Source organism: uncultured Kluyvera sp. (assembly GCF_902485085.1).
Classification (GTDB): Bacteria; Pseudomonadota; Gammaproteobacteria; order Enterobacterales; family Enterobacteriaceae; genus Kluyvera; species Kluyvera ascorbata.
The window spans coordinates 1-57,270 of record NZ_CABTJS010000076.1 but is presented as its reverse complement, the minus strand read 5'-3'; the positions used below and the strand labels follow the sequence as shown (position 1 = coordinate 57,270).

At 57.5% G+C, this 57,270-nt stretch carries 51 protein-coding genes, 3 tRNA genes, 1 pseudogene and 1 riboswitch (1 of these 56 only partly in view); of the genes and pseudogenes, 39 read left to right on the top strand and 16 right to left on the bottom strand.

The window, feature by feature from the left end; translation table 11 throughout:
- The 3 genes from RDN66_RS08800 to RDN66_RS08790 all read right to left on the bottom strand — a co-directional run.
- Positions 1-137: the beginning of a hypothetical protein gene (locus RDN66_RS08800; protein WP_156105148.1), read on the bottom strand. It extends 2,161 nt beyond the left edge of the window; only the first 137 of its 2,298 coding nucleotides appear in the window; the start codon lies at positions 135-137; its stop codon lies off the left edge, out of view.
- Positions 138-204: 67 nt separating this feature from the next.
- Positions 205-1,113 carry a hypothetical protein gene (locus RDN66_RS08795; RefSeq protein ID WP_308537786.1) on the bottom strand — a complete coding sequence of 303 codons (909 nt, stop codon included), beginning with the start codon at positions 1,111-1,113 and terminating at the stop codon, positions 205-207.
- Positions 1,114-1,311: 198 nt separating this feature from the next.
- Positions 1,312-1,638 (bottom strand): cupin domain-containing protein, encoded by a 327-nt coding sequence (locus RDN66_RS08790; RefSeq protein ID WP_202217230.1) that lies wholly within the window; start codon positions 1,636-1,638, stop codon positions 1,312-1,314.
- Positions 1,639-1,781: 143 nt separating this feature from the next.
- Between RDN66_RS08790 and RDN66_RS08785 the strand changes: the two genes are divergently transcribed.
- A complete protein-coding gene (locus RDN66_RS08785) occupies positions 1,782-2,474 on the top strand; it encodes an aspartate/glutamate racemase (protein ID WP_035893986.1) in 693 nt (230 codons plus the stop codon).
- On the opposite strand, the gene RDN66_RS08780 is transcribed toward RDN66_RS08785, so the two are convergent.
- Positions 2,471-3,397, bottom strand: coding sequence for a LysR family transcriptional regulator (locus RDN66_RS08780; protein WP_202217231.1), 927 nt, complete (start codon positions 3,395-3,397; stop codon positions 2,471-2,473). The genes RDN66_RS08785 and RDN66_RS08780 overlap by 4 nt on opposite strands.
- A gap of 118 nt (positions 3,398-3,515) precedes the next feature.
- Here RDN66_RS08780 and lysA point away from each other — a divergent pair, with 118 nt between their 5' ends.
- Positions 3,516-4,772, top strand: coding sequence for a diaminopimelate decarboxylase (lysA, locus tag RDN66_RS08775; RefSeq protein ID WP_202217232.1), 1,257 nt, complete (start codon positions 3,516-3,518; stop codon positions 4,770-4,772).
- Positions 4,773-4,807: 35 nt separating this feature from the next.
- On the opposite strand, the gene RDN66_RS08770 is transcribed toward lysA, so the two are convergent.
- Positions 4,808-5,818, bottom strand: coding sequence for a LacI family DNA-binding transcriptional regulator (locus RDN66_RS08770; RefSeq protein WP_035893980.1), 1,011 nt, complete (start codon positions 5,816-5,818; stop codon positions 4,808-4,810).
- A gap of 302 nt (positions 5,819-6,120) precedes the next feature.
- On the opposite strand from RDN66_RS08770, the gene RDN66_RS08765 reads away from it, so the two are divergent.
- Genes RDN66_RS08765 through RDN66_RS08750 form a run of 4 tightly spaced genes read left to right on the top strand, consistent with a single transcriptional unit; the run spans position 6,121 to position 10,190 of the window.
- The gene (locus RDN66_RS08765; protein WP_308537785.1) at positions 6,121-7,458 is read left to right on the top strand and encodes a PTS transporter subunit EIIC; all 1,338 of its coding nucleotides are present in this window, start codon (positions 6,121-6,123) and stop codon (positions 7,456-7,458) included.
- A gap of 7 nt (positions 7,459-7,465) precedes the next feature.
- Positions 7,466-8,893, top strand: a complete 1,428-nt coding sequence (locus RDN66_RS08760; RefSeq protein WP_202217234.1) for a glycoside hydrolase family 1 protein — start codon at positions 7,466-7,468, stop codon at positions 8,891-8,893.
- A gap of 47 nt (positions 8,894-8,940) precedes the next feature.
- Positions 8,941-9,714 (top strand): GntR family transcriptional regulator, encoded by a 774-nt coding sequence (locus RDN66_RS08755; RefSeq protein ID WP_035893976.1) that lies wholly within the window; start codon positions 8,941-8,943, stop codon positions 9,712-9,714.
- The gene (locus RDN66_RS08750) at positions 9,711-10,190 is read left to right on the top strand and encodes a GNAT family N-acetyltransferase (protein WP_202217235.1); all 480 of its coding nucleotides are present in this window, start codon (positions 9,711-9,713) and stop codon (positions 10,188-10,190) included. The genes RDN66_RS08755 and RDN66_RS08750 overlap by 4 nt, the downstream gene beginning before the upstream one ends.
- Here RDN66_RS08750 and galR read toward each other — a convergent pair.
- Positions 10,151-11,167, bottom strand: a complete 1,017-nt coding sequence (gene galR / locus RDN66_RS08745; RefSeq protein ID WP_035893974.1) for an HTH-type transcriptional regulator GalR — start codon at positions 11,165-11,167, stop codon at positions 10,151-10,153. The genes RDN66_RS08750 and galR overlap by 40 nt on opposite strands.
- Before the next feature lie 627 nt (positions 11,168-11,794).
- Here galR and aas point away from each other — a divergent pair.
- Complete coding sequence (gene aas, locus RDN66_RS08740) at positions 11,795-13,954, top strand: bifunctional acyl-ACP--phospholipid O-acyltransferase/long-chain-fatty-acid--ACP ligase (protein ID WP_308537784.1); 2,160 nt, start codon at positions 11,795-11,797, stop codon at positions 13,952-13,954.
- Complete coding sequence (gene lplT, locus RDN66_RS08735) at positions 13,947-15,140, top strand: lysophospholipid transporter LplT (protein ID WP_308537783.1); 1,194 nt, start codon at positions 13,947-13,949, stop codon at positions 15,138-15,140. The genes aas and lplT overlap by 8 nt, the downstream gene beginning before the upstream one ends.
- Before the next feature lie 137 nt (positions 15,141-15,277).
- Here lplT and RDN66_RS08730 read toward each other — a convergent pair whose 3' ends face one another.
- From RDN66_RS08730 to RDN66_RS08710, 5 genes and pseudogenes are all read right to left on the bottom strand, one after another.
- On the bottom strand, positions 15,278-16,318 hold the full coding sequence (locus RDN66_RS08730; protein WP_035893970.1) for an NADP(H)-dependent aldo-keto reductase: 1,041 nt from the start codon (positions 16,316-16,318) through the stop codon (positions 15,278-15,280).
- A 126-nt stretch (positions 16,319-16,444) separates the two neighbouring features.
- A complete protein-coding gene (locus RDN66_RS08725) occupies positions 16,445-16,663 on the bottom strand; it encodes a YgdI/YgdR family lipoprotein (RefSeq protein ID WP_035893968.1) in 219 nt (72 codons plus the stop codon).
- A 123-nt stretch (positions 16,664-16,786) separates the two neighbouring features.
- Positions 16,787-17,500: a TerC family protein gene (locus RDN66_RS08720; protein ID WP_035893966.1), complete on the bottom strand. Its 714-nt coding sequence runs from the start codon at positions 17,498-17,500 to the stop codon at positions 16,787-16,789.
- A 177-nt stretch (positions 17,501-17,677) separates the two neighbouring features.
- Positions 17,678-18,373 (bottom strand): DNA mismatch repair endonuclease MutH, encoded by a 696-nt coding sequence (gene mutH, locus RDN66_RS08715; RefSeq protein ID WP_035893964.1) that lies wholly within the window; start codon positions 18,371-18,373, stop codon positions 17,678-17,680.
- Positions 18,374-18,516: 143 nt separating this feature from the next.
- Positions 18,517-18,615 (bottom strand): annotated as a pseudogene (locus RDN66_RS08710) (hypothetical protein); the annotation flags it as partial.
- Positions 18,616-19,056: 441 nt separating this feature from the next.
- Between RDN66_RS08710 and rppH the strand changes: the two are divergent.
- The 12 genes from rppH to recD all read left to right on the top strand — a co-directional run bounded on the left by rppH (position 19,057) and on the right by recD (position 37,521).
- Positions 19,057-19,587: an RNA pyrophosphohydrolase gene (rppH, locus tag RDN66_RS08705; RefSeq protein ID WP_035893962.1), complete on the top strand. Its 531-nt coding sequence runs from the start codon at positions 19,057-19,059 to the stop codon at positions 19,585-19,587.
- A gap of 12 nt (positions 19,588-19,599) precedes the next feature.
- Positions 19,600-21,846 carry a phosphoenolpyruvate--protein phosphotransferase gene (ptsP, locus tag RDN66_RS08700; protein WP_202217239.1) on the top strand — a complete coding sequence of 749 codons (2,247 nt, stop codon included), beginning with the start codon at positions 19,600-19,602 and terminating at the stop codon, positions 21,844-21,846.
- A gap of 253 nt (positions 21,847-22,099) precedes the next feature.
- Positions 22,100-22,972 carry a prolipoprotein diacylglyceryl transferase gene (gene lgt, locus RDN66_RS08695; protein ID WP_202217240.1) on the top strand — a complete coding sequence of 291 codons (873 nt, stop codon included), beginning with the start codon at positions 22,100-22,102 and terminating at the stop codon, positions 22,970-22,972.
- A 6-nt stretch (positions 22,973-22,978) separates the two neighbouring features.
- Positions 22,979-23,773 carry a thymidylate synthase gene (thyA, locus tag RDN66_RS08690; RefSeq protein ID WP_123650647.1) on the top strand — a complete coding sequence of 265 codons (795 nt, stop codon included), beginning with the start codon at positions 22,979-22,981 and terminating at the stop codon, positions 23,771-23,773.
- Positions 23,774-23,981: 208 nt separating this feature from the next.
- Positions 23,982-24,446 (top strand): prepilin peptidase-dependent protein, encoded by a 465-nt coding sequence (locus RDN66_RS08685; RefSeq protein WP_202217241.1) that lies wholly within the window; start codon positions 23,982-23,984, stop codon positions 24,444-24,446.
- On the top strand, positions 24,440-24,994 hold the full coding sequence (locus RDN66_RS08680; RefSeq protein WP_202217242.1) for a prepilin peptidase-dependent protein: 555 nt from the start codon (positions 24,440-24,442) through the stop codon (positions 24,992-24,994). The genes RDN66_RS08685 and RDN66_RS08680 overlap by 7 nt, the downstream gene beginning before the upstream one ends.
- Complete coding sequence (locus tag RDN66_RS08675) at positions 24,991-25,422, top strand: DUF2509 family protein (RefSeq protein WP_308537782.1); 432 nt, start codon at positions 24,991-24,993, stop codon at positions 25,420-25,422. Before RDN66_RS08680 ends, RDN66_RS08675 begins: the two co-directional genes overlap by 4 nt.
- Positions 25,407-25,727 carry a prepilin-type N-terminal cleavage/methylation domain-containing protein gene (locus RDN66_RS08670; protein WP_202217244.1) on the top strand — a complete coding sequence of 107 codons (321 nt, stop codon included), beginning with the start codon at positions 25,407-25,409 and terminating at the stop codon, positions 25,725-25,727. Before RDN66_RS08675 ends, RDN66_RS08670 begins: the two co-directional genes overlap by 16 nt.
- A 12-nt stretch (positions 25,728-25,739) precedes the next feature.
- Entirely contained in the window at positions 25,740-29,111 is a 3,372-nt protein-coding gene (recC, locus tag RDN66_RS08665) for an exodeoxyribonuclease V subunit gamma (RefSeq protein ID WP_308537781.1), read from the top strand.
- 153 nt (positions 29,112-29,264) lie between these two features.
- On the top strand, positions 29,265-32,150 hold the full coding sequence (gene ptrA, locus RDN66_RS08660) for a pitrilysin (RefSeq protein ID WP_202217246.1): 2,886 nt from the start codon (positions 29,265-29,267) through the stop codon (positions 32,148-32,150).
- Positions 32,147-35,686 (top strand): exodeoxyribonuclease V subunit beta, encoded by a 3,540-nt coding sequence (gene recB, locus RDN66_RS08655; protein ID WP_308537780.1) that lies wholly within the window; start codon positions 32,147-32,149, stop codon positions 35,684-35,686. Before ptrA ends, recB begins: the two co-directional genes overlap by 4 nt.
- On the top strand, positions 35,683-37,521 hold the full coding sequence (recD, locus tag RDN66_RS08650) for an exodeoxyribonuclease V subunit alpha (RefSeq protein WP_202217248.1): 1,839 nt from the start codon (positions 35,683-35,685) through the stop codon (positions 37,519-37,521). Before recB ends, recD begins: the two co-directional genes overlap by 4 nt.
- A gap of 68 nt (positions 37,522-37,589) precedes the next feature.
- On the opposite strand, the gene argA is transcribed toward recD, so the two are convergent.
- Positions 37,590-38,921: an amino-acid N-acetyltransferase gene (argA, locus tag RDN66_RS08645; RefSeq protein WP_035895350.1), complete on the bottom strand. Its 1,332-nt coding sequence runs from the start codon at positions 38,919-38,921 to the stop codon at positions 37,590-37,592.
- A 228-nt stretch (positions 38,922-39,149) separates the two neighbouring features.
- Between argA and amiC the strand changes: the two genes are divergently transcribed.
- Both amiC and cobD read left to right on the top strand, forming a co-directional pair.
- The gene (gene amiC, locus RDN66_RS08640) at positions 39,150-40,400 is read left to right on the top strand and encodes an N-acetylmuramoyl-L-alanine amidase AmiC (protein WP_035895349.1); all 1,251 of its coding nucleotides are present in this window, start codon (positions 39,150-39,152) and stop codon (positions 40,398-40,400) included.
- A 6-nt stretch (positions 40,401-40,406) separates the two neighbouring features.
- Positions 40,407-41,483 (top strand): threonine-phosphate decarboxylase CobD, encoded by a 1,077-nt coding sequence (cobD, locus tag RDN66_RS08635; protein ID WP_202217249.1) that lies wholly within the window; start codon positions 40,407-40,409, stop codon positions 41,481-41,483.
- On the opposite strand, the gene RDN66_RS08630 is transcribed toward cobD, so the two are convergent.
- On the bottom strand, positions 41,468-42,337 hold the full coding sequence (locus RDN66_RS08630; RefSeq protein WP_202217250.1) for an L-threonine kinase: 870 nt from the start codon (positions 42,335-42,337) through the stop codon (positions 41,468-41,470). The genes cobD and RDN66_RS08630 overlap by 16 nt on opposite strands.
- 133 nt (positions 42,338-42,470) lie before the next feature.
- Positions 42,471-42,649, top strand: a riboswitch (cobalamin riboswitch).
- A gap of 95 nt (positions 42,650-42,744) precedes the next feature.
- Here RDN66_RS08630 and RDN66_RS08625 point away from each other — a divergent pair.
- The 17 genes from RDN66_RS08625 to RDN66_RS08545 are packed head-to-tail and all read left to right on the top strand — an operon-like array spanning position 42,745 to position 56,834.
- The gene (locus RDN66_RS08625) at positions 42,745-44,118 is read left to right on the top strand and encodes a cobyrinate a,c-diamide synthase (RefSeq protein WP_202217251.1); all 1,374 of its coding nucleotides are present in this window, start codon (positions 42,745-42,747) and stop codon (positions 44,116-44,118) included.
- Positions 44,115-45,074, top strand: a complete 960-nt coding sequence (cbiB, locus tag RDN66_RS08620) for an adenosylcobinamide-phosphate synthase CbiB (RefSeq protein ID WP_202217252.1) — start codon at positions 44,115-44,117, stop codon at positions 45,072-45,074. Before RDN66_RS08625 ends, cbiB begins: the two co-directional genes overlap by 4 nt.
- A 10-nt stretch (positions 45,075-45,084) precedes the next feature.
- The gene (locus RDN66_RS08615) at positions 45,085-45,720 is read left to right on the top strand and encodes a cobalt-precorrin-8 methylmutase (protein WP_202217253.1); all 636 of its coding nucleotides are present in this window, start codon (positions 45,085-45,087) and stop codon (positions 45,718-45,720) included.
- Complete coding sequence (gene cbiD / locus RDN66_RS08610; RefSeq protein WP_202217254.1) at positions 45,717-46,856, top strand: cobalt-precorrin-5B (C(1))-methyltransferase CbiD; 1,140 nt, start codon at positions 45,717-45,719, stop codon at positions 46,854-46,856. Before RDN66_RS08615 ends, cbiD begins: the two co-directional genes overlap by 4 nt.
- Positions 46,850-47,455 (top strand): cobalt-precorrin-7 (C(5))-methyltransferase, encoded by a 606-nt coding sequence (locus RDN66_RS08605; RefSeq protein ID WP_202217255.1) that lies wholly within the window; start codon positions 46,850-46,852, stop codon positions 47,453-47,455. Before cbiD ends, RDN66_RS08605 begins: the two co-directional genes overlap by 7 nt.
- A complete protein-coding gene (locus RDN66_RS08600) occupies positions 47,445-48,014 on the top strand; it encodes a decarboxylating cobalt-precorrin-6B (C(15))-methyltransferase (RefSeq protein WP_202217256.1) in 570 nt (189 codons plus the stop codon). Before RDN66_RS08605 ends, RDN66_RS08600 begins: the two co-directional genes overlap by 11 nt.
- A complete protein-coding gene (locus tag RDN66_RS08595; protein ID WP_035895333.1) occupies positions 48,007-48,780 on the top strand; it encodes a cobalt-precorrin-4 methyltransferase in 774 nt (257 codons plus the stop codon). The genes RDN66_RS08600 and RDN66_RS08595 overlap by 8 nt, the downstream gene beginning before the upstream one ends.
- A complete protein-coding gene (gene cbiG / locus RDN66_RS08590; RefSeq protein WP_202217257.1) occupies positions 48,761-49,822 on the top strand; it encodes a cobalt-precorrin 5A hydrolase in 1,062 nt (353 codons plus the stop codon). Before RDN66_RS08595 ends, cbiG begins: the two co-directional genes overlap by 20 nt.
- Positions 49,816-50,541, top strand: coding sequence for a precorrin-3B C(17)-methyltransferase (locus RDN66_RS08585; RefSeq protein WP_202217258.1), 726 nt, complete (start codon positions 49,816-49,818; stop codon positions 50,539-50,541). Before cbiG ends, RDN66_RS08585 begins: the two co-directional genes overlap by 7 nt.
- Positions 50,538-51,338 carry a cobalt-precorrin-6A reductase gene (locus RDN66_RS08580; RefSeq protein WP_202217259.1) on the top strand — a complete coding sequence of 267 codons (801 nt, stop codon included), beginning with the start codon at positions 50,538-50,540 and terminating at the stop codon, positions 51,336-51,338. Before RDN66_RS08585 ends, RDN66_RS08580 begins: the two co-directional genes overlap by 4 nt.
- Positions 51,335-52,114, top strand: a complete 780-nt coding sequence (locus RDN66_RS08575; protein ID WP_202217260.1) for a sirohydrochlorin cobaltochelatase — start codon at positions 51,335-51,337, stop codon at positions 52,112-52,114. Before RDN66_RS08580 ends, RDN66_RS08575 begins: the two co-directional genes overlap by 4 nt.
- Positions 52,111-52,824: a cobalt-factor II C(20)-methyltransferase gene (locus RDN66_RS08570; protein WP_202217261.1), complete on the top strand. Its 714-nt coding sequence runs from the start codon at positions 52,111-52,113 to the stop codon at positions 52,822-52,824. Before RDN66_RS08575 ends, RDN66_RS08570 begins: the two co-directional genes overlap by 4 nt.
- Entirely contained in the window at positions 52,821-53,558 is a 738-nt protein-coding gene (gene cbiM / locus RDN66_RS08565; protein WP_202217262.1) for a cobalt ECF transporter S component CbiM, read from the top strand. The genes RDN66_RS08570 and cbiM overlap by 4 nt, the downstream gene beginning before the upstream one ends.
- A 1-nt stretch (position 53,559) precedes the next feature.
- Positions 53,560-53,841, top strand: coding sequence for an energy-coupling factor ABC transporter substrate-binding protein (locus RDN66_RS08560; protein WP_035895318.1), 282 nt, complete (start codon positions 53,560-53,562; stop codon positions 53,839-53,841).
- Entirely contained in the window at positions 53,828-54,505 is a 678-nt protein-coding gene (locus tag RDN66_RS08555) for an energy-coupling factor ABC transporter transmembrane protein (protein WP_202218064.1), read from the top strand. The genes RDN66_RS08560 and RDN66_RS08555 overlap by 14 nt, the downstream gene beginning before the upstream one ends.
- A gap of 8 nt (positions 54,506-54,513) precedes the next feature.
- Positions 54,514-55,320 carry an energy-coupling factor ABC transporter ATP-binding protein gene (locus RDN66_RS08550; protein WP_308537778.1) on the top strand — a complete coding sequence of 269 codons (807 nt, stop codon included), beginning with the start codon at positions 54,514-54,516 and terminating at the stop codon, positions 55,318-55,320.
- Entirely contained in the window at positions 55,317-56,834 is a 1,518-nt protein-coding gene (locus RDN66_RS08545; protein WP_202217264.1) for a cobyric acid synthase, read from the top strand. Before RDN66_RS08550 ends, RDN66_RS08545 begins: the two co-directional genes overlap by 4 nt.
- Positions 56,835-56,929: 95 nt before the next feature.
- Here the strand turns inward: RDN66_RS08545 and RDN66_RS08540 are convergent.
- The 3 genes from RDN66_RS08540 to RDN66_RS08530 all read right to left on the bottom strand — a co-directional run bounded on the left by RDN66_RS08540 (position 56,930) and on the right by RDN66_RS08530 (position 57,252).
- A tRNA-Met gene (locus tag RDN66_RS08540) sits at positions 56,930-57,006 on the bottom strand.
- A gap of 44 nt (positions 57,007-57,050) precedes the next feature.
- Positions 57,051-57,127, bottom strand: a tRNA-Met gene (locus RDN66_RS08535).
- A gap of 48 nt (positions 57,128-57,175) precedes the next feature.
- Positions 57,176-57,252: transfer RNA gene (locus RDN66_RS08530), tRNA-Met, on the bottom strand.
- Positions 57,253-57,270 lie beyond the last annotated feature (18 nt).

The following is a 57,270-nucleotide window of genomic DNA, read 5'->3' as shown; positions in this document are numbered from 1 at the left end:
GTTTCGGCATTATCCAGCGCTGCACTTAACCTTGGGGTAGTTTCGGTTATTGAGATAGTCGTGTTGGTGGTAGTGACCTGTTGGCTTGATTCACTAATATGTGATTGTTGATCATCGGGATGTGTTTCATCAGTCATGATTAATACTCCTGAATAATAAAATAATCGTTAAGTATCTACTGATAGGCGATGTGTCCAATAATAATTAAATTATGACAATTCCAACTGGGGCTAAGTTATTGCAAGTACGCATTAAATCGCCCGGAGAGACAAACATATTATTATTCGACTGCAGTGCAGTCAGCGGGTGATAATTTTTGGCTGCGGTATCAATATTTATTAGCGCGGCGTGAGCTTCGGCAAACTGATAAATAGATTCTGCTAGCGCTTCGGTCATTGAAGGGGTTGGGGGATTGGTATTATCCATAAAAGCATTGTGCAATGCTTCGCATAGCGCTTCGTCGCTGGCGGTTTCCGGCGCGCTGGCCATATCATATTCGCCAAAAATAGGCTGGCGCTGCTTCGTCCAGTCAATGGCTTTATCAAGCAGCGTTTCGCCAAACGCGGAGTCCGTCATAGAGGCGTGGCGGAACTGCAGGCGGAATGGGGCGCCTGCGTCGTCAAAGCATTGAGCGACGAACTGCGAGCACACCATCGGCTGTTTACCTGGCGTCTGATGCTGCTGGATATAGTGTGAAATGGTGGCCGTCAGCTTTTTCAGAATCCGGATTATCACCTGCTGTTTCTGGCTGGTAATGGAGAATTTCTTATACATTAACAGCAGGCCAACCATGTAAAGTCCGGCATGGTCGTAAGGTTCCTGATTATTCAGATACAGTCTTGCGGCGTCAATTACGGGCAAGAGAGGCGTGGTGCTGGTGTGACGATAAACATGGATAGTACGGCCATGAAAACGTTTTTGTGCCGGGTTTTCAGAAACCTGTGGAGGTGTTTCTTCAATAATCGTTGGCGGAGTGCTATTAAAATAAAGGGCAGCATGACTGACCGGCGCATCGGTCAGGAAAGTGATGGCCCATGAAATAAAACTCTTTTTCTCCGGCGAGAAAAGCAATACGTCTGCGGGACGCAGATCGCTTAGCGATAGCATTTTCATATAAATTCCTTTTCATTCCAATATCTATTAATTGGGAGCGTTTATAGAATAGGCTTAGTTATTTGAAAGGAACTGTGATGGGACTCTTATTTAGCTATCGTAGGAATTAACTAATGTTTGAGGAATTATTAATAGAGGGTATTAAATATAATAAAAACAGCCGCCTGATGTTATCAGCGCAGCTGTTTTTTTATTCATTTATGCTTTAAGGAAATCCTGACGCATCGGCGTAAAGGTATCCAGCAGCGTACCGGCTTTCAGGCAAACGCAGCCGTGCATAATGTTCGGCTGTTTATACAGCGTATCACCCGCACCCACCACGTGCTTTTCGTCACCGATGGTGAATTCGAATTCACCGGATAACACATAGGTCAGCTGCTCGTGCGGGTGGTTGTGCATCGGGCCGATCGCGTCCTGCTCAAAGTTCACCTCAACGGCCATCATTTTGCCATCGTGCGCGAGAATGCGGCGGGTTACGCCATTGCCCAGATCTTCAAGGGTGGTTTCTTTATGAAAAATAAACATCAGGCGGTCCTGTTTGTATGTTGAAACGTTGTTTCATTAAATTTATCTCAGAAACGAACAAAAAGAAATCTATCGCCGCAGATGTGGAAAGTTGATCACAACTTTGGTTCACTGGGAGCACGACGCAAAACAAGGTGAATGACATGAAAACGATGGGTCTTCTGGGCGGAATGAGCTGGGAATCGACGATTCCCTACTATCGCTTGATTAACGAAGGGATAAAGCAGCAGCTAGGCGGCCTGCATTCGGCGCAAATTTTGCTGCACAGCGTGGATTTCCATGAGATTGAGCTTTGTCAGTCTCAGGGTGACTGGCAGAAAGCGGGCGATATTCTGGCGCAGGCGGCAGTGGGACTGCAGCAGGCTGGCGCAGAGGGCATTGTGCTCTGTACCAACACTATGCACAAAGTCGCTGAAGCTATCGAAACCGCCTGCGACGTGCCGTTCCTGCATATCGCTGATGCCACCGGCCGCGCCATCAGCCAGAAGAAAATGACCAACGTGGCGCTGCTCGGCACGCGCTACACCATGGAGCAGGATTTCTATCGCGGGCGCTTACAGCAGGAATTTGGCATTACCACGCTGATTCCGGAGCAGGATGCACGGCAGAAAATTAACCAGATTATTTTTGATGAACTGTGTCTGGGGGAGTTCAGCGACGCTTCACGTGATTATTACCTGAGCGTGATTGAAACCCTGGCGCGTCAGGGCGCGGAAGGGGTGATTTTCGGCTGTACCGAGATTGGCCTGTTAGTTCCGGCTGAACTTAGCCCGCTGCCGGTGTTTGATACCGCCGCGATTCACGCGGCGGATGCGGTTGAGTTTATGCTCTCTTAATGTGCGTTCAGTACCGCCTCAAGCGGCGTGGTAATGTGCGACAGGCTCTGCTGTAGATGAGCCATAAATGCCTCTACCAACGCCGAGCGGGGGCGGTGCATCGGGCGAATCAGGCTGACGGTAAACGGGACGTTGATGCTAAAGCGGCGAATGACTACGCCGCTGTTGATGTAGTCGAGCGCCGTCAGCGGGTTGACCACTGAAATACCGACCCCAGCTTTGACCATCGCGCATATTGACGCGGCACTGTGCGTTTCCACGACCATTCTTCTTTTCACCTGATGCTCATTAAACAGCGTGTCCAGTAGTTGGCGATAGCTGTCGGTTCGCGACAGGCTGATGTAGTTTTCACCTTGAAAATCAGTAGGTGTCAGCACCGTTTTCGCTGACAGCGGGTGATCCTGTGGTAATACGCAGACTTCGTTCAGCGTCAGTAGCGGTATGCGTTCGGTGCCAGCGGGTGTGTGTGTCGTCTCAGTGATGCCCAAATCATGGCGCTGCGCCGACAGCCATTCCTCCAGTAGCGGCGACTCCTGCGGCACTATCTGAATATTGACCTGCGGATAGCGGGCCAAAAACGGCTGCAACAGGGGCGGTAAAAAGGATTGCGAAAAGACCGGCAGGCAAACAATAGACAGCTCGCCCTGACGGAACTCGCGCAGGCTTTCTGCCGCGCTGACGATTCTGTCTAATCCATACCAGGAACGCTGCACCTCTTCAAACAGCCGTAGCCCTTGAACGGTCGGGTGCAGGCGCCCGCGGCTGCGTTCGAACAGCTTAAGCCCCAGTACCTGTTCAAACCGCGCCAACTCGCGGCTGACCGTTGGCTGTGAGGTGTGCAGCATGCGGGCCGCTTCCGTCAGGTTTCCCGCCGTCATAATGGCGTGAAAGATTTCGATATGGCGCAGGTTAACGGCTGGCATGGGCATCTCTCAGGTTAAGTATCCATATCATTTTTGCATAGACTCGCGATAAAACGATATTTTTTATTCGCTTCAGGCTGTGGCGTAATCATAAAAAAGATGATTACCGGAGTCTGCTATGCCACGCCCGCTCAACAATACCGAAACCGACCTCACCGCTGATAACCTGCTGCGCCTGCCTGCTGAATTTGGCTGCCCGGTATGGGTGTACGACGCGCAGATTATCCGCGCCCAAATTGCCAAGCTGCACAAGTTTGACGTGGTGCGATTTGCCCAGAAGGCGTGCTCGAATATCCACATTCTGCGTCTGATGCGTGAGCAGGGCGTGAAGGTGGACTCCGTCTCATTAGGGGAAATTGAGCGTGCGCTGGTGGCGGGTTACGAAGCGGGCAAAGACGAGATTGTTTTTACCGCCGATACCATTGACGACGCGACGCTTGCCCGCGTGCATGAGCTACAGATTCCGGTCAACGCCGGTTCTGTGGATATGCTGGAGCAGCTCGGCCAAATTTCTGCGGGCCATCGCGTATGGCTGCGCGTGAACCCAGGTTTTGGACACGGCCACAGCCAGAAAACCAATACCGGCGGCGAAAACAGCAAGCACGGCATCTGGTATAGCGATCTCCCCGCGGCGCTTGAGGTCATTCAGCGTTATCAGCTGAAGCTAGTGGGCATTCACATGCACATTGGCTCCGGCGTGGATTATGGTCACCTGGAGCAGGTGTGCGGCGCGATGGTTCGTCAGGTGATTGAATTTGGTCAGGATCTGGAAGCTATCTCTGCGGGCGGCGGGTTATCTATTCCGTATCGTGAAGGGGAAGAGGCGATTGATACCGATCACTACTTCGGCCTGTGGAATGCGGCGCGTGAGCAGATTGCTAAACACCTGGGACACCCGGTCAAACTGGAGCTGGAGCCGGGTCGTTTCCTGGTGGCCGAATCCGGCGTGCTGGTCGCGCAGGTACGCAGCGTGAAGGCGATGGGCAGCCGTCACTTTGTGCTTATCGACGCGGGTTTTAACGATCTGATGCGTCCGGCGATGTACGGCAGCTATCATCATATTTCCGCGTTGGCGAGCGATGGTCGTGCGCTGGAAAACGCGCCGCAGATTGAAACCGTGGTGGCGGGCCCGCTGTGTGAATCGGGCGACGTCTTTACCCAGCAGGAAGGGGGTAAAGTGGAAACGCGCCTGCTGCCTGCGGTGGTGCCGGGAGATTATCTGGTGCTGCACGATACCGGCGCGTATGGCGCATCAATGTCGTCGAACTACAATAGCCGTCCGCTGCTGCCTGAAGTGCTGTTTGATAATGGCGTGGCGAAGTTGATTCGTCGTCGTCAGACGATTGAAGAGCTGCTGGCGCTGGAGCTTATCTGAGGGAATGCCCGATAAGTGCAGCGCCATCGGGCATGTTATTTGTAAAACGGCCCCGTCGTCACTGAATCGCGCAATACCAGCGTGCCGGTAAACGGCGGGATCGTTTCGATCTCTTCCCCACTTGCCAGCTTAATCGCCTGATCGATAGCGGTCACGATCATATTATCGATCGGCAGATAAACGGTAGAAAGCCCCGGCTCCAGCCACTTCGCGCTAGGTGCATCATCAAAACCAAACAGTGAAATATCCTGCGGGATCCGTAGCCCCGCCTGATGCAGCGCTTTTGACGCGCCGAGCGCCATATCGTCGTTACAGGCAAAGAGGGCGCTGAACGTCACTTTCTCTTTCAACAGCGCATTGCACATGTCATAGCCGCAGTTCATGGTGGAATCACCGTGCTTCACTTTTGCCGGATCCCACGCAATTCCGTTTTGCTCCAGCGCCCGGCGATAGCCCTGTAAACGCGCTTTACCGGTTGGCGTATGGATAGGAACGGTGATACAGGCAATATCCCGATGGCCTTGAGAAATCAGGTATTCCACCGCCTGAAACGCCGCATCCTGTTGTTCGAAGAAGACACAGCGTTCGCGTGCCTGGCTGACGTCACGGTTAATGACGACCAGCGGCATCGGCGTGCTATTCACCAGCGACATGATAGCCTTTTCGCTCATATGACGAGTGTAGAGGACGATGGCATCGCACTGGCGGTCGGCCAGCATCTGCACCGCCTGCTCTTCGCGTTCGGGAGTATCGTGGCCGTCGGTGACGATAAGCTGTTTGCCCCACGCTTCCGTCTGACGGGAAGCCTGCTGAAGCAGGCGGCCAAAGTAGAAACCATCAAAGGTGGAAACCACCAGGCCAATGCTGTTGCTGGTGCGGTTTGCCAATGAACGCGCCAGAAAGTTAGGGCGATAGCCTAACTCTTCCATTGCTTTGAACACCTGCTGACGGGTGCTCTCTTTAACCTGACCAGTACCATTCAGCACGCGAGAAACTGTCGCTTTCGAGACGCCTGCGCGTATTGATACATCCAGCATTGTTGCCATTGTTAATCCCTGAGACTTCGTGATGACCCGCAGTTTATCACAGACATTCATCGGTGATATGAACTCCACTGCGGCTAAAAAACCTATCGCGATCACGCTTTTGCAGTTAATCGTCGTAAAAAACGCGTCTCAATCATGTGGTATACCAATAACCCTACTGTTTTTGTTTTTGGAATACCAAATTAGAGGTTGGGAGTTAACTCACAGAACTTTTCAGCGATGATGATTATTTTTGGCATACCAAAAGGTGTTTGGCTGTACACCGAATGCGCGATAAAGCCCTTAAACTTGAGGTACTTTCTATGGCATTGCAGGACAAATTGATCGATTCGCTGGGGAGTTTCGCCACGAAATTCAACAGCTATCGCTATATCATGGCGATCAAACACGCCTTTATTACGCTGATGCCGGTGATCATCGTCGGTGCCTTCTCCGTCTTGATCTCCAACATGGTGCTGGATCCAAAAAACGGCCTTGCCAGCTTCCAGTCTCTATCGTCCCTGGCGGCACTTAAGCCAATTACCGGCGCAATCAACTATGCGACGCTGAACTTTCTCAACATTGGCGCGGTGTTTCTTATCGGTATCGAGCTGGGGCGCATCAACGGTATAAAGACCCTGTTCCCCGGCCTGCTGGCGGTGATCTGCTTTATCTGCGTCACGCCGACCACCGTACAGATGATGGTTGATGGTCAGATGCATGAGGTAAAAGATGTGCTGCTGCGCCAGTTTTCCGATACCCGCAGCCTGTTCCTCGGCATGTTCATCGCCATTCTGTCCGTCGAGATCTACTGCTGGCTGGAAACGCGCAACGGGCTGAAGATCAAAATGCCGGACACCGTACCGCCAAACGTCGCCGCCTCGTTTTCTGCGCTGATCCCGGCGATCATCACCGTTACCGCGATCGCCACCTTCGGTTTTATCTTCCATCAGTTGACCGGCATGTACCTGTACGATGCGGTGTACCAGGTTGTGCAGCAGCCGCTGGAGCGGGTAATGCAGAGCTTACCGGGGATCTTGCTGCTGATGTTTGTGGCGCAGATTTTCTGGGTGATTGGGATTCACGGCAACCAGATGATCAAACCCATTCGCGAACCGCTGCTGCTGGGGGCGATTACCGTCAACATGAGTGCGTTTGAGCAGGGTAAAGAGGTGCCGAATATCATCACCATGCCGTTCTGGGATGTGTACATGAGCATCGGTGGTTCGGGCCTGACCATCGGACTGTTGATTGCGGTGATGATCGCCACCAAGCGCAAAGAGATGAAAGAGATCGCCAAGCTGTCGATTGGCCCTGGGCTCTTTAACATCAATGAGCCGGTGATCTTCGGGATGCCTATCATGCTTAACCCGATCCTCGCCATTCCGTTCATCATTACCCCGCTGGTCACCGGCAGCATCGGCTACTTCGCCACCGTCACCGGTTTTGCCGGAAAAGCGGTGGTGATGGTGCCGTGGACGACACCGCCTTTGATCAACGCCTGGCTTTCCACCGCCGGGTCGATGGGCGCGGTGGTGACGCAGCTTATTTGTATTGTGGTGGCGGTGCTTATCTATCTGCCGTTCGTCAAAATCGCGTCCCGCCGCGCCGAGATTTCCGAGCGCCTGGCGGAAAAAACACCGGCTACCGAAAACTTTTGAGGATGCTATGAGCATAAAACGGATGACCATTCCCGATGACTTTATTCTCGGGGCTGCCGCTTCGGCCTGGCAAACGGAAGGCTGGAGTGGGAAGAAATCGGGGCAGGATTCCTGGCCCGATCTCTGGTACAAGAACGATCGCCACGTCTGGCACAACGGCTACGGCCCGGCTGTTGCCACCGATTTTATCAACCGCTTTCGTGAAGACGTGCAGTTGATGAAGCTGGCGGGCTTAACCCACTACCGTACCTCGATTAACTGGTCGCGCTTTTTAACCGACTACGAGGCGGTCACGGTGGATGAAGAGTATGCCGCCTATTACGACCAGCTTTTTGATGAACTGCTGGTCAACGGTATCGAGCCGATGATCTGTCTTGAGCACTATGAGCTGCCGGGCTACCTGCTGGAACAGTACGGCGGCTGGGGCTCGAAAAAGGTGGTCGAGCTCTACGTGCGCTACGTTGAGCAGGTGTTTGCCCGCTATCACCACAAGGTTACGCGCTGGTTTACCTTTAACGAGCCGATTGTGGTGCAGACCCGCGTCTATCTGGACGCGCTGCGCTGGCCGTATGAACAAAATACGGGGAAATGGATGCAGTGGAACCACCACAAGGTGCTGGCCACGGCGAAAGTGGTGAAGCTGTTCCGCGAGAAAGGCTACCCAGGAACCGTTGGCTGCATTCTCAACCCTGAGGTGACCTATCCGCGTTCTCATGCCGTTCACGACCAGCGTGCGGCCGAGGTATATGACCTGTTCTACAACCGCGTATTCCTCGACTCGCTGGTGCACGGTACTTATCCTGCTGAGCTTTTCACGCTGCTGGAGAAACACGCGGTTACCTGGGACTACCACGCCGATGAGCTGGCGATTATCCGCGACAACACGGTCGATGAGCTGGGCATTAACCTCTATTACCCGCACAGGGTAAAAGCGCCCTCGCGTGCCTGGCACCCGGACACGCCGTTCCATCCGGCCTGGTACTACGAACCGTTTGAACTGCCGGGTCGTAAGATGAACAACTCGCGCGGTTGGGAAATCTACCCGCAGATTGTCTACGACATGGCGATGCGTATCAAAAACGACTACCGCAATATTCCATGGTTTGTCGCTGAAAGCGGTATGGGCGTGGAAAATGAAGGTCAGTTCCGTAACGCCGACGGCGTGATTGCCGATGACTACCGCATCCGTTTTATCAGCGAGCATCTGTGGCAGACGCTGCGGGCGAAAGAAGACGGGGCTAACTGCCATGGCTATATGCTGTGGGCTTTTACCGACAACGTCTCGCCGATGAACGCCTTTAAAAATCGCTATGGGCTGATTGAAATCGACCTCAATAACGACCGTGCGCGGCGGCCAAAAGCCTCAGCTAACTGGTTCCGGCAGCTACGGGACAGCCGCGAGCTGGTGGTGGATATCGATGATGAATGGCGCTAATTTTTGCTAAGATAGCGCCGATATTCGCATAACGTACAGGTGATATTGTGGAGAAGGCTACCGTTCCGCCGGAAAAGAAACCCTATCAGGAGATTGGCGATGATTTGCGCGCTCAGATTATGCAGGGCCGCTATCCCGTCGGGTCGCGCCTGCCGCCAGAACGCAATATCGCCGAAACCTACGGCGTCAGCCGCACCATCGTGCGTGAAGCGCTGTTGATGCTGGAACTTCAGGGAACGGTGGATATCCGCCAGGGGTCCGGCGTATACGTGATGCGCATTCCACAGGAGTGCGACGGTGAGGAAGAGCGGATGCTAAGCAGCGACGTTGGCCCGTTTGAAATTCTGCAGGCCCGCCAACTGCTGGAGAGCAACATTGCCGCCTTCGCCGCGAAGATGGCAACCCGCGCGGATATCGATAACCTCAAACAGATTATCGAGCAAGAACAACGGGCTATTGCACTGAATGATACCAGCCAGGACAACGGCCGCCTATTCCATCTGGTGCTGGCGGGAGCCACGCAAAACCAAATGTTACTGTCGACTATTGAACGCGTCTGGATCCAGATGGACAGCAGCCCGCTGTGGCAACAGTTCAATGCCCATATTGCTAGCCGTACCTACCGGCTGAAGTGGCTTGGAGACCGACAGACCATCCTGGCCGCGCTGCGTCGCCGTGATGTGATGGGGGCCTGGCAGGCGATGGGGCAACATCTTGAGAACGTCAAAAATAGCCTGATGGAACTGTCTGACGAAGACGCGCCGGATTTTGACGGTTATCTGTTTGAATCTGTGTCTATCTTCCAGGGAAAAGTAATGTGACCATCCTGCCGCTGCACGACTGTCCGCAGTTCGCCGGTCAGGTGACCGACTGGCTGTGGCACGCTTTTGGTGGTGAGAATCTGTCACGTGCCTTTTTTGCCAGCATCATCGAACACAGCCAGAGCCCTGGCGCACTGCCGCTTACCTTTATTGCCGTTGAAGATGAGAAAGTGGTGGGGACCGTAGGCCTATGGCGCTGCGATTTAATTAGCCGTCAGGATCTGTGGCCGTGGATGGCGGCGCTGTATGTCACGCCTGAAGCGCGCGGCTGTGGTCTGTCGGGTCAGCTTCAGCGCCACGTGATGACCTATGCCGCACGGCAGGGGTTTACGCAGCTGCACCTCTATTCGTCTTGCCGGGATTTTTATGAGCGCTTCGGTTGGCAGTACATCGGCGATGCCCTGGATTACCCGGACACCACCGTACACCTTTATCGCTACGACTTAACGTCTTCTGCCGGTGAGCTCACCGAGTGACGGCGCACCAGCGTCGGGCTGAACAGATGGGTGATATCCGGCAGCGGGCGCTTTTCTGCCAGCGCCAGCGCCAGCTCCGCCGCCTGAGTGGCCATGGTGACAATCGGGTAGCGGATGGTGGTCAAGCGCGGACGCACGTAGCGGGAAACCAACACATCATCGAAGCCAATCAGCGAAATTTCCTGCGGTACGTCGATACCGTTATCGTTGAGCACGCCCATCGCGCCAGCGGCCATCGAATCGTTATAGCAGGCCACCGCGGTAAACTGCTTGCCGCGGCCTAACAGTTCGGTCATTGCCTGTTCACCGCCGCTCTCGTCCGGTTCAGCGAAGGTTACCAGCCGCTCATTGCACGGCAGGCCGCTCTCTTTCAGGGCATCGTAGTAGCCCTGTAAACGATCCTCCGCATCCGAAATCGTATGGTTCGAGCAAATATAGCCGATGCGGGTATGACCTTGCTGAATCAGATGGCGGGTGGCGAGCCAGGCGCCGTAACGGTCATCCAGCGCCACGCAGCGCTTTTCAAAGCCGGGCAGAATGCGGTTTATCAGTACCATGCCGGGGATCTGCTTCATTAAATCAGCCAGTTCGGCATCGGGGATGAGCTTGGCGTGCACGACCAGCGCCGCACAGCGATGGCGGATAAGCTGCTCAATGGCCTGACGTTCTTTGGTTTCGTTATGATAGCCGTTGCCGATCAGTAAAAAATTGCCGGTGTTATAGGCCACCTGCTCCACGGCTTTGACCATGGCGCCGAAAAAGGGATCGGACACATCGCCCACCACCAGGCCGACGGTTTCGGTCGACTGCTGGGCCAGCGCACGCGCGTTGGCGTTGGGATGATAGCTTAGCGTTTCCATAGCGGCGGAGACCGCCTGGCGCGAGGCATCGCTGGCTTTAGGGGAGTTGTTGATGACGCGGGATACGGTGGCGACGGAGACGCCTGCAAGCCGGGCCACATCTTTTATTGTCGCCATAATATGCCTTAATCAAAAATTCTGAGGGTAAACGCTTACACCACAACAGTGTTACGGAAATCCCCGTGCTATTCAAGGATGGCGGTGTGGTGAATTGCACAATTATGATGCAGAAGTGACATTACCAGGAAAAGTGACACCGCGCGGGGCGAAACCCTGCAACGAAACGGGAGAATTCAAACGTTTGCTTACACTTTGCGAAATGCTGTTGCGAATGTCTGCTGGAGAACGCGTTAGGCGACTTGCTAATCTGATTATCCCAGAGGTATTGATAGGTGAAGTCGCCCCAAAAGGTTGACCACTTGATTACACCAACCTGCGCAGATGCGCAGGTTTTTTTTTGCTTCGCGCCCGCCTGTTACAGTTCCCGATAATCGCAATACCTCGTTTCATTTGCGCTCATTCTCTTGCGCTTTTCCGCTGGTTGCGGGGTGTGGAGGGCGCGACAATAGCAGTCCCAGAGGTATTGATTGGTGAATGTTTCATGGTACGCCTTGCGTACTTCATCACTTACACCGACCTGCGCAGATGCGCAGGTTTTTTTTTGCCTGACTTTCGTCCCGGACTGCTTTTCCACAGTTTTCTCGTGTAACCTTCAATGACAAAACTATGGCAAAAGGAGTTTGTATGCTTCTCTGTTTTTTCCGACAGCTATTTAAGGTGCTCTTCCGGGTCAGGATGACGGGAAACACTGAGGCGCTGAGCCAGCCAAAGGTGCTGATTACGCCAAACCACGTCTCATTCCTTGATGGTATTCTTCTGGCGTTATTTCTCCCCGTTCGCCCGGTTTTTGCCGTCTACACCTCAATTTCGCAAAAATGGTTTATGCGGTGGCTGACGCCCATTATCGATTTCGTGCCGCTTGATCCCACCAAACCGATGTCAATCAAGCATCTGGTGCGCCTGATTGAACAGGGCCGCCCGGTAGTGATATTCCCGGAAGGGCGTATTTCGGTATCCGGCTCGCTGATGAAGATATATGACGGCGCGGCCTTTGTGGCGGCGAAGTCTGGCGCGACGATTATTCCGGTGCGCATTGAAGGCGCGGAGCTGACTCACTTTAGTCGCCTGAAGGGGCTGGTGAAGCAGCGCCTGTTCCCACGCATCTCGCTGCATCTGCTGCCGCCAACGACGCTGCCGATGCCGGAAGCGCCGCGCGCGCGCGACCGGCGCAAAATCGCCGGCGAAATGCTGCACCAGATTATGATGGAAGCGCGCATGGCGGTGCGTCCGCGCGAAACTCTGTATGAATCTTTGCTCACGGCAATGCATCGTTACGGCGAGAAAAAACCGTGCGTGGAAGACGTTAACTTCCAGCCGGATAGCTACCGCAAGCTGCTGACCAAAACGCTGTTTGTGGCGCGAATTCTGGAGAAATACAGCAAACAGGGTGAAAAGATTGGTCTGATGCTGCCGAATGCGGGCATCAGCGCGGCGGTCATTTTCGGCGCTATCGCTCGTGGGCGTATTCCGGCCATGATGAACTACACCGCCGGAGTCAAAGGGCTTACCAGCGCGATTACCGCCGCGCAAATTGGCACTATTTTTACCTCCCGCACTTTCCTTGATAAAGGCAAGCTCTGGCACCTGACCGAGCAGCTTACCCAAGTGCGCTGGGTGTTCCTCGAAGATTTAAAAGGTGATGTCACCACCACCGATAAGCTGTGGATCTTCTCTCGCGTGCTGATGCCTCGTCTGGCGCAGGTTGCGCAGAAGCCGGAAGACCCGGCAATTATTCTCTTTACCTCGGGTTCTGAAGGCCATCCTAAAGGGGTGGTACACAGCCATAAAAGCATTCTGGCAAACGTCGAGCAGATTAAAACCATCGCCGACTTCACCGCCAACGACCGCTTTATGTCGGCACTGCCGCTGTTCCACTCCTTCGGCCTGACGGTGGGGCTGTTCACGCCGCTGCTGACCGGCGCGCAGGTGTTCCTCTACCCAAGCCCACTGCATTATCGCGTGGTGCCGGAGCTGGTCTATGACCGTAACTGCACCGTGCTGTTTGGTACATCTACCTTCTTAGCCAACTACGCGCGCTTCGCCAACCCGTATGATTTCTATCGTCTGCGCTATGTCGTGGCAGGCGCGGAAAAACTGCAGCAGAGCACCAAAGAACTTTGGCAGGACAAATTTGGCCTGCGAATTCTTGAAGGTTACGGCGTGACCGAGTGCGCACCGGTGGTTTCCATCAACGTACCGATGGCGGCCAAGCCGGGCACGGTGGGGCGTATTCTGCCGGGCATGGATGCGCGTTTGCTGGAGGTGCCGGGCATTGAGCAGGGCGGCCGTCTGCAATTGAAGGGGCCGAACATCATGGCGGGCTATCTGCGCGTTGAAAATCCGGGCGTGCTGGAAGTGCCGACGGCGGAGAATCAGCACGGCGAACTGGAAACCGGCTGGTATGACACCGGTGACATTGTCGCGTTTGATGCGCAGGGCTTTGTGCAAATCCAGGGCCGCGCGAAGCGTTTTGCCAAAATTGCCGGCGAAATGGTCTCGCTAGAGATTGTTGAGCAGCTAGCACTGGGCGTATCGCCTGAGAAGATGCATGCCACCGCGGTGAAAACCGACGCCAGCAAAGGCGAGGCGCTGGTGCTGTTTACCACCGATAATGAACTGACCCGCGACAAGCTATTGCAGTATGCGCGGGCCCATGGCGTACCGGAGCTGGCTGTGCCCCGCGATATTCGCTGGCTTAAACAGCTGCCGCTGCTTGGCAGCGGTAAACCGGATTTCGTCACCCTGAAGAGCATGGTTGCAGAGACGGAACATCCGAATGAGTGAGTCAGTACACACTAACAACTCCCTGCTGTCGAAAGGCATGATGGCGGTTATTGTCGCCCAGTTCCTTTCGGCGTTTGGCGATAACGCGCTGCTGTTTGCCGTGCTGGCGCTCATGAAGCAGCAGTTTTATCCCGAGTGGAGCCAGCCGGTGCTGCAAATGGTGTTTGTGGGCGCTTACATCATCTTTGCCCCGTTTGTCGGCCAGGTGGCGGATAGCTTTGGTAAAGGCCGGGTGATGATGTTCGCCAACAGCCTGAAGTTGATTGGTGCGGCAACAATTTGTGCAGGTATGAACCCGTTTATCGGCTACACGCTGGTGGGGATTGGCGCAGCCTCCTACTCGCCAGCGAAGTACGGCATCCTGGGTGAAATCACCACTGGCGATAAGCTGGTGAAAGCGAACGGTCTGATGGAAGCCTCCACCATTGCCGCCATCCTGATTGGCTCGGTGGCCGGTGGCGTGGTGGCTGACTGGAGTGTGGTGGGGGCGCTGGCGCTTTGTGCCGTGGTGTATGGCGGTGCGGTGGTTGCCAACATTTTCATTCCCAAATTACCGGCGGCCCGTCCCGGGCAGTCCTGGCGTTTTGGCCCAATGACCCGCAGCTTCTTCAATGCCTGCAACGTACTGTGGCATAACGGTGAAACGCGTTTCTCACTGCTCGGCACCAGTATGTTCTGGGGAGCCGGAGTGACGCTGCGTTTCCTGCTGATGCTGTGGGTGCCGGTGGCATTGGGGATTACCGATAACGCGACGCCGACCTATCTGAATGCGATGGTCGCCGTCGGGATTGTGGTTGGCGCGGGGGCGGCGGCAAAGCTGGTGACGCTTGAAACCGTGGCACGCTGTATGCCTGCCGGGGTGTTGATTGGCGTGGTTGTTGCCATTTTTGCGTTCCAGCAGGCGCTGCTGCCAGCGTACGTACTTCTATTTATCATCGGTATCTGCGGCGGCTTCTTCGTGGTGCCGCTCAATGCGCTGCTGCAGGACCGCGGCAAACAGACCGTGGGTTCAGGTAATGCGATCGCGGTACAAAACCTCGGTGAAAACAGCGCGATGCTGATTATGCTGGGGCTCTATTCGCTGGCGGTGGCGGTGAATATTCCGGTGGTCGGCGTGGGGATTGGCTTTGGCGTGCTGTTTGCGCTGGCAATTATCGCGCTGTGGCTGTGGGGTAAACGCCGCTGATGTGAACCCGGCGGCGCTTCGCTTGGCCGGGCTACGGCTATAAATGTAGTCATTGTAGGCCGGATAAGCGTAGCGCCATCCGGCACGATGTGGCACCTTGCCGGATGGCGGCGTCACCGCCTTATCCGGCCTACATTTTAAGGTGCCGGGTAGGTATAAACCTGATGCACCGCCTCAATCTCTGCTAACACGTCCGCGCTTAACTCCAGATGCAGACTCTCAACGTTAGTTTTCAACTGCTCCATCGTCGTCGCGCCTAACAGCGTACTGGCAACGAACGGCTGACGGCGAACGAACGCCAGCGCCATTTGTGCCGGGTCGAGGTTATGACGTTTGGCGATATCGACGTATGCCGCCACCGCCTTCTGCGTCTGCTCACCGCTGTAGCGCGTAAATCGGCTGAAGAGCGTATTGCGGGCACCCGCAGGCTTCGCGCCGTTCAGGTACTTACCGGTGAGCGTCCCGAAGGCCAGGCAGGAGTAAGCCAACAGCTCAACGCCTTCAAACTGACTCACTTCCGCAAGCGCCACTTCGTAGCTGCGGTTCACCAGGCTGTACGGGTTCTGGATGGTGACAATGCGCGGCAGGTCGTGTTTATCCGCCAGATGCAGATAGCGCATCACGCCAAATGCCGTCTCGTTGGATACGCCAATATAGCGAATCTTCCCGGCGCGCTGATATTCGGTGAGCGCTTCCAGCGTCTCCAGCAGCGACACTACCGGCGCGGAGTCGGCCCAGGTGTAGCCCAGTTTGCCAAAGCAGTTGGTCGGGCGCTGTGGCCAGTGTACCTGGTAGAGATCGAGATAGTCGGTTTGCAGGCGCGTCAGCGAGTTGTGCAGCGCATCGCGAATGTTTTTTCGGTCCAGTGCCTGGTTGGGGCGAATGCCGCTGTCGTTGTTGCGCGAAGGGCCGCTCACCTTGGAAGCAATCACCAGCTTCTCGCGGTTGCCGTGCTTGGCCAGCCAGTTACCGACATAGGTCTCGGTAAGGCCCTGAGTTTCCGGGCGCGGAGGAACGGGGTACATCTCGGCGACATCGATCAGATTAATGCCCTGGCTAACGGCATAATCAAGCTGTGCATGGGCGTCGGCTTCGCTATTTTGTTCACCAAACGTCATTGTGCCAAGCCCGAGGGTGCTTATCTCAAGCGAGCTGTGGGGGATACGGTGGTACTGCATAAGCCGGCTTCCTTTTATCAACAGCGTCAGGAAAGAGTCCTGACAAAGGAATATAAAAATGGCAGAGGGGGAGAAAAAGGGAAAGCAGAAAATGAAAAAAGGCCAGCAGGCGGCTGACCTCTCTGATTATCGTTTGATAATTTGCGACACGTCGTCGCGGTTGATCTGCATCTTATTACCTTGCTGATCTTCATAGCTGATAAGCCCGGTGTCGTCATCGACTTCCGGCTTACCGTCGGTCAGGATCATCCGACCGTCTTTGGTGGCCATCACGTAATCGCTGCTACAGCCGGAAACTGCAAAGGCTAAACCTACTGCGGAAATCAACACTGCCCATTTTGTCATCGTTATCCCCTTCATCGCCGCGCTCTTAATAGTTTAGTAATAACCGACCTAAGGCACAGCATAAAGCAGGAAAATCTTAAAAAAACCGGACACAGCCCTCAATTGAGGGCTGTTGATGATTGATTAATGTTTATTTTTCTTACTTCGCAGCAGATTAAGGCTCTCTACTGCCATAGAGAAGAACATCGCGAAGTAGATATAGCCTTTTGGCACATGGACATCGAGGCTTTCAAGAATCAGCGTGAAGCCCACCAGAATCAGGAACGACAGAGCTAGCATTTTTACCGATGGGTGTCTTTCGACGAATTCGCCAATTGAGCGTGCTGCGAACATCATCACGCCAACCGCAATAACCACGGCGGCCATCATAATAAACAGATGATCGGAAAGACCGACGGCGGTAATGACCGAATCAAGGCTGAAGATGATATCCAGCATCATAATCTGCACGATCGCGCCCAAAAACGAATGAACGTTCGTTTTTAGGCTCTCTTCATCGCCTTCGATAGACTCATGAATTTCCATACTGGCCTTCCAGATAAGGAACAGCCCGCCAAGCAGTAAAATCAGATCGCGAATCGAAATCGCCTGACCGAACAGGGTAAACAGCGGTTGGGTGAGTTTGACTACCCAGGCAATCGAGGCCAGCAGCGCAAGGCGCATGAGCATGGCCCCCATTAACCCCAAACGACGGGCATGCGCACGCTGCGCGGTAGGGAGCTTAGCAACAACCAGAGAGAGAAAAATAATATTATCGATCCCCAGAACGATTTCCAGAATCGTCAGCGTGCCGAGTGCAAGCCAGGCATTGGGGTCGGTGATCCATGCAAATAACATTAGATAAGTCCTGCCAAATAAAACGAAAGCGTTAATCGATATAGTTGAGGTGCGTTGCGACAACCGATGCAAAACCCTCCCCAGAAACGCATTCCAGGCGGTCAGAGGAAGGGTGAAGGCGTGCCGGTCGCGCACAGCGGGGGAAGTATAATCCCGCTGTGCGGCAGGACAAAAAAATTAATCGACCCGCAGCATAAAGTGGCGCGCCAGTAGGGCGGCGGTGAAGTTCTTTTTGAGATAGAAGCCGCGGGGTAGGGTCATGATGGGCTCGCCTTTCGCGCCAATGGCTTCGGTCAGCGCCTTGCTGTTCGCGGCCTTCGGCCTGAGCTGTAGCACTTCGCCGTGGCGGGCGGTAATACGCTCCACCTGACCAAGAACGATGAGATCCATTAGCTCTTCCCAGTCCATCTGTAACTGACGCTCTTCTTCTGCGCTTGGGGTCCACAGCAGCGGCGCGCCCACGCGGCGTTCAGCAAGGGGGATCGACCGTTCACCTTCCACCGGGATCCACAGCACCCGCTTGAGCTTGTGGCGCACGTGGCTATTTTCCCAAGTCACGCCGGAGTTACCGGTCAGCGGCGCGACGCACACGAAGGTGGTCTCCAGCGGGCGACCCTGGGAATCGATAGGAATGGTTTTCAGCTCAACGCCCAGCGCGGCGAAATCCTGTTCGGGCTTACTCCCGGCGCTGGCGCCCAGCCAAATCTCCAGCAGCACGCCAATCCAGCCTTTGTCTCGCTTTAAATCCTTCGGCGCGACGATGCCAGCCATCGCCGCCAGTTCACCCAACGAATAGCCCGCCAGTCGCTGCGCCTGAGCAAGAAGTTCAGCCTGGGTTTTAGGCGATTCGCGAAGTGGAGCAAGGGTGGACATGATGGTGCGCCTTGTGGTGAAAAAATGAACGACAATTTTACCGGGTGTGGATAGAGTTTAACTTTTTCTGGGTAAATATGACAACGTGATGATTATCATGCCTTTTTTTTGATAAAAAACGACGAAAAAATGACGTCGAAAAAGGTTTTCCAAATCTGGTCACTGACAATGAACAGGATCTTACACCATGTTATCCACAGAAAAGTGGGATAACTGGGGAAAAGCCCTACTACTGTTTCAATTTACAGCCTTGACGTGCGACGAAAATCGAATTTTCGCACAAAAGATGCCTAAGATGTTTGCACAATCTGTGGATAAAACCAACGTTGCTCGATCTTTCATCAATTGAAGGATCGCCTATGTGATGATCATCACGTTATGCGCTAATGCATCAGGATTAACTATAATAACATAATGAAAAATATCGTTTTACTGATTGAAGATGACATGCGATTATTCAGAGTACTCTGGGTTTTCCCTGGGTAATTCCGTACTTCTTCACAACTCTATCCACAGAAAAAGTGAATAAAATCGTCGGCAAGCGCGGTTCTCTGTTTATAACTCTGATGATTACTGTGAGTTATTCAAATGTTATTCGTTAGTCGTGGCGTAATAGAGTGGTTTACCGTTTCCAGCGAGTGTGAAACAATCATTCACATTGAAGCTTATTTTGAGGTAGTCCGGTGATTGATGACGATGGCTACCGCCCGAATGTAGGTATTGTAATTTGCAATCGTCAGGGCCAGGTAATGTGGGCCCGACGCTATGGTCAGCACTCCTGGCAATTTCCCCAAGGGGGCATAAACCCCGGTGAGACGGCAGAACAGGCGATGTATCGGGAACTGTTCGAAGAAGTTGGATTAAGCCGCAAGGATGTGCGGATCCTCGCTTCGACCCGAAACTGGTTGCGTTACAAGTTGCCAAAACGTTTGGTGCGTTGGGACACTAAGCCGGTTTGTATCGGCCAGAAACAAAAGTGGTTTCTCTTGCAGTTGATCGGCAATGACGCGGATATCAATATGCAAACCAGCAGCACGCCGGAATTCGACGGCTGGCGCTGGGTGAGTTACTGGTATCCGGTACGTCAGGTCGTCTCGTTTAAACGCGACGTCTACCGCCGGGTGATGAAAGAGTTCGCCAGTGTAGTGATGGCGCTTGCGGAGAGCGCCCCAAAACCGCAAAGCGCGCCTGCTTATCGACGCAAAAGAGGTTAAGCCACGCACATTATGCTCACGCGCTTACGCGAAATTGTTGAGAAGGTCGCGAGTGCGCCTCGTCTGAACGAGGCGCTGGATATTCTGGTCACTGACGTCTGCCACGCGATGGAGACGGAGGTTTGCTCGGTCTATCTCGCCGACAACGATCGACGCTGCTTTTATCTGATGGCGACCCGTGGTCTGAAGAAGCCACGGGGTCGTACCATTACGCTCGCCTTTGATGAAGGCATCGTTGGCCTGGTCGGCCGACTGGCCGAACCCATCAACCTTGCCGACGCGCAAAAACACCCCAGCTATAAATACATTCCCTCAGTAAAAGAAGAGCGCTTCCGCGCGTTTCTTGGCGTGCCGATTATTCAGCGCCGCCAACTGCTTGGCGTACTGGTGGTACAGCAGCGTGAACTGCGTCAGTTCGACGAAAGCGAAGAGTCATTCCTGGTGACGCTCGCCACGCAAATGGCGGCAATCCTCTCTCAATCTCAGCTGACGGCGCTGTTTGGTCAGTATCGTCAGACGCGCATTCGCGCGCTGCCTGCTTCACCGGGCGTGGCGATAGCCGAAGGCTGGATGGACGCTACTCTGCCATTAATGGAGCAGGTTTACGAAGCGTCCTCGCTGGACACTGCGCTTGAGCGCGAGCGCTTAACCGGCGCGCTGGAAGAGGCGGCGAACGAATTCCGTCGCTACAGCAAACGCTATGCCGCCGGAGCGCAAAAAGAGACGGCGGCGATTTTTGACCTCTATTCACACCTGCTCTCTGATGCCAGCCTGCGGCGCGAGCTGTTTGCGGAAGTGGATAAAGGCTCGGTTGCCGAATGGTCGGTGAAGAAAATCATCGAGAAGTTCGCTGAACAGTTTGCCGCGCTGAGCGATGGCTATTTGAAAGAGCGGGCGGGCGATCTGCGCACGCTTGGGCAGCGATTGCTGTTCCATCTTGATGACACCACGCAAGGCGCTAACGGTTGGCCGGAGCGCTTTGTGCTGGTGGCCGACGAGCTTTCTGCGGCGACGCTGGCTGAAGTTCCGCAAGATCGGTTAGCGGGCGTGGTCGTTCGTGACGGCGCCGCCAACTCCCACGCGGCGATCATGGTGCGCGCGCTGGGCATTCCGACGGTAATGGGGGCGGATATTCAGCCCGCGATCCTTCATGGGCGCACGCTGGTGGTCGATGGCTATCGCGGCGAACTGCTGGTCGACCCTGAACCTATCCTGGTGCAGGAATACCAGCGCCTCATCAGCGAAGAAAATGAGCTGAGCCGCCTGGCGGAAGGGGACGTTGAGCGCCCGGCCGAACTGAAAAGCGGCGAGCGGGTGAAAGTGATGCTTAACGCCGGTTTAAGCCCGGAACATGAACAAAAGCTGGGTCGTCGCATTGACGGCATCGGCCTCTACCGTACCGAAATTCCGTTTATGCTGCAAAGCGGCTTCCCATCGGAAGAGGAGCAGGTCGCGCAGTATCAGGGCATGCTGCAGATGTTTAACGACAAACCCGTGACGCTGCGAACGCTCGACGTCGGCGCGGACAAACAGCTGCCGTACATGCCGATTAGCGAAGAGAACCCGTGCCTTGGCTGGCGTGGCATCCGCATAACGCTGGATCAGCCAGAGATCTTCTTGATCCAGGTGCGCGCGATGCTGCGTGCTAACGCGGCAACCGGCAACCTCAGCATCCTGCTGCCGATGATCACCAACCTGGAAGAGGTGGACGAAGCACGCCGCCTGATCGACCGTGCCGGTCGTGAAGTGGAAGAGATGATCGGCTACGCGATTCCAAAACCGCGGATCGGGATCATGCTGGAAGTGCCATCGATGATCTTCATGCTGCCGAATCTGGTAAACCGCGTTGATTTCATTTCGGTGGGCACCAACGATTTGACCCAGTACGTGCTGGCGGTAGACCGGAACAACACGCGCGTCGCCAGCATGTATGACAGCCTGCACCCTGGCATGATTCGGGTGCTGTCGATGATTGTCCAGGAAGCCGATCGCTACGGCATTGATTTACGCCTGTGCGGCGAAATGGCCGGCGACCCGATGTGCGTCACCATTCTGGTGGGCTTGGGTTTCCGTCATTTGTCGATGAACGGCCGCTCGGTGGCGCGCGTGAAGTACCTGCTGCGTAATATCGACCTCGAAGATGCTGAAACCCTGGCGCGGCGCAGTCTCGACGCGCAGATGGCCACCGAAGTGCGCCATCAGGTGGCGGCGTTTATGGAGCGCCGTGGCCTCGGCGGCTTGATTCGCGGCGGCCTGTAGGCCACCCGACGCACATTGCCGGATGGCGCTACGCTTGTCCGGCCTGCATTTTGCACCACCTCGTAGCCCGGCCGAGCGCAGCGACGCCGGGATCTCTCATCGCTCCCCGTTTATACATATCTTTTACATCTTCTGCGCATCATCTCTCATCTCCCCTGTGCTATCATTCGCACCTTTGGAGCGCCAGAAATCTCCGGCGCGCATCTCTACCGCTGTCCACTTTCGGCGGAATAACAAGCATTTGTGGTGACAGATGAATAGTGGTTATCTGCGTTTCCCGGACTTTGATCCGGTAATTTTCTCCATCGGACCGGTTTCCCTGCATTGGTACGGCATGATGTACCTTGTGGGCTTTATCTTTGCCATGTGGCTGGCGACGCGTCGAGCGAACCGCCCAAACAGCGGCTGGACCAAAAACGAAGTTGAAAACCTGCTGTACGCGGGCTTCCTCGGGGTGTTCCTCGGCGGGCGCATCGGCTACGTCATGTTCTACAACCTCGACTCCTTCCTGCATGATCCGCTGTATCTGTTCCGCGTCTGGGACGGTGGGATGTCCTTCCACGGCGGCCTGATTGGCGTGATCGTGGTGATGATTATCTTCGCCAAACGCACCAAGCGTACCTTCTTCCAGGTGTCTGACTTTATTGCGCCGCTGATCCCGTTTGGTCTTGGCTGCGGACGTCTGGGGAACTTTATCAACGGCGAACTGTGGGGCCGCGTCGACCCGAGCTTCCACTACACCATGCTGTTCCCGGGCTCTCGTGCGGAAGACCTGGCGCTGCTGCCGTCTCACCCTGAATGGCAAACGCTGTTTGATACCTACGGCTCGCTGCCGCGTCATGCGTCCCAGCTGTACGAACTGGCGCTGGAAGGCGTGGTGCTGTTCCTGATCCTGAACTTCTTTATCCGTAAACCACGCCCGGCGGGCTCGGTCTCCGGCCTGTTCCTGATTGGTTACGGCCTGTTCCGCATCATCTCTGAATTCTTCCGCCAGCCGGATGCGCAGTTCACCGGTGAATGGGTGCAGTACATCAGCATGGGGCAGATTCTTTCGATTCCGATGGTGCTTGCGGGTATCATTATGATGGTCTGGGCGTTTCGCCGTCCGCAGAAACAGATCTCCTGAGGAAGCATGAAACAGTATCTTGAACTGATGCAGAAGGTGCTCGATGAGGGCACCCAGAAAAATGACCGTACCGGCACCGGCACCGTCTCCATTTTTGGCCACCAGATGCGCTTTAACCTGCAAGAAGGTTTCCCGCTGGTGACCACCAAGCGCTGCCACCTGCGCTCCATCATCCACGAACTGCTGTGGTTCCTGCAGGGCGACACCAACGTCGCCTACCTGCACGAAAACAACGTCAGCATCTGGGATGAATGGGCCGACGAGAACGGCAACCTGGGCCCGGTGTATGGTAAACAATGGCGCGCCTGGCCGACGCCGGATGGCCGCCATATCGACCAGATCACCACCGTGATGAACCAGCTGAAAAATGACCCGGACTCGCGCCGCATCATCGTTTCTGCGTGGAACGTCGGTGAACTGGACAAAATGGCGCTGGCACCATGCCACGCGTTCTTCCAGTTCTACGTGGCTGACGGTAAGCTTTCCTGCCAGCTCTATCAGCGCTCCTGCGACGTGTTCCTTGGCCTGCCGTTCAACATCGCCAGCTATGCGCTGCTGGTACATATGATGGCGCAGCAGTGCGACCTGGAAGTGGGTGATTTTGTCTGGACCGGCGGGGATACCCACCTGTACAGCAACCACATGGAACAGACCGCGCTACAGCTGACTCGCGAACCGCGCGCGCTGCCGAAGCTGGTGATTAAACGCAAGCCGGAGTCTATCTTTGACTACCGCTTTGATGACTTCGAAATCGAAGGCTACGACCCGCACCCGGGTATCAAAGCGCCGGTGGCGATTTAACCTCACGGCAATGAATAACCGGCGCATTTGCGCCGGTTTTTTTATGTGCGTTCGTCAGCATTCCTGATGCTGAAAACGTCGCGTTTTGCGAAGCGCTGTCCACAGTTATCTTCGCGTTGCAGCAAACCGCTATTTTCCCCTGAAGACGACTCGTAAAAACTAAATCCCAGCCTCGTGCCTTATTGAAGCGCGCACCATACTGCCCGCCATGAACAGAGAAAGAGAACGAGGCTACACCCTCATTGAGACCCTGGTTGCGCTGACGCTGGTGCTTATTCTTAGCGCCTCCGGCCTTTACGGCTGGCGAAGCTGGCAACAGTCACAGCGCCTATGGCAAACCGCCAGCGAACTACGCGACTACCTGACAGCAATGCGTAGCGATGCCAACTGGCGTAACCACGATCGTCGATTTCGGGTTAATCGTAGTCCCGTGGCGTGGTGTCTGGTGGCAGATGATACGGTTCTGGACGGCTGTCCTGCGGGAAATCCTGCGGTCTATCGTTCGCAATGGGCCGAAGTTGGGTTAACGAAAATCACGCCGAATCTGGCTTTCTTTGGCCTGCGTAATACGGCATGGGCTGGCAGCATTACGCTGGAAAGTGAGGCGGGAAGCTGGACGATGGTTATCTCGAGCTGGGGACGGGTACGTATGTGTGAGGGGAGAACATGCTGATGCGCGGCTTTTCACTGCTGGAAGTGCTGATTGCGATGGCTATCAGCAGTATTTTATTACTGGGGGCTTCCCGATTTTTGCCCGCATTACAGCGCGGCATATTCCAGCAGATGCGGCAGCAAGCGCTCGAAGACGATCTCTGGCAGAGCGCCTTCACCATAGCCAAGCATTTACAGCGAGCAGGCTACTGTGGTGGCGACGGTTGTTCAGGACAGGCGCTGCAAATCGCGCAACAAGGAGAGTGCGTCATTGCGCGCTGGGATGGTAACAGCAACGGCGTCTGGGAAACTACGCCGGCAGATAATGCCGATACGATAGGTTTTCGCTTGACCTCCGGCGTGCTGGAAACGCTGCGCGGGGTGAATACCTGCAATGATAAAGGCTGGAACAAAATGACCGACCCGAAAACGGCGACCGTTACGGCGTTTCAGGTGACGCGTCATGCGAATGCAGGCTTCTCACCGGAGCTGTTTGTTACGCTGTCTGCGATGGCCACGGGCAACATCGCGGCTAGCGTGCAGTACGGCGTGACGGGATATAACCAGTGAACCGTGAACTCGGCGTTTCGTCACTGGCGATGGTGCTCATGCTGCTGGTCTTAGGAAGCCTGATGCTACAGGGGTTAAATCAGGCGCAGCGCCAACAGACGCAGAAAGTGAGCAACGAAAGTCGCTTAATTCAACGTACTGCGAAGGTTCACTCCGCTCTTCAGTGGGGGAAGGTTCACTCCGCTCTTCAGTGGGGGAAGGTTCAGCGCTGGGCGGCAGAAGCCGGGGCGCAATGCCTGGTTTATGAATCCGACAGCCGGGTCTGCCTGCGGCGTTTTAGCGACGGCACGCTGCTGCTGATAGCAAAAAATGGCGCGCTCAGCCTCTGGCAGTCGGGCTCGTGGGCAGGCGGAAACCTCCATTTTTCACCACATGGCTGGAGTGATTTTTGCCCTTTAAAGGAGGCCTCGTTATGCCAGATACCCTGAAAGCCAGAGGCTTTAGCCTGCCGGAAGTCGTGCTAGCGATGTTTCTGATGGTGAGCGTAGTGACGGCGCTTGGCGGCTATTATCGCGTGCTGGCAACCAGCAGCGTGACGCTTAATCAGTACCGCCAGATGTGGCGCTACGCCTGGTTGCAAACGCAGCAGCAGACGCAAGCGGTTCCCGACGGCTGGACGAGTGAGCGGGGGCAGACATCGTCACAACGTTGTGTCAGCATCAGTGCTACTATTACCACCCCCATGGGCAGGCAGGGGCGTATGTCTCGTCTGCATTGCCCGGTCAGTCAGTAGTCAGGAGCGATTATGTTAAGGGTCTATCATTCCAACCGTCTGGATGTGCTGGAAGCATTGATGGAGTTCATCGTTGAACAGGACCGGCTGGCGGACCCTTTCGAGCCTGAAATGATTCTGGTGCAGAGTACCGGGATGGCGCAGTGGCTGCAGATGACGCTATCACAGCGTTTTGGCATTGCCGCGAATATCGATTTCCCACTGCCTGCCAGTTTTATCTGGGACATGTTTACCCGCGTTCTGCCTGAAATCCCCGCCGAGAGCGCCTTTAACAAGCAGAGCATGAGCTGGAAGCTAATGACCCTGTTGCCGGGCATGCTGGATGACGAGGCCTTTATCCCGCTGCGCCACTATCTCACCGACGATGCCGACAAGCGTAAGCTGTTCCAGCTAGCCTCCCGCGTAGCTGACTTATATGACCAGTATCTGGTCTATCGTCCTGAATGGCTCACGGAGTGGGAAGCTGGAAGATTAGTTGACGGCGTAGGAGAGGCGCAGGCATGGCAAGCGCCGCTGTGGAAAGCGCTGGTGGAGCATACTGCCGCGCTGGGTCAGCCGCTGTGGCATCGCGCCAACTTATATCAGCGCTTTATCGATACGCTGGAAAACTGCGACCAACCGCCTGCGGGGCTGCCGCCGCGGGTCTTTATCTGCGGAATCTCTGCGTTACCGCCGGTCTACCTGCACGCGCTGCAGGCGCTGGGCAAGCACGTCGATATTTACGTGTTGTTCACCAACCCGTGCCGCTACTACTGGGGTGATATTAAAGATCCGGCGTTTCTGGCGCGGCTGATGGCGCGGCAGCGCCGCCACTACCGGGAACAGCGTGAACTGCCGCTGTTCCAGGACGCCAGCCACGCGCCGGGACTGTTTAACGATGACGGCGAGCAGGACGTTGACAACCCGATGCTGGCCTCCTGGGGCAAGCTGGGACGCGACTACATCTACCTGTTGGCGGGGCTTGAACGCTATCAGGAACTGGATGCGTTCGTCGATATCGAACCTGACAATCTGTTGCACAACCTTCAGTACGACGTGCTGGAGCTGAAAAATTCTGCCATCGCCGGGCGCAGCGCGGAAGAGTTCGCCCATAGCGGCGACAAGCGCCCGCTGGCGCGAGATGACCGCAGTCTGACCGTTCACGTTTGCCACAGCCCGCAGCGCGAAGTCGAAGTATTGCACGACCGCCTGCTCGCCATGCTGGAGGCTGACCCGACGCTGACGCCGCGCGACATTATCGTAATGGTGGCGGATATCGACAGCTACAGCCCGTTTATTCAGGCCGTTTTTGGCAGTGCGACCGGTGAACGCTACCTGCCGTACGCTATTTCGGACCGTCGCGCCCGTCAGGCGCACCCGGCAATGCAGGCGTTTATCACTCTGCTATCGTTGCCCGATAGCCGCTTCACCAGCGAAGACGTGCTGGCGCTGCTTGATGTGCCGGTGCTGGCAGCGCGCTTTAACATTGATGAAGCGGGCCTGCTGCACCTTCGCCAATGGGTGAGCGAGTCCGGCGTACGCTGGGGGATGGACGATGACAACGTCCGCGAAATGGACCTGCCCGCCACCGGGCAGCATACCTGGCGCTTTGGTCTTACGCGTATGCTGCTGGGCTACGCGATGGAGAGCGAACAGGGCGAATGGCAGGAAGTGCTACCGTATGATGAGTCCAGTGGCCTGATTGCCGAGCTGGTCGGGTATCTGGCTTCTTTGCTGATGCAGCTAAACCGCTGGCGGCAGGTATTGACGCAGACTCGCTCGCTGGAGGAGTGGCTGCCGGTGTGTCGTGAGATGCTCAACGACTTCTTCTTGCCGGATCAGGACACAGAAGCCGCGCTGACGCTGATAGAGCAGCAGTGGCAGGCAATCATCGCCCAGGGCGTACAGTCGCAGTACGCCGGAGAGGTACCGCTGACGCTGCTGCGCGATGAACTGGCGCAGCGTCTCGATCAGGAACGTATCAGCCAGCGTTTCCTGGCGGGGCCAATCAATATTTGTACTCTGATGCCGATGCGTTCCATTCCGTTCAAAGTGGTGTGCCTGTTGGGCATGAACGACGGAATTTACCCACGTGCGCTGGCACCGCTCGGTTTTGATCTGATGAGCCAGAAGCCGCTGCGCGGCGACCGTAGCCGCCGCGACGACGACCGCTATCTGTTCCTTGAAGCGATGATGTCGGCGGAAAAATCACTCTATATCAGCTACATCGGCCGTTCTATTCAGGATAACAGCGAACGCTACCCGTCGGTGCTGGTACAGGAGCTGCTGGACTACATCGGCCAGAGCCACTGCCTTGAGGGCGACGAAGCGCTCAACTGCGATGAAAGCGAACAGCGCGTGAAGCGCCATATCATGCAGCTGCATCCGCGCATGCCGTTTGATGCCGACAACTACAAAGCCGGTGAACAGCAAAGCTATGCCCAGGAGTGGCTGGCGGCGGCGAGTCAGCAGGGCGAAGCGCATTCCAGCTTTATCCAGCCGCTGGAACCACTGACGTTAACCACACTGCCGCTAGAACAGCTTCAGCGCTTCTGGGCGCACCCGGTGCGCGCCTTTTTCCAGATGCGCCTGCAGGTGAACTTCCGCAATGAAGAGAACGATATCCCGGATACCGAACCGTTCACCCTCGAAGGGTTAACGCGTTATCAGCTTAATCAGCAGTTGCTAAACACCCTGATTGAGCAGAAGGATGCGGGGCAGATGTATCGACGCTATCGCGCGGCCGGTGAACTGCCCTACGGACCGTTTGGTGAAATTGCCTGGGAGGCCCAGCATCAGGAAATGACCGCGCTGGCTAGCCGGGTGATTGAGTATCGCCGCACGGCGCAGAGCATGGAAATTGATCTCGACTGCGACGGGGTGAATATCACCGGCTGGCTGCCTCAGGTTCAGGAAAATGGCCTGCTGCGTTGGCGTCCTTCTTTGCTTAGCGTTTCACAAGGAATGCAACTTTGGCTGGAACACCTTGTCTACTGTGCAAGTGGCGGAACGGGTGACAGCCGTCTGCTGTTGCGTAAAGATGGGGAGTGGTACTTCCCGCCGCTGGCGGCAGATGAAGCGAAAGCGTATTTGTCACAGCTGGTTGCAGGCTATCGTCAGGGAATGTGTCAACCGTTGCTGTTCCTGCCGGAGAGCGGCGGAGCATGGATAAAAGCCTGTTACGATGCCGAAAATGATGCCATCTTAGAAGACGAAGACTCGCAGCAGAAAGCCCGCAGTAAATTTTTACAGGCTTACGAAGGCAACATGGTAGTGAGTGGTGAAGGGGCTGACGTCTGGTATCAGCGCTTATGGCGTACTCTGGAACCTGCGCAATATGAAGCGATTATCGCGCAGACGACGCCGTATCTGCTGCCGGTATTCCGTTTCAACCAGTCATCGTGATTGTATAAAAATTACGCAAGTTAATGGGTTCATTTACTATGCGCAGAAGTCACGGACTGATGATTGGCAGCAGACGAAGCGGTAAGCTGAGGCTGATACTGCCCACAAGAGCATGCTGATTTTTGAAGTATCTGTTAATGGTGAGGTCCGTGAATGCCCCGCAGTATCTGGTTGAGTATTGTTGTTTTCGTCACCGCCTTTTGGGCGACCGTAGGTCAGGCAGACACCGGATGGCAACCGATTCAGGAAACCATCCGCAAAAGCGAAAAAGACACCCGTCAGTATCAAGCGATTACGCTCGACAATAAGATGGTCGTCCTGCTGGTTTCAGACCCGCAGGCGGTGAAATCGCTGTCGGCGCTGGTGGTGCCCGTCGGCTCGCTGGAAGACCCCGACTCCCATCCGGGCCTTGCGCACTTCCTCGAACACATGACGCTGATGGGCTCGAAAAACTACCCGCAGCCTGACAGCCTCGCCGAATTCTTAAAAATGCACGGCGGCAGCCACAATGCCAGTACCGCGCCGTATCGCACCGCGTTCTATCTGGAAGTCGAAAACGATGCCTTGCAGGGGGCGGTCGACCGCCTGGCCGACGCGATTGCCGCGCCGCTGCTGGAAAAAAAATACGCCGACCGCGAGCGTAACGCCGTCAACGCTGAGTTGACCATGGCGCGTACTCGTGACGGTATGCGTATGGCGCAGGTGAGTGCAGAAACCATCAACCCGGCGCACCCCGGCGCACGTTTCTCCGGCGGTAACCTCGAAACGCTGAGCGACAAACCCAATAGCCCGGTGTATGAAGCGCTGCTGGCGTTTCGCAACAAGTACTACTCCGCTAACCTGATGAAGGCGGTGATTTACAGTAACAAACCGCTGCCTGAACTGGCGCAGATTGCCGCCCAAACCTATGGTCGCGTCCCGGATAAATCCATCGAGCGCCCGGAAATTACCGTCCCGGTGGTCACTGACGCACAGAAAGGCATCATCATTCATTACGTTCCCGCGCTGCCGCGTAAGGTGCTGCGCGTTGAGTTCCGTATTGATAACAACTCCGCACAGTTCCGTAGCAAAACCGACGAACTGATTACCTACCTGATTGGTAACCGCACGCCGGGCACCTTATCCGACTGGCTGCAAAAGCAGGGGCTGGTGGAAGGTATTCGCGCGGACTCTGACCCGGTCGTCAACGGCAACAGCGGCGTGCTGGCGATTTCAGCTACCTTAACCGATAAAGGGCTGGCCCACCGCGATGAAGTGGTCTCTGCCATCTTTAGCTATCTCGATACGCTGCGTCAGAAAGGTGTTGATAAAAGCTACTTTGACGAGCTGGCGCACGTGCTGAACCTCGATTTCCGTTACCCGTCCATCACCCGCGATATGGGTTACGTAGAGTGGCTGGCGGATACCATGATTCGCGTGCCGGTAGCGCATACGCTGGACGCGGTGAACATTGCCGACCGCTACGACGCGCAGGCGGTCAAAGATCGTCTGGCGATGATGACGCCGCAAAACGCCCGTATCTGGTATATCAGCCCGAAAGAGCCGCACAACAAAGTGGCCTACTTTGTGGATGCGCCTTACCAGGTTGATAAAATTAGCGCCGATACTTTTGCCAAGTGGCAGAAGGACGCCAGCGGCATTGCGCTGAATCTGCCGCAGCTTAACCCGTACATACCGGACGACTTCACGCTGATTAAAAGCGAGAAAAAGTACACCCATCCGGAGCTGATTGTTGATGAGCAAAACCTGCGTCTGGTCTATATGCCGAGCCGCTACTTTGCCAGCGAACCTAAGGCCGATATCACGCTGATTCTGCGTAACCCCAAAGCGATGGACAGCGCCCGTAATCAGGTGATGTTTGCGCTGAATGATTACCTGGCCGGCATTGCGCTTGATCAGTTAAGTAACCAGGCCGCCGTCGGCGGGATTAGCTTCTCTACCGGTGCGAACAATGGCCTGATGCTTAATGCCAACGGTTACACTCAACGTCTGCCGCAGCTGTTTGATGCACTGCTGCAGGGCTACTTCAGCTACACGCCAACCGAAGAGCAGCTGGAACAAGCGAAATCCTGGTACCTGCAAATGATGGATTCCGCCGATAAAGGCAAAGCGTACGAACAGGCGATTATGCCGGTGCAGATGCTGTCGCAGGTGCCTTATTTCCAGCGTGAAGATCGTAAAGCGCTGCTGCCTTCCATTACGCTCAAAGAGGTGATGGACTACCGCGACCGTCTGAAAACCGGGGCGCGACCGGAGTTTATGGTTATTGGCAACCTGAGCGCCGAGCAGTCCACGACGCTTGCGCGCAACGTTCAGACCCAGCTTGGGGCCAACGGCAGCGAGTGGTGTCGCAACAAAGATGTGCTGGTGGATAAACAGCAAAACGTCATCTTCGAGAAAGCGGGCGCCAGCACCGACTCCGCGCTGGCGGCAGTGTTCGCACCACCAAACGTCGATGAGTTCTCAAGCTCAGCGGCAAGCGCCATGCTGGCGCAAATCGTCCAGCCGTGGTTCTACACACAACTGCGCACCGAAGAGCAGTTAGGCTACGCCGTCTTTGCCTTCTCGATGAACGTGGGTCGTCAGTGGGGCATGGGATTCCTGCTGCAAAGTAACGAAAAACAGCCGTCCTTCCTGTGGGAACGTTTCAAGGCTTTCTTCCCGACCGCAGAACAGAAGCTGCGCGCGATGAAGCCGGAAGAGTTTGCCCAGATCCAACAGGCAGTCATAGCCGACATGCTGCAAGCGCCGCAAACGTTGAGCGATGAAGCCTCGCAGCTGAGCAAAGATTTCGATCGCGGTAATATGGCCTTTGATTCACGTGATAAAGTAGTAGCCCAGATCAAGCTGCTGACGCCGCAAAAGCTGGCCGACTTCTTCCACCAGACGGTCGTTGACCCGCAGGGTATGACGGTGCTGTCTCAGGTCTCCGGAAGCCAGAATGGCAAAACGGACTACGCGCATCCTGAGGGCTGGAAAGTGTGGCAGAGCATTACTGAGCTGCAGCAAACCTTACCTATACGAAGAGAGAACGAATGACCGGAACCGCCGAGTCCCTTGATCCCCTGCGCTTGCCCCTGATTGGTGAGCGCCTGATTGAAGCCTCTGCGGGCACTGGAAAAACCTTCACCATAGCCGCACTCTACCTGCGGCTGTTGCTGGGGCTGGGCGGCGAGGCCGCCTATCCTCGACCCGTTAACGTCGAAGAGCTGCTGGTGGTGACCTTCACCGAAGCCGCCACCGAAGAGCTTCGCGGACGTATTCGTAGCAACATTCACGAGCTGCGCGTCTCCTGCCTGCGTAACGCCACCGACAACCCGCTCTATGCCAGCCTGCTGGCGGAAATTGACGACCTTCAACAGGCCGCCAACGTGCTGCTGCTGGCGGAGCGTCAGATGGACGATGCCGCCGTCTTTACCATTCACGGTTTCTGCCAGCGGATGTTGAGCCTGAACGCCTTTGAGTCCGGCATGCTGTTTGAACAGCAGCTGATTGAAGACGAATCCCAACTGCGTTACCAGGCCTGCGCCGACTTCTGGCGTCGTCACTGCTACCCGCTCAATCGCGAGATTGCACAGGTGATAGTCGAATCGTGGAAAGGGCCGCAAGACCTGCTCAAATCTATCGATCGCTACCTCCATGGCGAAGCGCCGGAGCTCAAGATACCGCTCGGCGAGGCCGAAACGCTGGCGTCGCGACACCAGCAGATCCTCACGCAGATAAACGACATTAAACAGCAATGGCTGGCGAGCGTGGGCGAGCTGGACTCACTGCTGGAAAACTCCGGGATCGACAGACGCAAATTCAACCGCGGCAACCAGGGTAAATGGATCGAAAAGATCAGCGTTTGGGCCCAGGAAGAGACCAAAAACTACCAGTTGCCAGATGCGCTGGAGAAATTCAGCCAGCCATTTCTTGCCGACCGCACCAAAGCGGGCGGTGAAGTGCCGACCCATCCGCTGTTCAGCGCGATTGAACGTCTGCTGGCCTCGCCGCTGACGTTGAACGATCTGGTGATCGCCCAGGCGATGAAAGAGATCCGTGAAGCGGTCGCCCGTGAGAAGCGCCGACGCGGTGAGCTGGGCTTTGACGATATGCTAAGCCGTCTCGATGAAGCGCTGGAAAGCGACAGCGGTGACGCCCTGGCCGCCGCTATTCGCCAGCGTTTTCCGGTGGCGATGATCGATGAATTCCAGGACACCGACCCGCAGCAGTACCGCATTTTCCGCCGCATCTGGCGGCAGCAGCCTGATACCGCGCTGCTGCTTATCGGTGACCCGAAGCAGGCGATTTACGCTTTCCGCGGCGCGGATATCTTTACCTATATGCGCGCGCGCAGCGACGTGGCCGCCCACTACACTCTCGACACCAACTGGCGTTCCGCGCCGGGCATGGTCGAAAGCGTCAACCGCCTGTTCGGGCTGGTTGATAACCCCTTTATGTTCCGCGATATTCCGTTCCTGCCGGTGAAATCAGCGCCTAAAAACGCTTCGCTACGTTTTGAAATTGACGGTGAAAATCAGCCGGCCATGAACCTGTGGCTGATGCCCGGTGAAGGCGTTAGCGCGGGAGATTATCAAGCCTTTATGGCCCAGCAGTGCGCGGCGCAAATTCGCGACTGGCTGACGGCGGGACAACAGGGTACCGCGCTGCTGTGGCGTGGCGATAACGCCCGGCCGGTGCAAGCGTCGGACATTACCGTGCTGGTGCGTAACCGTCAGGAAGCGTCACTGATTCGCGATGCGCTTAACGCGCTGGCGATCCCATCGGTCTACCTCTCCAACCGCGACAGCGTGTTTGAAACCCCGGAAGCGCAAGAGCTGCTGTGGGTGCTTCAGGCCGTGTTAACGCCTGAACGGGAAAACACGCTGCGCAGCGCGCTGGCAACGGCGATGTTTGGCCTGAATGCGCAGGACATTGAACGCCTCAACCAGGATGAGAACGCCTGGGATGCGCTGGTGGAGGAGTTCAGCGACTACCGGCTTATCTGGCAACGGCGCGGCGTGATGCCGATGATTCGCGCCCTGATGAGCGCACGCTCAATGGCGGAAAGCCTGCTGGCAACCCACGGCGGCGAGCGGCGCTTAACCGATATTCTGCACCTGAGCGAACTGCTTCAGGAGGCGGCGACTCAGCTTGAAAGCGAGCATGCGCTGGTGCGCTGGCTCAATCAGCAGGTCGCTGAGCCGGATACCAACGCGTCCAGCCAGCAAATGCGCCTGGAGAGCGATAAGCACCTGGTGCAAATAGTCACTATCCACAAATCGAAAGGGCTGGAGTACCCGCTGGTCTGGCTGCCGTTTATCGCCCGGTTCCGCAAAGAGAAACAGGCGTTTTACCACGACCGTGAATCCTTCAGGGCGGTGCTGGACCTCAACGAAAGCGACGAGAGCCTGGAGCTCGCGGAAGCGGAACGCCTGGCGGAAGACCTGCGTCTGCTGTATGTGGCCTTAACGCGCGCCATCTGGCATTGCAGCCTGGGCATTGCCCCGCTGACGGCACGGCGCAGCGATAAACCGACCGATACCGAATTACACCACAGCGCGCCGGGCAGGCTGCTGCAAAAAGGCGAAGTGCTGGATGCCGCTGGCCTGAACGCCTGCCTCCACGCGCTGCGCGACGAACATATATCCTTAACGCTGGCCACCGCGCCGGACGACGCTCGCTGGCAGGCGACGCAACCCGAGATGCCGGAGCTGGCGGCGCGTCAGGTGTTGCGCCGCGTGGTTGATGACTGGCGGGTCACCAGCTACTCCGGCCTACAGCAGCGCGGACACAGCGTGGCGCAGGACCTGCTGCCGCGTATCGATATTGACGCCTCGGGCATCGCGGACGCTCCAGTTGAGCCGGAGATGACGCCGCACCACTTCCCCCGCGGCGCGTCGCCGGGGACATTCCTGCACAGCCTGTTTGAAGACCTCGACTTCACCCAGCCTATCTCACCCGAGTGGATGCGTGAAAAGCTGCAAAACAACGGCTTTGATGAAGTCTGGGAACCGGTGCTGACCCGCTGGATTACCCAGGTGCTGGCCGCGCCGCTGGGGGATACCGGCGTTGCGCTTAACCAGCTTAGCGCGCGACAAAAGCAGGTGGAGATGGAGTTTTATCTGCCGATTTCCCAGACGCTGGACGCGCGCGCGCTGGACGCCGTGACCCGTCGCTATGATCCGCTGTCGGCGGGCTGTCCGGAGCTCGATTTCCGCCAGGTGCGCGGCATGCTGAAGGGCTTTATCGACCTCGTGTTCCGCCACGACGGACGCTATTACCTGCTGGACTACAAGTCTAACTGGCTCGGCGAGAGCGGTGAGGCCTATACCCAGGAGGCGATGGCGGAGGCAATGCGGTCACACCGCTATGATTTGCAGTATCAGCTCTACAGCCTGGCGCTGCATCGCTATCTAAGTCACCGCATTGCCGACTATGACTATGAACGCCATTTCGGCGGCGTGATTTATCTGTTCCTGCGCGGCGTGGACGGCGAAGCGGGGCAGCAGGGAATATTTGCCACCCGGCCCGACCCCGCGCTGATTATGGCAATGGACGCGCTGTTTGCCGGTGAGGAGAGCAACGTATGACGCTCGAACAACGTTTACTGGAAGCGGCCGAACTGAAGCTGCTGCGCCCGCTCGACGTGCAGTTTGCGCTGATGGTGGCGAAAGATGAGCATCCTGCCGTCATGCTGGCCGCCGCGATGCTGAGCCGCGATACCGGGGAAGGGCACGTCTGTTTGTCGCTCTCCCATCTCAGCCCATCTATGCAGCCGAAAGGCCGCGCTCGCGAGTTCTGGCAGCAGCTGTTTGCCGAAGCGAACGCGCCGCAGGAGTGGGAAACGTTATTGCTAAGCTCAGACGCCGTCAGCGGTGGGGAACGCCCGTCGCCGCTGATCCTGAGCCGTGGCAGACTGTATCTCAACCGCATGTGGCGCAACGAACTCACCGTGGCGCGCTTCTTTAGCGAAAACAACGCGCCATTTGTTGTCGATGAGGCCCAGCTTGCTGCGACGCTCAACGCGCTGTTCCCGGTAAGCGATACGATCGACTGGCAAAAAGTGGCTGCCGCCGTGGCGCTGACTCGCCGTATTTCGGTTATCTCCGGCGGCCCCGGCACCGGGAAAACCACCACCGTTGCGAAACTACTGGCGGCGCTGGTGCAGATGGCGGGGACGGATAAATGCCGTATTCGTCTGGCTGCGCCAACCGGTAAAGCGGCGGCGCGTCTCACTGAATCGCTGGGCGCGGCGCTGCGAAAACTCGATTTAAGCGACGCGCAAAAAGCCATGCTGCCCACCGATGCCAGCACATTGCACCGCCTGCTCGGCGCGCAGCCGGGCAGCCAGAAAATGCGCTACCATGCTGGAAACCCGCTGCATCTGGATGTGCTAGTGGTGGATGAAGCCTCAATGATTGACCTGCCGATGATGGCGCGGCTGATTGACGCCCTGCCGCCGCACGGGCGGGTTATCTTCCTTGGCGACCGCGACCAGCTTGCTTCGGTAGAAGCCGGTGCGGTGCTTGGCGATATCTGTAGCTGGGTGAACGCAGGCTACACCGCAGAGCGCGCGGCACAGTTAAGCCGCCTGGCGGGTGCCACGGTTCCCGCCGGTGACGGTCAAACCGCAGGATCCCTACGCGACAGCCTTTGTCTGCTGCGTACCAGCTACCGTTTTGGTAGCGACTCCGGTATCGGCCAGCTTGCCAGCGCGGTGAACCGGGGGGATAAAAAAGAGATCGACGCCGTATTTGCCCGCGGTTTTAGCGATATTGAACTGAAGCCGCAGCACTCGACGGACGACTACGCCGCGATGCTCGACGACGCGCGAGTGGGCTATGGCCCTTATCTGCAGCTTTTACGTGAACGGGCTGACCCTGAAGTTGTGCTGGCGGCGTTTGGTGAATACCAACTGCTGTGTGCGCTGCGCGAAGGGCCGTGGGGTGTCAGTGGGCTTAATCAGCAGTTTGAGCAGTTGCTTACGCGCCACCGACAGATTGTGCCGCAGCGCCACTCCCGCTGGTATGAAGGCCGCCCGGTGATGATTGCGCGAAACGACAGCGCTTTGGGGCTGTTTAACGGCGATATCGGCGTTGCGCTGGATCGCGGAGAGGGGATGCGCGTTTGGTTCCCTATGCCGGATGGCACGATTAAATCTGTGCAGCCAAGCCGTTTGCCTGAGCACGACACCGCGTGGGCGATGACGGTGCATAAATCACAGGGCTCCGAGTTCACGCACGCCGCGCTGGTGCTGCCGACGCAGATTGTCCCGGTGGTGAGTCGTGAGCTGGTCTATACGGCGATAACCCGCGCAAAAGTGCGGCTGTCGATGTATGCCGATAAAAACCTGCTCGCGCAGGCGATTGCCACGCGCACCGAACGACGCAGCGGCCTGTCGGTGATTTTTGCAGAGATGGAATAGGTTAGCACGGTGCCTCGTGTAGCCCGGGGTCAGCGCAAGCGCTTCGCCCGGGCTACGTAATATATCGCTTACACCAAATCCGTCATCAGCACCTTCGACCGGCGCTGATAGTTATACAGCTGCTTCTTACTCTCCGGCAGCAGCTCCACGTCCACCGGCTTAAACCCGCGCTCCTGGAACCAGTGAATGCTGCGCGTCGTCAGCACGAACAGATGGTTAAGCCCCATCTGCTTCGCCTGGGAGGCAATCCGCTGTAGCAGCACTTCTCCGCGTGAAGAACTTCGGTAATCTGGATGTACCGCCACGCAGGCCATCTCACCAATTTTCTCTTCCGGGAAAGGATAAAGTGCGGCACAGGCGATCGTGGTGTTATCACGCTGAATAATCGTGAATTTATCGATCTCCATCTCCAGCTGTTCGCGGGAGCGGCGCACCAGAATACCCTGCTGCTCCAGCGGTGCGATCAGGTCCAGAATACCGCCAATATCGTTGATGGTTGCCCGGCGAATTTGCTCGGAGCTTTCCATGACAATCTGCGTACCGATACCGTCGCGGGAGAACAGCTCCTGTAACAGCGTGCCGTCTTCCTGATAGCTGATAAGGTGGCAGCGACGTACGCCGCTGCGGCAGGCTTTTACCGCGCCGCGCAGGAAACGCGCGGTGCCGGAAAGGTAGTCGCCTTCTTTTTCCAGCTCTTCAATGCGTGCCTGTGCTTCGTTCGGGAACAGCTCGGAGATAATGTCACCCGCTTCGTTAAACACGCCCTGCGAGGAGCAGAAGCCGATCATCTTCTCGGCCTTCAGCTTAATGGCGAGCTGGGTAGCAATCTCTTCCGAAGTCAGGTTAAAGCTCTCACCGGTAACGGAAACGGCGACCGGGCCCATCAGCACGATAGCGCCGCTGTCGAGCTGGCGGTGAATGGCTTCTTCATCAATACGGCGAATACGCCCGCTATGGCAGTAGTCGATACCGTCGTCGACGCCCAGCGGCTGAGCGATAATAAAGTTACCGCTGACCACGTTGATGTGCGCGCCCTGCAGCGGGGTGTTATTCAGGCTCATCGACAGGCGGGCGGTAATATCCAGCTGCAGCAGGCCCGCGGCTTGCTTCACCAGCTCCAGGGTTTTCGTATCCGTCACGCGAATATGTTTGTGGTAGGTTGGCTCATGGTGATGTTCGGCCAGATTCGCGTCGATTTGCGGGCGCGCGCCATAGACCAGCACCAGACGAATGCCTAGACTGTGCAGCAGGCCAATATCGTTGACGATGCTGGAAAAGTTTTCATGCTCAATGGCTTCGCCGCCAAGCATGATGACAAACGTCTTCCCCCGGTGGGCGTTAATATAGGGGACGGTATGGCGAAACCCCTCTACCAGTTCGGTTCTACGTTCCTTCACCACGGCACAACCCTCAATGCATGATTATTCGTAATTAATGTATTTTTATTCTGTTTTTAGCGGAAACGCAAGCCGCAATTTGCTTAAACATTGGAAAAACTCCGGCCAAATTTCACTGATTCAACGAATGTTTACCCTTTTATAGATGACAGTTTATGCGGCTTTAGTTACAGTTTCCGGTCAATCGTATTATGCGAATTCTTTGATTCATTTTTTTGCCTGGGATGGAGCATGTCGGGAAGTCAGTCTTTGAGCCGTCGTCGCCTGCTACAAGGTGCCGGCGCCATGTGGTTGTTAAGCGTGAGTCAGGTCGGGTTAGCTGCCGTCAGTCAGGTGGTGGCGGTGCGCATATGGCCTGCGTCCAGCTACACGCGCGTGACGGTGGAGTCCAGCCGTGAGCTCAAGTATCGACAGTTTGCGTTGAGCAATCCTGATCGCCTGGTGGTTGACCTCGAGGGGGTGAACCTGAACTCGGTGCTGAAAGGCATGGGCGCGCAGATCCGCAGCGACGACCCTTTCATTAAATCTGCGCGCGTAGGGCAGTTCGATCCGCAAACGGTGCGTATGGTGTTTGAGCTGAAGCAGGACGTGAAGCCGCAGCTGTTTGCCCTTGCACCGGTGGCAGAGTTTAAAGAACGTCTGGTGATGGATCTCTATCCTGCCAGCAGTAAAGAGCAGCAGGACCCGCTGCTGGCGCTGCTGGAAGACTACAACAAAGGCGACCTGGAAAAGCAGGTACCGCCGTCGCAAAGCGGCCCGCAGCCTGGCAAAGCCGGGCGCGACCGTCCAATTGTTATCATGCTTGACCCCGGCCACGGCGGCGAAGACTCCGGCGCGGTGGGTAAATACAAAACGCGGGAGAAAGACGTGGTGCTGCAAATTGCCCGTCGCCTGCGCGCGCTGATTGAAAAAGAAGGCAACATGAAAGCCTACATGACGCGCAACGAAGATATCTTTATTCCGCTGAAGGTGCGCGTGGCGAAAGCCCAGAAGCAGCGTGCCGACCTGTTTGTCTCTATTCATGCGGATGCGTTTACCAGCCGCCAGCCGAGCGGCTCATCGGTGTTTGCCCTGTCGACCAAAGGGGCCACCAGTACCGCGGCAAAATACCTTGCTCAAACCCAGAACGCCTCGGACTTAATCGGTGGTGTGAGCAAGAGCGGCGACCGCTACGTCGACCATACCATGTTCGATATGGTGCAGTCGCTGACCATCGCTGACAGCCTGAAGTTTGGTAAAGCGGTGTTGAAAAAGCTGGGGCAGGTGAACGACCTGCATAAAAACCAAGTGGAGCAGGCCGGATTTGCGGTGCTGAAAGCACCGGATATTCCGTCGATCCTCGTCGAAACGGCGTTTATCAGTAACGTTGAAGAGGAGCGCAAGCTCAAGACTGCGACTTTCCAGCAGGAAGTGGCTGAATCTATTCTCGCCGGGATCAAAGCCTACTTTGCCGACGGCGCGACGCTGGCGCGGCGCGGGTAATCGGCGATGTCACGGCTGAAAAGCGCCCACGGCGGCAACACGCGCGAAGCGGCGGCGCTGATGGGCCTGACCGCCGACCAACTGCTGGACTTCAGTGCGAACATCAATCCGCTGGGCATGCCCGAAAGCCTGAAGCAGGCTATTGTTGCCCAGCTCTCCTGCGCGGAGCGTTACCCGGACGTTGACTACCAGCAGCTGCATCAGGCGCTGGCGGCGCATCACGGCGTGCCTGCGGCGTGGTGCCTGGCGGGTAACGGTGAAACTGAGTCGATTTTCACTCTCGTCCACGGCCTGAAGCCTAAGCGGGCGATGGTGGTGGCCCCGGGCTTTGCCGAATATCGCCGGGCGCTGGAAACCATCGATTGCGAGATTGCAACCTTTGCACTTCGCGAAGCGGACGGCTGGCAGCTCACCTCCCGCCTGCTTGATGCGCTAACCCCTGAACTGGACTGCCTGTTTCTCTGCACGCCAAACAACCCGACCGGGCTGCTACCGGAACGTGCGCTGCTGCTGGCGGTTGCCGAACGCTGCAACACGCTGAATATTCAGCTTATCCTCGACGAAGCCTTTCTCGATTTTATTCCTGGTGAACAGGGGTTTATTCCGCTGCTCGCGCAAAACCCACATATCTGGGTGCTGCGCTCGCTAACCAAGTTTTACGCTATTCCCGGTTTGCGTCTGGGGTATTTGCTCAACGGCGATGCGCAGGCGGTGGCGCGGCTGCGAAGGCATCAGATGCCGTGGTCTATCAACGCTTTTGCGGCGTTGGCCGGGGAAATCGTGCTGAACGACCATGAGTATCAGCAGCGCACATGGCGATGGCTTGATGAGGAAGGGACACGGTTTTATCGCGCGCTGGAGAATATGCCGGGGTTGAAGATCTATCCGGGCAGGGCTAACTATCTGTTTCTGCGCTGTGAACGCGCGGAGGTTGAGTTGCAATATGCGCTGCTGCAACGGCGGATTTTAATCCGCAGCTGTGCCAATTATCCGGGGCTGGACGAGCGCTATTTCCGCGTGGCGATTCGCGGCGCGGCGGAAAATCAGCAGTTGCTGGACGCGCTGCATCAGGTGCTGGGCTGAACCCCGCCGGCCACCGCTTTTAGCAGGTGCTGCTGCGGCCAGCGTTCGGAGAGCCCGCATTGCGCCAGCGACCATTTCACATACTCCACATCATGACGACGCCGGTCGAGCATCAGCCCGACCACGCTGCCGCTGTGCGCGACGTTCAGACCGTATAACCCACAGCTTTCAACCAGCGTCAGCAGCGTGTCAAAGCCCGGCTTTGGCAGCAGCGTCTGGCTGGCGACGGCGCTGAGCGTCGCGGCTTCTCCCAGCAGGCTAGCGCTGTTGCTTTCGCAGGCCGTCTGTAGGTTTTCCCATGCTTGCGCCAGCGTGCTGGCGTGAGTCCTGAGCGCGGCTTCGCGGGGCTGGCGATGGTAGTCGGCGGTTCGCAGAACGCGCGGGCTTTCCAGCACCAGCAGATCAAACTCAGGTGCGGGCGCACAGGCAATCTGCGTGCGGGCATGAAGGTGGTCGAACAGCGTTAGCGAGCGGAACAGGGTGCTGTCCGTTGGCTCAAGGGAGACACAAAGCGCGGCGAGTTCAGATTCACTCAGTGAATGCCCCAAATGCATTGCGGTGGCGAGCGCCGTGGCGGCAAGGTCGGCGGTGCTGCTTGCCATCCCTTTGGCGATCGGTAGCGTCGAGTCCACTTCAATGCGCAGCGTCTTGCTCATCGCTAGGGGATAATCCCAGTGAGCCAGTAGCGTATCCACCATGCGGCGCGTAAGCTGGCGCTCATCAAGGCGCGGCGTTCCCCGACGGACTTCCACCGTGCTGTACCAGTCTATTGGGCAGGAGACCAGCTTTTCACTGCCAAGAATCCAGCCCTGAATCAGCTCTCCGCAGGAGCCTGGACAGCGCGCAACGCTCATGATTTCCCTTGCCTTGTGTTTCAAAATATCACTACCGTAAATAAATATACCGGTATTGTCACAGCGCAACGAAATCATTTTACCGGGGCGCTAGAGTAACCTGCTTTTATTTTATGTCGGCCATCGTGTCGGCATAAATCTGCAATCAACAGGTTTGGCATCGATAATATGCCAGGGAAGGAGGTGTAAATCCTCCGCAGCCCCCGCTGCTGTAATGCTGACGACCCCGTATTGACCACTGATCGACCGATCGGGAAGGCCGGGTGAGGATGACGCTGAGCCAGAAGACCTGCCTGTTGGTTTATTTCAACAGCTTCGGTGGGAAGCGGGTTGCTTTGAGTCGCACAGTCTCCGGACTGGGCGCACGCACGGCTATACCCAAGTTCCACCCTGAATAGGGTCAGGGTATGGCAGCCAGACAGCATGCATTCGTTCTCGCCGGCACCGGTAGCGGCTGTGGTAAAACCACGGTAACGCTCGGCCTGCTGACGCTGCTTCAGCAGCGCGGCCTGCGGGTGCAGCCCTATAAAGTGGGGCCGGACTACCTCGATACCGGCTGGCATACCGCGCTGTGCGGCGTTGCCTCCCGCAACCTCGATGCATTCATGCTACCCACCGCCATCCTCAATGCGCTGTTCAGCGAACATATGCAGCAGGCCGATATCGCCGTCATTGAAGGCGTGATGGGCCTCTATGACGGCTACGGCACCGACCCTAACTATTGCAGCAGCGCCGCGATGGCCAAACAGCTAGGCTGCCCGGTGATTTTGCTGGTCGACGGTAAAGCGGTATCCACCTCCATTGCCGCCACGGTAATGGGCTTTCAGCACTTCGACCCGAGCCTCAATATCGCGGGCGTTATCGTTAACCGCGTCAACAGCGAGAGCCATTTCCAGCTACTGAAAAGCGCCATTGAACGCTACTGCGCGCTGCCGGTGCTGGGCTACGTGCCGCGCGCGGAAGGCGTGGCGCTGCCCGAACGCCATCTGGGGCTGGTGACCGCCAGTGAATCCGCGATTGATAAGCAACCGTGGCAGGATTTTGCGGCAACGCTTTCGCGCACGCTGGATATCGGCAGGTTACTTGAACTCACTGAACTTCATGCGCTGCCCGCCGGTCAGTGGCCGCAGGAGCCGCTTTGCGGAGACGGGTTGACCCTGGCACTCGCCGACGATGAAGCCTTCAACTTCTACTACCCGGACAATCTGGCACTGCTGGTGCGCGCTGGCGTGAAGATTGTGCGTTTTAGCCCGCTGCATGACGAGGCGCTCCCCGACTGCCAGATGATCTGGCTCGGCGGTGGCTATCCGGAACTGCACGCCCGTGCTCTCGCAGATAACCAGTCAATGCTGACGCAGCTACGCGCGGCGCACGAGCGCGGCGTGGCGATTTACGCCGAATGCGGCGGCCTGATGTACCTTGGCACCACGCTGGAAGATAAGAACGGTGATACCTACGCGATGGCCGATATTCTGCCCGGCCACAGCAAAATGGGATCCCGGCTGACCCGCTTTGGCTACTGCGAAGCGCAGGCGCAGCAGCCAACGTTGCTCGCTGCCCCCGGCGAAGTGCTGCGCGGCCACGAATTCCACTACTCCGATTTTACCGCCCAGCTCCCCGCAGTGATGGCGTGTCGTAAAACCCGCGACGGCGCGGTGCTCCAGCAGTGGACCGGTGGCTGGCAGCGCGGGAATACCTTTGCCAGCTACCTGCACCTCCACTTTGCTCAGAACCCGTCGATGCTGAACCACTGGTTTGCCGCCGCAAGGAGCGCCCAATGACGCTGCTGGCCTGGTGCCTGGCCTGGGTGCTTGATTTCATCATCGGCGACCCGCACAGCTGGCCGCATCCGGTGCGCTGGATAGGCAACCTGATTAACGCCGTGCAGCGCGCGGTGCGCAGAGTGTGCCATTCCGACCTTGCGCTGCGTATTGGCGGCGGGGTGATGTTGCTGGCGGTCGTGGGGCTGACTTACGCCGTTGCCTGGGGCGTGTTGCACCTCGCCGCGAGCGTACACCCGTGGCTAGGTTTTGGCGTTGAAGTGTGGATGATTTTCACGGTGCTGGCCGGGCGCTGCCTGGCGCAGTCGGCGCAGGCGGTCGAACGTCCGCTGCGGGCAGGCGACCTTGCCGAAAGCCGTATCAAGCTATCGTGGATTGTCGGGCGCGATACCTCACAGCTACAGCCGGAACAGATCAACCGTGCGGTGGTAGAGACGGTGGCGGAAAACACCGTTGACGGCATTATCGCGCCGCTCTTCTTTCTGTTGCTCGGCGGTGCGCCGCTGGCGATGGCCTACAAAGCGGTGAACACCCTCGACTCGATGGTGGGCTACAAGCACGAAAAATACCGGGCAATTGGCATGGTCAGCGCACGTCTCGACGACGTGGCGAACTTCATTCCCGCTCGTCTGAGCTGGCTGCTGATTGGCCTTGCCGCCTTTATCTGCCGCGATAACGGCGCGCGCGCGCTGCATATTGGCTGGCGCGATCGTAAAAACCACAGCAGCCCCAACTGCGCCTGGTCTGAAGCGACCGTCGCCGGGGCGCTGGGCATCCGTCTTGGCGGCCCTAACGACTATTTTGGCGAGCGGGTGAACAAGCCGTGGATTGGCGACGAGCATCGCCCCATTGCCATTGATGATATTTCCCGAACGATTCGACTGATGTGGGTAGCGTCAACGCTGGCCCTGCTGCTGTTTATGGCGGTCAGGTTCTGGCTTATCGGCGCGGCCTGAGGAGCACTGCATGAACTATATCCAGCAACCGCAAGCGATTGAGAGCAAAAGCTTCGAGATTATCAGCGAGATTATCGCGCAAACGCGCCCGGAGTATCGCTTCGCAAGTCCCTTGCACGAAGCGATTATCAAACGGGTGATCCACACCACCGCCGACTTCGAGTGGCTGGATATTTTGTGGTTCTCGCCGGATGCATTAACCCGCCTGTGCGACGCGCTGAGCCGCCCGTGCACGCTCTACACCGACACCACCATGGCACTTTCCGGCATCAACAAAAACCTGCTGGCCACCTTCGGCGGCGAGTGCCGCTGCTACATCAGCGACCCGCGCGTCGTGCGCGAGGCCAAAGCGCAGGGCATTACCCGCTCGATGGCGGCGGTGGACATTGCCGCCAAAGAAGAGGGCGACAAAGTGTTCGTCTTCGGCAATGCGCCAACCGCGCTATTCCGCCTGATGGAGCATAAAGCGCTGGAGGTCGGCGGGGTGATTGGCGTGCCGGTCGGGTTCGTCGGCGCGGCAGAATCCAAAGAGGCGCTGAGTAAAAGCAGCCTGCCGGGCATTGCCGCGCTGGGGCGTAAAGGCGGCAGCAATGTCGCTGCGGCGATCGTCAACGCCATTCTCTACCATCTGCAGGGGGCGCGATGAGCGAACCCGCCTTCGACGCTCCGGTGTGGCATAACGGCAAAGCGCTGCGCAAAGGCTACACCACCGGCTCCTGCGCCACGGCGGCGGCGAAAGTCGCCGCGCTGATGGTGATGCGCCAGCACCTGATTCACCAGGTCTCGATTGTCACGCCGTCGGGCGTGACGCTAAACCTGAATGTCGAATCCCCGCACGTCGAAGGCCAGCAGGGTATTGCCGCCATCCGCAAAGACGGTGGCGATGATATCGACGCCACCCACGGGATGCTGATTTTTGCTCGCGTCACCGTCAATGACAGCGGCGAGATTACCCTGCGCGGCGGCGAAGGTGTTGGCACCGTTACCCGCAAAGGCATCGGGTTGCCCATCGGCAGCGCGGCGATTAATCGTACCCCGCGACACACCATTGAAACCGCCGTTCGTGAAGCCATCGGCCCGGCGCGCGGCGCAGAGGTGGAGATTTTTGCCCCAGAGGGCGAAGAGCGAGCGAAGAAAACCTATAACGCGCGGCTGGGCATTCTGGGCGGCATTTCGATTATTGGCACCACCGGCATCGTGACGCCGATGTCGGAAGAGAGCTGGAAACGATCGCTGGCGTTGGAACTGGAGATGAAACGTGCCGCCGGGTTGGAGCGCGTGGTGCTGGTACCGGGCAACCACGGAGAGCGCTTCGTACGCGAGCAGATGGGCATTGACTCGCAGGTGGTGGTCACCATGAGCAACTTCGTCGGCTACATGATTGAAGAGTCAGTGCGCCTTGGCTTTCGCCAGATTGTGCTGATTGGCCACCCCGGCAAGCTAGTCAAAATCGCCGCCGGGATTTTCCACACCCACAGCCATATCGCCGACGGGCGCATGGAGACGCTGGTAGCCCATCTGGCTCTGCTCGGCGCGCCGCTTGAACTGCTCACTCTGGTGAGCGAGTGCGACACCACCGAAGCGGCAATGGAACATATTGACGCTTACGGCTTCCAGAAAATCTACAACCACCTGGCCGAGCGCATCTGCCAGCGCGTGCTGGAGCGGCTGCGCTTCACGCAAAATCCGCCCATCTGCGATGCCATCATGTTCGCCTTTGATAACCAGATCCTCGGCAGCAACCGCTCGGTCAACGAGATCGTCAAGGACATGCAATGTTAACCGTTGTCGGAATGGGCCCGGCGGGCGTACAGCTGATGACGCCGCTGGCCGTGGAGGCGGTGAAACAAGCCAATGCGCTGGTTGGCGGCGTGCGCCATCTGGCGCAGTTTCCGGAGTTTGGCGGTGAACGCTGCCCGCTGGGCGCCAATATTCCCCAGGTGCTGGCGTGGATTGAGGCGCGACAGGCGCAAAACGTGGTGGTGCTGGCCTCCGGCGACCCGCTGTTTTACGGCATCGGCACGCGGCTTATCGCCCATTTTGGCCGTGAAAACGTGCGGGTGATCCCCGGCGTCAGCGCCGTGCAATACCTGTGCGCGCAGGCGGGCATTGATATGAACGACATGTGGCTGACCAGTAGCCACGGGCGCGAGGTGGATTTCGACATGCTGGCGAGCCACCGCAAGGTGGCGATGGTCACCGACAAACGCTGCGGCCCGAAAGCCATCGCCGCCGAACTGGTGGCGCGCGGTAAGGGACACCGCTGGATGGTGATTGGCGAAAACCTGGCGCAGGACAACGAACGCATCCACTGGCTGCCGGTTAGCGCCGTGGAGAGCGACTATGAGATGAACACGGTGGTGATCCTCGATGAAAGATGAGCTGTTTTTACGCGGCGAAAAAGTGCCGATGACCAAAGAGGCGGTGCGCGCGCTGGCGCTGTCGAAGCTGGAGCTGCATCGGGCCAGCCACCTGATTGATATCGGGGCCGGAACCGGTAGCGTCTCCATTGAGGCGGCGCTGCAAAACCCGACGCTTGCCGTTACCGCCGTTGAGCGCAACCCGGCGGCGCTACGCCTGCTGGCGGAAAACTGCCAGCGCTTTGCCTGCGGCAATATCAACGTGGTCGCGGCCGAAGCGCCTGACGTTAGCGTTGAGCCCGCCGACGCCATCTTTATGGGCGGCAGCGGCGGCCATCTGCGGGCGCTGATTGACTGGTCGTTGCACCATCTTCGCCCCGGCGGACGGCTGGTGATGACCTTTATTTTGCAGGAGAACCTGCATGAGGCGCTGGAGCATCTGCGCCAGACCAACGTCACGACGCTGGACTGCCAGCAATTGAGCGTTTCCGCAATGACCGCGCTCGGCAGCGGCCACTACTTCAAACCGAATAATCCCGTTTTTGTTATCGCCTGCCAGAAGGAAGAACATCATGGCTGAAGCCTTTGACCCCCGCAGCGTCTGGTTTGTGGGCGCCGGTCCCGGCGACCGCGAGCTTATCACCCTGAAAGGCTACCGCCTGCTGCAACAGGCGCAGGTGGTGATTTACGCCGGTTCGCTGATTAACCCCGAACTGCTGAGTTACTGTCCGGCGGAAGCCGAGTGCCACGACAGCGCCGAGCTGCATCTTGAGCAAATCCTCGACCTGATGGAAGCGGGCGTAAAGGCTGGAAAAACGGTGGTGCGCCTGCAAACCGGCGATGTGTCGCTGTACGGCTCGGTGCGCGAGCAGGGCGAAGAACTGACCCGTCGCGGCATTGACTGGCAGGTGGTGCCGGGCGTCAGCGCGTTTCTCGGCGCGGCGGCGGAGCTGGGCGTCGAGTACACGGTACCGGAAGTCTCGCAAAGCCTCATCATCACTCGCCTGGAAGGGCGTACGCCGGTGCCAGAGCGCGAACAGCTGGAATCCTTTGCCCAGCATCGCACCTCAATGGCGATTTACCTCTCCGTACAGCGGATCAACAAAGTCGCCGAGCGGCTGATTGACGGCGGCTACCCGGCGACCACGCCGGTGGCGGTGATTTACAAAGCCACCTGGCCCGAGAGCCAGACCGTACGCGGCACGCTTTTGGATATCGCCGATAAAGTGCGCGACGCCGATATCCGTAAAACGGCGCTGATCCTGGTCGGAGATTTTCTCGGTGAGGAATACCACTACTCGCGCCTTTACGCCGCAGATTTTAGCCATGAATACCGCAAAGCCTGAGCGCATTGCGCTGTTCTGCCTGACCCCCGGTGGCGTGGCGTTGGCAAAACGGCTTAGCGCCGCACTGCCGATGACCTGCTATACCCGCGAAGGGCTGGTGGAGCCGGGATTTCTGCCGTTTGACGGTGGCTTTTCTGCCAGCGTCGGCCAGGCATTTCATCGCGATACGGCGCTGATTTTTATCGGTGCAACCGGGATTGCGGTGCGCACGCTCGCACCGCTGCTGGTGGATAAATTCCACGACCCGGCGGTGGTGGTGATAGATGAACGCGGCCAGCACGTGATCAGCCTGCTCTCCGGGCATATCGGCGGGGCGAACAACCTCGCCCGGCATCTGGCGGGCATTCTCGGCGTTGACCCGGTTATCACTACCGCCACAGACGTTAACGACGTGGCGGCGCTCGATACGCTGGCCTGTCAGCTCAACGCGCGGATGTACGACTTCCGCTCGGCGGTGAAAACCGTCAATCAGATGCTGGTCAGCCAGCAGCGGGTGGGGCTGTGGTGGGATGAATCGCTAACGGATGAAGTCAGCCGCTGTGACCGACGCGGATTTATCACCGTAACCGACCTGAACGCGCTCCCGCCACTGGACGCGCTGGTGTGTATCACCCTGCGCGATACGCTGCCGGAGCTGCCATTGCCGCACTGGAAGCTGGTGCCACGGCGCATTGTGGCAGGCATCGGTTGTCGCCGCGGAACGCCCTGCGCGCTGATAAGCGAACGGCTCCACCGTCAGTTTGCCGCGCATCACCTCGACCCGCTGGCGCTGAAAGCCATCGGCAGCATCGTGGTGAAGCAGGATGAACTGGGGCTGATTCAACTCGCCAGCAACCTCGATGTGCCGTTTGAAATTTTTAGCGTGGCCGCTCTGTGCGAGCACGAACACCGTTTTCCCTCCTCGCTGTTTGTGAAGCAAACGGTCGGGGTGGGCAGCGTTTCTGGTCCGTCGGCGTGGCGGATGAGCAACGGAAATCTATTAGGCGAGACCCTGCGTGAACAGGGCGTCACCATCACTTTGGGAGTCACTGACAGATGTTAAGCGTAATTGGAATCGGCCCTGGCTCGCAGGCCATGATGACCATGGAAGCCGTCGAGGCGCTGCAGGCGGCGGAAATCGTCGTCGGCTACAAAACCTATACCCACCTGGTGAAGGCCTTTACCGGCGATAAGCAGGTGATCAAAACCGGGATGTGCAAAGAGATTGAACGCTGTCAGGCGGCGATTGAGATGGCGCAGGCGGGGCACAACGTGGCGCTGATTAGCAGCGGCGACGCGGGCATTTACGGCATGGCGGGGCTGGTACTGGAGCTGGTTAGCAAACAGAAGCTGGACGTGGAAGTGCGCCTGATCCCGGGCATGACCGCCAGCATTGCTGCGGCCTCGCTGCTGGGCGCGCCGCTGATGCACGACTTCTGCCATATCAGCCTGAGCGACCTGCTCACCCCGTGGCCGGTGATTGAAAAACGTATTGTCGCCGCCGGGGAAGCCGACTTCGTTATCTGCTTCTACAACCCGCGCAGCCGGGGCCGCGAAGGGCATCTGGCGCGCGCCTTTGAACTGCTTTCCGCCGTTAAAAGCGCCGATACGCCGGTGGGCGTAGTGAAATCAGCGGGGCGTAAAAAGCAGGAAAAATGGCTCACTACGCTCGGCGCGATGGATTTTGAACCGGTGGACATGACGAGCCTGGTCATCGTCGGCAACAAAACCACCTATGTGCAGGATGGCCTGATGATCACGCCTAGAGGCTACGTGCTGTGAGTTTCGGTGACGTGCTGGTGGTGGGCGGCACCAGCGATGCGCGTGCGCTTTGCCTACAGCTTGATGCCGCGCAGGTGCACTACACCGTATCGGTGGCGACGCCCACCGGCGAAGCGCTGGCGGGCGATATTCAGGGGCAGGTGCGCTGCGGTCGTCTGGAGCGGGAAGCGATGGTCGCCTGGCTTCGTGAACACAACACGCGCTGGGTGATTGATGCGTCGCACCCGTATGCCGAAGCGGTCAGCCGCAACGTGCTGGATGCCTGTGCACAAGCGGGTGTCCTGCTGAGCCGCTACCAGCGCCCGGACCAACTGGATGAACTGACGCACCCGCTGCTGCACTACGTCACCGGCATTGATGAAGCCTGTGAACGGATCAAACCGTTAGGCCAGCGCGTGCTGCTGACCACCGGCAGCAAAGATCTGGCGCTGTGGCGCGCCGGGCTGCCGGAAAAAACGCTGCTGGCCCGCGTGCTGCCGGTGCCGAACGTGGTGCAGCAGTGCGCCGACCTCGGCTTTGGCGTGGGCGAGGTTTTTGCCCTCTGCGCGCCGTTCAGCGCGGAATTTAACGCCGCGTTTTACCGTCACTGCCGCGCCGACGTGGTGGTGACTAAAGCCTCCGGCGCGGAAGGCGGCTATCAGGAGAAGGTTCAGCCCTGCCTGGATGCCGGACTTCCCTGCATCGTGATTACCCGCCCGGCACCGCTGGTGTCCGGCGACGAACTACTGGAAAGTCAGTCCGCCTTTGCCGAGCGCTTAGCGCGCTGGTTGGCCGACGACAAAAGGAATCAAGCATGAAAAAAGCCCTATTGGTGGTGAGCTTCGGTACCAGCTACCACGATACCTGCGAGAAGAATATTGTCGCCTGTGAACGCGAACTGGCAGCCAGCTGCCCCGATCGTGACCTGTTCCGCGCCTTTACCTCGGGCATGATTATCCGCAAGCTGAAAGCCCGCGACGGCATTGATACCGATACGCCGCTTGAGGCGCTGCAAAAGCTTGCTGACCTCGGCTATGACGATGTGGCGGTTCAGTCGCTGCACATCATCAACGGTGACGAGTACGAGAAAATTGCCCGCGAAGTGCAGAGCCTGCGCCCGCTGTTCAAACGCCTGACCCTCGGCACGCCGCTGCTGAGCGGCCACGATGACTACGTGCGTCTGATGGAGGCGCTCACTCAACAAATGCCCGCGCTGAACGCCAACGAAAAGGTAGTGTTTATGGGCCACGGCGCGAGCCACCACGCCTTTGCCGCCTACGCCTGCCTCGACCATATGATGACCGCCCAGCGCTTCCCGGCGCGGGTCGGCGCGGTGGAGAGCTACCCGGAGGTGGAGGTGCTGATTGAGAGCATGAGCAAAGAGGGCGTCAGCGCCGTACACCTGATGCCGTTGATGCTGGTGGCGGGCGACCACGCCATCAACGATATGGCCTCCGACGAAGACGACTCGTGGAAGACGCTGTTTAACGCGGCGGGCATTCCGGCCACGCCGTGGCTGTGCGGGCTGGGCGAAAATCCGGTGGTGCGCGCCATGTTTGTTGCGCATTTACAGCAGTCTCTGGAGGCAGCATGAGCGGCAAACTGTATGCCCTGAGCACCGGGCCGGGCGCGTCTGACCTGATTACCGTTCGTGCGGCGCGCATTCTGGGATCGCTGGATATTCTTTACGCCCCGGCAGGGCGCAAAGGCGGCGACAGCCTGGCGCTCTCTATCGTGCGCGAATACCTCGGCGAACAGACCGAAGTACGCTGCTGCCACTTCCCGATGAGCGCCGACAGCGCCGAAAAAGAGGCCGTCTGGGATGACGTTTCGGCGGCGCTGGTGCGCGAAGTGGAAGCCGGGAAAAACGTCGGCTTTATCACCCTCGGCGATGCGATGCTGTTCAGCACCTGGGTCTTTTTACTCCAGCGCATCGGCAGCCCTGAGTGGCTGGAGATTGTGCCCGGCGTGACCTCGTTCGCCGCCATTGCCGCGCGCAGCAAAACGCCGCTGGCGATGGAGCAGCAGTCGCTGGCGGTGGTCGCCTGCACCGCGCCGGAAGACGAGATTGAACGCGCGCTGGCGCAGCACGACAGCCTGGTGCTGATGAAAGTCTATGGTCGTTTTCCGCGCATCAAAGCGCTGCTGGCAAAGGCAGGACTGCTGGATAACGCGCTGTTGATGGCCGAGGCGACGCTGCCAGGTGAGCAGTGCTGGCGGCATTTAGGCGATGTCGATGATGGCCTGCCATTACCTTATTTTTCGACCATTTTGGTCAATAAACAGTGGGAGCAAGGAAAATGAAACTGGAACAACAGCTGAAGCGGTTATCGCTCAGTGGATTAGCGGCGGCGATACTGCTGCTGGTGGTACCGCAAGAGGCCTTTGCGATGCACATCATGGAAGGCTTCCTGCCGCCGATGTGGGCGCTGGCCTGGTGGGTGCTGTTTCTGCCGTGCCTGTGGTACGGGCTGGTTCGCCTGCGCCGCATCGTGCAGGAAGACAGTAACCAGAAGGTGCTGCTGGCGCTGTGCGGGGCGTTTATCTTCGTACTCTCGGCGCTGAAGATCCCGTCCGTCACCGGGAGCTGCTCGCACCCGACCGGCGTGGGGCTGGCGGTTATCCTGTTTGGACCGGGCGTAGTGGCTATTCTCGGCGCTATCGTGCTGCTGTTCCAGGCGCTGCTGCTGGCTCACGGTGGCCTGACGACGCTTGGCGCTAACGGCATGTCGATGGCGGTAATTGGGCCAATCGTCGGCTATCTGGTGTGGAAGATGGCCTGTAAGGCCGGGTTCCGCCGCGATGTATCGGTGTTCCTGTGCGCCATGCTGGCGGACCTGGCGACCTACTTTGTCACCTCTCTCCAGTTGGGCGTGGCCTTCCCGGATCCGCAGGCGGGCTTTGTGGGATCGAGCCTGAAATTTATGGGGATCTTCTGCCTGACTCAGGTTCCTATCGCCATTGCCGAAGGCTTGCTGACGGTGATGATCTACGACCAGTTAACCAAGCGACAGCTGATCGCCACTGAGGGGCGCTAAGATGAAAAAGACATTAATCCTGCTGGCGATGGTGATTGCGCTGGTTATCCTGCCGTTTTTTATCAACCATGGCGGCGAATACGGTGGTTCTGACGATCAGGCTGAAGGCGTAATTACCGCCGTTGATCCAGGCTACAAACCCTGGTTCCAGCCGCTCTATGAACCGGCAAGCGGTGAAATTGAAAGCCTGCTGTTTACCCTGCAGGGCTCCCTCGGCGCGGCGGTGATTTTCTACATTCTCGGCTACTACAAGGGCCGCCAGCGCCATGATGACCGGGCTTGATAGGCTGAGTTACCAAAGCCGCTGGTTTCACGTGCAGCCAGAGAGAAAGTTTCTGCTCTGGCTGCTGATGATGGCGCTGGCCTTTAGCCTGCCGCCGCTCGGGCAGGCGCTGTTGATGGCGCTGACGGCGGGTTTTACCTGCTGGCTGCTGCGTATCTCTCTATGGCGCTGGCTTCGCTGGATGGCGCTGCCGCTGGGCTTTCTGCTGGTAGGCGTGGTGACGATTGTTTTTAGCTTCAGCCGCGACCCGCACGCGCTGCTGGTGAGCGTGCCGCTGGGTTCGTTCTCGCTCGGCGTCACCGCCGCCGGGCTTGCGACCGCCAACGCGACCTTCTGGCGCAGCCTGGCCGCATTATCCGCGACCTTTTGGCTGGTGTTGAATCTGCCGTTCCCGCAGCTTATCGTGCTGCTCAAACGCGGACGGGTGCCGCGCCTGTTGATCGAACAGATCCTGCTGACCTGGCGCTTTATCTTTATCCTGCTGGACGAGGCGATGGCGATCCACCGGGCGCAGACGCTGCGCTTTGGTTATCGCAACGTCCGTCTGGGCTACCGCTCGCTGGCAATGTTGGTCAGCCTGCTGTTTACGCGCGTTTTACTCCGCTATCAGCAGATGAGTACCGTACTGGATATCAAACTGTATCAGGGTGATTTTCACCTCTAAGGAACGCCATGCTGGCTACCACTGACCTTTGGTTTCGCTACCAGCAGGAACCGACGCTTAAAGGGCTGACGCTGGACTTCTCGCGCCAGGCCGTCACCGGCCTCGTTGGGGCGAACGGCTGCGGAAAATCGACGCTGTTTATGAACCTCAGCGGGCTGCTGCGCCCTCAGCATGGCGCGGTGCTGTGGCAGGGCAAACCGCTGGACTACAGTAAGCGCGGGCTGCTGGCGCTGCGCCAGCAGGTGGCGACCGTATTCCAGGACCCGGACCAGCAGATTTTCTACACCGATATTGATAGCGATATCGCCTTTAGTCTGCGTAATCTGGGCGTTCCGGAAGCGGAAATTGCCCGCCGGGTAGACGACGCGCTGACGCTGGTTGATGCCCAGCACTTCCGTCAGCAGCCGATTCAGTGTCTCAGCCACGGGCAGAAAAAGCGGGTGGCGATTGCCGGTGCGCTGGTATTACAGGCGCGCTACCTGCTGCTGGATGAACCGACCGCCGGGCTGGACCCGTCCGGGCGTGCGCAGATGATCGATATCATCAAACGCATCGTGGCGCAGGGAAATCATGTGGTGATTTCCAGCCACGATATTGATTTAATTTATGAAGTTAGCGACGCGGTATACGTGCTGCGCCACGGCGAAGTGCTGGCTGAGGGCGAGCCGGGCGAGGTGTTTGCCCGTACCGAGCTGATTGAACAAGCGGGGCTGAGCCAGCCGTGGCTGGTGAAGCTGCATGCGGAGCTGGGGCTGCCGCTGTGTAAAACTGAGACCGAGTTTTTCCGTCAGATGCGTGAACGAGGAAATCGATGACCCAGGCCATAATGCTGCAAGGCACCGCCTCTGATGTTGGCAAAAGTATGCTGGTGGCGGGGCTGTGCCGCATTTTCTATCAGGATGGCCTGCGCACCGCGCCATTTAAATCGCAGAATATGGCGCTCAATTCCGGCATTACGCCGGACGGCAAAGAGATGGGCCGCGCGCAGATTTTCCAGGCCGAAGCGGCGGGCATTGCGCCGGATGTGCGGATGAACCCGATTCTGCTTAAGCCAACCAGCGACCGCAAAGCGCAGATAGTGCTGATGGGTGAGGTGGCAACCAGCATGGATGCCGTCAGCTATCACGACTACAAGCCTCGTCTGCGCGAGCAGATCATGGCGGTCTACCAGAGCCTGGCGAGCGAGTTTGACGTGCTGGTGCTGGAAGGGGCGGGCAGCCCGGCGGAGATTAACCTGCGCGACCGCGATATCGTCAATATGGGCATGGCCGAGATGGCACAGTGTCCGGTGATTCTGGTGGCCGATATCGATCGCGGAGGCGTGTTTGCCGCTATCTACGGCACTCTAGCGCTGCTGCACGAGCATGAGCGGGCGCGGGTGAAAGGGGTGATTATCAATAAGTTTCGCGGCGACGTGGCGTTGCTGCACTCTGGTATTGAACAGATTGAAGCGCTGACTCATGTGCCGGTGCTGGGCGTGATGCCGTGGCTGGAAGTTGACCTGGAAGATGAAGACGGCGTGGCGCTGCAAAAGGGCAAATACCGCCACGCGGGGGCTTACGAGATTGACGTGGCGGTGGTGCAGCTGCCGCATATCTCTAACTTTACCGACTTCAACGCGCTGGCGGCGCAGCCGGATGTGCGAGTGCGCTATATCCGTCATGCGGAAGATTTGTCCGGCGCTGACCTGATTATCCTGCCCGGCAGTAAAAATACGCTGGGCGACTTGCTGTGGTTGCAGGATAGCGGGCTGGCGCACGGGATTTTACTGGCGCAGCGTCAGGGCGTGCCGGTGCTGGGTATCTGCGGCGGCTATCAGATGTTGGGTGATACGCTCATCGATGACGTGGAGTCGGGGCTGGGCACGCTGCCCGGTTTAGGGCTGCTGAACGTGGTGACGCGCTTTGCGCCGACGAAAACCACCACGCAGGCCACCGCGACGCTCGGCGATGCGCTACCGGGCTGGTTGGCGCCGGTCTCTGGTCTGCCGCTGCGCGGCTATGAAATTCATATGGGTGAAACCACGCCGTCAGACGACGGTCGTGCGCTGATGCAGCTGTGTAAAAACGGCCAGTACAGCGCGGATGGCGCGGTCAGTGAGGACGGGCTGGTTTTGGGCACCTATCTTCACGGCCTGTTTGATAGCGATGAATTTACCCGTACGCTGGTCAACGGCCTGCGTGAGCGTAAAGGGCTGGCAGCGCTGGACGGTGATTTTCACTATGCGCGCTATAAGACGCAGCAGTTTGATATTCTGGCGGGGTCAATGCGCCAGCATATTGATATCGAAAAGATTTATACGATTATGCGCGAGCATCAAGAAGCGTAGTTTACGGGTATGCGCCATTCGAAAGGGTGGCGTAGATTGGCAGCGAGAGCTGAACAACAGGCAAAAAAAAACACCCACACGGGTGTCATTTTAATTGGTTGCGGGGGCCGGATTTGAACCGACGACCTTCGGGTTATGAGCCCGACGAGCTACCAGGCTGCTCCACCCCGCGTCCGTCTTTACTCTTCATCGAGTAAACTTGCATCAGATTTTAATTGGTTGCGGGGGCCGGATTTGAACCGACGACCTTCGGGTTATGAGCCCGACGAGCTACCAGGCTGCTCCACCCCGCGTCCGTCATTACTCTTCCATCGAGCAACGTTACTGCTTCTGATTTTAATTGGTTGCGGGGGCCAGATTTGAACTGACGACCTTCGGGTTATGAGCCCGACGAGCTACCAGGCTGCTCCACCCCGCGTCCGTGGATGCGCACTAT

What these genes read in the sequence shown, in the direction of transcription:
- RDN66_RS08785 (WP_035893986.1), top strand. Translation starts at nt 1,782, where the DNA reads ATGAAAACGATGGGTCTTCTGGGCGGAATGAGCTGGGAATCGACGATT.
- cobD (WP_202217249.1), top strand. Translation starts at nt 40,407, where the DNA reads ATGTCACGGCTGAAAAGCGCCCACGGCGGCAACACGCGCGAAGCGGCG.
- RDN66_RS08550 (WP_308537778.1), top strand. Translation starts at nt 54,514, where the DNA reads ATGCTGGCTACCACTGACCTTTGGTTTCGCTACCAGCAGGAACCGACG.
- RDN66_RS08795 (WP_308537786.1), bottom strand. Translation starts at nt 1,113, where the DNA reads ATGAAAATGCTATCGCTAAGCGATCTGCGTCCCGCAGACGTATTGCTT.
- RDN66_RS08625 (WP_202217251.1), top strand. Translation starts at nt 42,745, where the DNA reads ATGGCAGCCAGACAGCATGCATTCGTTCTCGCCGGCACCGGTAGCGGC.
- RDN66_RS08770 (WP_035893980.1), bottom strand. Translation starts at nt 5,818, where the DNA reads ATGGCAACAATGCTGGATGTATCAATACGCGCAGGCGTCTCGAAAGCG.
- cbiB (WP_202217252.1), top strand. Translation starts at nt 44,115, where the DNA reads ATGACGCTGCTGGCCTGGTGCCTGGCCTGGGTGCTTGATTTCATCATC.
- cbiG (WP_202217257.1), top strand. Translation starts at nt 48,761, where the DNA reads ATGAATACCGCAAAGCCTGAGCGCATTGCGCTGTTCTGCCTGACCCCC.
- thyA (WP_123650647.1), top strand. Translation starts at nt 22,979, where the DNA reads ATGAAACAGTATCTTGAACTGATGCAGAAGGTGCTCGATGAGGGCACC.
- lysA (WP_202217232.1), top strand. Translation starts at nt 3,516, where the DNA reads ATGCCACGCCCGCTCAACAATACCGAAACCGACCTCACCGCTGATAAC.
- lplT (WP_308537783.1), top strand. Translation starts at nt 13,947, where the DNA reads ATGAGTGAGTCAGTACACACTAACAACTCCCTGCTGTCGAAAGGCATG.
- RDN66_RS08545 (WP_202217264.1), top strand. Translation starts at nt 55,317, where the DNA reads ATGACCCAGGCCATAATGCTGCAAGGCACCGCCTCTGATGTTGGCAAA.
- RDN66_RS08595 (WP_035895333.1), top strand. Translation starts at nt 48,007, where the DNA reads ATGGCTGAAGCCTTTGACCCCCGCAGCGTCTGGTTTGTGGGCGCCGGT.
- RDN66_RS08600 (WP_202217256.1), top strand. Translation starts at nt 47,445, where the DNA reads ATGAAAGATGAGCTGTTTTTACGCGGCGAAAAAGTGCCGATGACCAAA.
- RDN66_RS08670 (WP_202217244.1), top strand. Translation starts at nt 25,407, where the DNA reads ATGCCAGATACCCTGAAAGCCAGAGGCTTTAGCCTGCCGGAAGTCGTG.
- RDN66_RS08720 (WP_035893966.1), bottom strand. Translation starts at nt 17,500, where the DNA reads ATGTTATTTGCATGGATCACCGACCCCAATGCCTGGCTTGCACTCGGC.
- RDN66_RS08725 (WP_035893968.1), bottom strand. Translation starts at nt 16,663, where the DNA reads ATGACAAAATGGGCAGTGTTGATTTCCGCAGTAGGTTTAGCCTTTGCA.
- ptrA (WP_202217246.1), top strand. Translation starts at nt 29,265, where the DNA reads ATGCCCCGCAGTATCTGGTTGAGTATTGTTGTTTTCGTCACCGCCTTT.
- RDN66_RS08575 (WP_202217260.1), top strand. Translation starts at nt 51,335, where the DNA reads ATGAAAAAAGCCCTATTGGTGGTGAGCTTCGGTACCAGCTACCACGAT.
- amiC (WP_035895349.1), top strand. Translation starts at nt 39,150, where the DNA reads ATGTCGGGAAGTCAGTCTTTGAGCCGTCGTCGCCTGCTACAAGGTGCC.
- RDN66_RS08730 (WP_035893970.1), bottom strand. Translation starts at nt 16,318, where the DNA reads ATGCAGTACCACCGTATCCCCCACAGCTCGCTTGAGATAAGCACCCTC.
- RDN66_RS08605 (WP_202217255.1), top strand. Translation starts at nt 46,850, where the DNA reads ATGTTAACCGTTGTCGGAATGGGCCCGGCGGGCGTACAGCTGATGACG.
- RDN66_RS08560 (WP_035895318.1), top strand. Translation starts at nt 53,560, where the DNA reads ATGAAAAAGACATTAATCCTGCTGGCGATGGTGATTGCGCTGGTTATC.
- RDN66_RS08685 (WP_202217241.1), top strand. Translation starts at nt 23,982, where the DNA reads ATGAACAGAGAAAGAGAACGAGGCTACACCCTCATTGAGACCCTGGTT.
- RDN66_RS08780 (WP_202217231.1), bottom strand. Translation starts at nt 3,397, where the DNA reads ATGCCAGCCGTTAACCTGCGCCATATCGAAATCTTTCACGCCATTATG.
- RDN66_RS08680 (WP_202217242.1), top strand. Translation starts at nt 24,440, where the DNA reads ATGCTGATGCGCGGCTTTTCACTGCTGGAAGTGCTGATTGCGATGGCT.
- lgt (WP_202217240.1), top strand. Translation starts at nt 22,100, where the DNA reads ATGAATAGTGGTTATCTGCGTTTCCCGGACTTTGATCCGGTAATTTTC.
- galR (WP_035893974.1), bottom strand. Translation starts at nt 11,167, where the DNA reads ATGGCGACAATAAAAGATGTGGCCCGGCTTGCAGGCGTCTCCGTCGCC.
- RDN66_RS08760 (WP_202217234.1), top strand. Translation starts at nt 7,466, where the DNA reads ATGAGCATAAAACGGATGACCATTCCCGATGACTTTATTCTCGGGGCT.
- cbiM (WP_202217262.1), top strand. Translation starts at nt 52,821, where the DNA reads ATGAAACTGGAACAACAGCTGAAGCGGTTATCGCTCAGTGGATTAGCG.
- aas (WP_308537784.1), top strand. Translation starts at nt 11,795, where the DNA reads ATGCTTCTCTGTTTTTTCCGACAGCTATTTAAGGTGCTCTTCCGGGTC.
- ptsP (WP_202217239.1), top strand. Translation starts at nt 19,600, where the DNA reads ATGCTCACGCGCTTACGCGAAATTGTTGAGAAGGTCGCGAGTGCGCCT.
- recC (WP_308537781.1), top strand. Translation starts at nt 25,740, where the DNA reads ATGTTAAGGGTCTATCATTCCAACCGTCTGGATGTGCTGGAAGCATTG.
- cbiD (WP_202217254.1), top strand. Translation starts at nt 45,717, where the DNA reads ATGAGCGAACCCGCCTTCGACGCTCCGGTGTGGCATAACGGCAAAGCG.
- RDN66_RS08585 (WP_202217258.1), top strand. Translation starts at nt 49,816, where the DNA reads ATGTTAAGCGTAATTGGAATCGGCCCTGGCTCGCAGGCCATGATGACC.
- RDN66_RS08630 (WP_202217250.1), bottom strand. Translation starts at nt 42,337, where the DNA reads ATGAGCGTTGCGCGCTGTCCAGGCTCCTGCGGAGAGCTGATTCAGGGC.
- RDN66_RS08555 (WP_202218064.1), top strand. Translation starts at nt 53,828, where the DNA reads ATGACCGGGCTTGATAGGCTGAGTTACCAAAGCCGCTGGTTTCACGTG.
- RDN66_RS08790 (WP_202217230.1), bottom strand. Translation starts at nt 1,638, where the DNA reads ATGTTTATTTTTCATAAAGAAACCACCCTTGAAGATCTGGGCAATGGC.
- recD (WP_202217248.1), top strand. Translation starts at nt 35,683, where the DNA reads ATGACGCTCGAACAACGTTTACTGGAAGCGGCCGAACTGAAGCTGCTG.
- mutH (WP_035893964.1), bottom strand. Translation starts at nt 18,373, where the DNA reads ATGTCCACCCTTGCTCCACTTCGCGAATCGCCTAAAACCCAGGCTGAA.
- RDN66_RS08765 (WP_308537785.1), top strand. Translation starts at nt 6,121, where the DNA reads ATGGCATTGCAGGACAAATTGATCGATTCGCTGGGGAGTTTCGCCACG.
- RDN66_RS08615 (WP_202217253.1), top strand. Translation starts at nt 45,085, where the DNA reads ATGAACTATATCCAGCAACCGCAAGCGATTGAGAGCAAAAGCTTCGAG.
- recB (WP_308537780.1), top strand. Translation starts at nt 32,147, where the DNA reads ATGACCGGAACCGCCGAGTCCCTTGATCCCCTGCGCTTGCCCCTGATT.
- RDN66_RS08570 (WP_202217261.1), top strand. Translation starts at nt 52,111, where the DNA reads ATGAGCGGCAAACTGTATGCCCTGAGCACCGGGCCGGGCGCGTCTGAC.